At 34.7% G+C, this 57,671-nt stretch carries 39 protein-coding genes (2 of these 39 only partly in view); 16 read left to right on the top strand and 23 right to left on the bottom strand.

The features are described 5' to 3' along the window. Together Q0910_RS11545 and Q0910_RS11540 are read right to left on the bottom strand one after the other, a co-directional pair. Positions 1-878, bottom strand: partial view of an AraC family transcriptional regulator gene (locus Q0910_RS11545; protein ID WP_299216256.1) — the 5' portion only. The gene continues 145 nt to the left of window position 1, outside the view; 878 of the gene's 1,023 nt are visible here — the first part of the coding sequence; the start codon lies at positions 876-878; its stop codon lies beyond the left edge, outside the window. 178 nt (positions 879-1,056) lie between these two features. Then, a complete protein-coding gene (locus Q0910_RS11540; protein ID WP_299216252.1) occupies positions 1,057-2,100 on the bottom strand; it encodes an AraC family transcriptional regulator in 1,044 nt (347 codons plus the stop codon). 206 nt (positions 2,101-2,306) lie between these two features. Here Q0910_RS11540 and Q0910_RS11535 point away from each other — a divergent pair, with 206 nt between their 5' ends. From Q0910_RS11535 to Q0910_RS11525, 3 genes are all read left to right on the top strand, one after another. Then, positions 2,307-2,471 (top strand): DUF1328 family protein, encoded by a 165-nt coding sequence (locus Q0910_RS11535; RefSeq protein WP_118461219.1) that lies wholly within the window; start codon positions 2,307-2,309, stop codon positions 2,469-2,471. 21 nt (positions 2,472-2,492) lie between these two features. Further along, positions 2,493-2,672, top strand: coding sequence for a hypothetical protein (locus Q0910_RS11530; protein ID WP_299216250.1), 180 nt, complete (start codon positions 2,493-2,495; stop codon positions 2,670-2,672). Between the two features lie 238 nt (positions 2,673-2,910). After that, the gene (locus Q0910_RS11525; RefSeq protein ID WP_299216247.1) at positions 2,911-3,246 is read left to right on the top strand and encodes a hypothetical protein; all 336 of its coding nucleotides are present in this window, start codon (positions 2,911-2,913) and stop codon (positions 3,244-3,246) included. A gap of 26 nt (positions 3,247-3,272) precedes the next feature. Here Q0910_RS11525 and Q0910_RS11520 read toward each other — a convergent pair whose 3' ends face one another. Further along, positions 3,273-3,680 carry a hypothetical protein gene (locus Q0910_RS11520; RefSeq protein WP_299216244.1) on the bottom strand — a complete coding sequence of 136 codons (408 nt, stop codon included), beginning with the start codon at positions 3,678-3,680 and terminating at the stop codon, positions 3,273-3,275. A 126-nt stretch (positions 3,681-3,806) separates the two neighbouring features. On the opposite strand from Q0910_RS11520, the gene cls reads away from it, so the two are divergent. The 3 genes from cls to Q0910_RS11505 all read left to right on the top strand — a co-directional run bounded on the left by cls (position 3,807) and on the right by Q0910_RS11505 (position 6,738). Further along, the gene (gene cls, locus Q0910_RS11515; protein WP_299216241.1) at positions 3,807-5,228 is read left to right on the top strand and encodes a cardiolipin synthase; all 1,422 of its coding nucleotides are present in this window, start codon (positions 3,807-3,809) and stop codon (positions 5,226-5,228) included. A 154-nt stretch (positions 5,229-5,382) separates the two neighbouring features. Then, positions 5,383-5,985 carry a porin family protein gene (locus Q0910_RS11510; RefSeq protein WP_299216238.1) on the top strand — a complete coding sequence of 201 codons (603 nt, stop codon included), beginning with the start codon at positions 5,383-5,385 and terminating at the stop codon, positions 5,983-5,985. 156 nt (positions 5,986-6,141) lie between these two features. Further along, positions 6,142-6,738 carry a porin family protein gene (locus Q0910_RS11505; protein ID WP_299216236.1) on the top strand — a complete coding sequence of 199 codons (597 nt, stop codon included), beginning with the start codon at positions 6,142-6,144 and terminating at the stop codon, positions 6,736-6,738. A gap of 14 nt (positions 6,739-6,752) precedes the next feature. Here the strand turns inward: Q0910_RS11505 and Q0910_RS11500 are convergent, their stop codons facing one another. From Q0910_RS11500 to Q0910_RS11475, 6 genes are all read right to left on the bottom strand, one after another. Then, entirely contained in the window at positions 6,753-7,646 is an 894-nt protein-coding gene (locus Q0910_RS11500; RefSeq protein WP_299216233.1) for a hypothetical protein, read from the bottom strand. An 8-nt stretch (positions 7,647-7,654) separates the two neighbouring features. Continuing rightward, on the bottom strand, positions 7,655-11,365 hold the full coding sequence (locus Q0910_RS11495) for a metallophosphoesterase (RefSeq protein ID WP_299216230.1): 3,711 nt from the start codon (positions 11,363-11,365) through the stop codon (positions 7,655-7,657). A gap of 12 nt (positions 11,366-11,377) precedes the next feature. Further along, positions 11,378-12,907, bottom strand: a complete 1,530-nt coding sequence (locus tag Q0910_RS11490) for a GH3 auxin-responsive promoter family protein (RefSeq protein ID WP_299216227.1) — start codon at positions 12,905-12,907, stop codon at positions 11,378-11,380. A 2-nt stretch (positions 12,908-12,909) separates the two neighbouring features. After that, positions 12,910-14,145, bottom strand: a complete 1,236-nt coding sequence (locus Q0910_RS11485; protein WP_299216224.1) for a Pycsar system effector family protein — start codon at positions 14,143-14,145, stop codon at positions 12,910-12,912. A 40-nt stretch (positions 14,146-14,185) separates the two neighbouring features. Beyond that, the gene (locus Q0910_RS11480) at positions 14,186-14,770 is read right to left on the bottom strand and encodes a M48 family metalloprotease (protein WP_299216221.1); all 585 of its coding nucleotides are present in this window, start codon (positions 14,768-14,770) and stop codon (positions 14,186-14,188) included. Positions 14,771-14,967: 197 nt separating this feature from the next. Beyond that, a complete protein-coding gene (locus Q0910_RS11475) occupies positions 14,968-16,422 on the bottom strand; it encodes a CotH kinase family protein (RefSeq protein ID WP_299216218.1) in 1,455 nt (484 codons plus the stop codon). A 156-nt stretch (positions 16,423-16,578) separates the two neighbouring features. Here Q0910_RS11475 and pafA point away from each other — a divergent pair, with 156 nt between their 5' ends. Then, on the top strand, positions 16,579-18,222 hold the full coding sequence (pafA, locus tag Q0910_RS11470; RefSeq protein ID WP_299216215.1) for an alkaline phosphatase PafA: 1,644 nt from the start codon (positions 16,579-16,581) through the stop codon (positions 18,220-18,222). 15 nt (positions 18,223-18,237) lie between these two features. Then, entirely contained in the window at positions 18,238-19,131 is an 894-nt protein-coding gene (locus tag Q0910_RS11465) for a YihY/virulence factor BrkB family protein (protein WP_299216213.1), read from the top strand. A 210-nt stretch (positions 19,132-19,341) separates the two neighbouring features. Here the strand turns inward: Q0910_RS11465 and Q0910_RS11460 are convergent, their stop codons facing one another. The 5 genes from Q0910_RS11460 to Q0910_RS11440 all read right to left on the bottom strand — a co-directional run bounded on the left by Q0910_RS11460 (position 19,342) and on the right by Q0910_RS11440 (position 24,807). Next, positions 19,342-21,099 carry a DUF3987 domain-containing protein gene (locus tag Q0910_RS11460; RefSeq protein WP_299216210.1) on the bottom strand — a complete coding sequence of 586 codons (1,758 nt, stop codon included), beginning with the start codon at positions 21,097-21,099 and terminating at the stop codon, positions 19,342-19,344. 1 nt (position 21,100) lies between these two features. Continuing rightward, the gene (locus tag Q0910_RS11455) at positions 21,101-22,045 is read right to left on the bottom strand and encodes a BT4734/BF3469 family protein (protein WP_299216207.1); all 945 of its coding nucleotides are present in this window, start codon (positions 22,043-22,045) and stop codon (positions 21,101-21,103) included. After that, the gene (locus Q0910_RS11450) at positions 22,042-22,380 is read right to left on the bottom strand and encodes a helix-turn-helix domain-containing protein (protein WP_299216204.1); all 339 of its coding nucleotides are present in this window, start codon (positions 22,378-22,380) and stop codon (positions 22,042-22,044) included. Before Q0910_RS11450 ends, Q0910_RS11455 begins: the two co-directional genes overlap by 4 nt. A 96-nt stretch (positions 22,381-22,476) precedes the next feature. Continuing rightward, on the bottom strand, positions 22,477-23,562 hold the full coding sequence (locus Q0910_RS11445) for a hypothetical protein (protein WP_299216201.1): 1,086 nt from the start codon (positions 23,560-23,562) through the stop codon (positions 22,477-22,479). Between the two features lie 6 nt (positions 23,563-23,568). Beyond that, entirely contained in the window at positions 23,569-24,807 is a 1,239-nt protein-coding gene (locus Q0910_RS11440) for a site-specific integrase (protein ID WP_299216198.1), read from the bottom strand. Between the two features lie 537 nt (positions 24,808-25,344). On the opposite strand from Q0910_RS11440, the gene Q0910_RS11435 reads away from it, so the two are divergent. From Q0910_RS11435 to Q0910_RS11400, 8 genes are all read left to right on the top strand, one after another. Next, a complete protein-coding gene (locus tag Q0910_RS11435) occupies positions 25,345-26,586 on the top strand; it encodes an efflux RND transporter periplasmic adaptor subunit (RefSeq protein WP_299216193.1) in 1,242 nt (413 codons plus the stop codon). Positions 26,587-26,695: 109 nt separating this feature from the next. Further along, positions 26,696-29,875 (top strand): multidrug efflux RND transporter permease subunit, encoded by a 3,180-nt coding sequence (locus tag Q0910_RS11430; RefSeq protein ID WP_299216190.1) that lies wholly within the window; start codon positions 26,696-26,698, stop codon positions 29,873-29,875. A gap of 120 nt (positions 29,876-29,995) precedes the next feature. After that, positions 29,996-31,459 carry a TolC family protein gene (locus tag Q0910_RS11425; protein WP_299216187.1) on the top strand — a complete coding sequence of 488 codons (1,464 nt, stop codon included), beginning with the start codon at positions 29,996-29,998 and terminating at the stop codon, positions 31,457-31,459. 401 nt (positions 31,460-31,860) lie between these two features. Next, complete coding sequence (locus Q0910_RS11420) at positions 31,861-32,400, top strand: nuclear transport factor 2 family protein (RefSeq protein WP_299216184.1); 540 nt, start codon at positions 31,861-31,863, stop codon at positions 32,398-32,400. A gap of 68 nt (positions 32,401-32,468) precedes the next feature. After that, positions 32,469-33,392: an NmrA family NAD(P)-binding protein gene (locus Q0910_RS11415; RefSeq protein WP_299216182.1), complete on the top strand. Its 924-nt coding sequence runs from the start codon at positions 32,469-32,471 to the stop codon at positions 33,390-33,392. Positions 33,393-33,428: 36 nt separating this feature from the next. After that, positions 33,429-34,208, top strand: coding sequence for a DUF6503 family protein (locus Q0910_RS11410; protein WP_299216179.1), 780 nt, complete (start codon positions 33,429-33,431; stop codon positions 34,206-34,208). After that, positions 34,205-34,411, top strand: coding sequence for a hypothetical protein (locus Q0910_RS11405; RefSeq protein WP_299216176.1), 207 nt, complete (start codon positions 34,205-34,207; stop codon positions 34,409-34,411). The genes Q0910_RS11410 and Q0910_RS11405 overlap by 4 nt, the downstream gene beginning before the upstream one ends. A gap of 99 nt (positions 34,412-34,510) precedes the next feature. Further along, positions 34,511-35,416, top strand: coding sequence for a helix-turn-helix transcriptional regulator (locus tag Q0910_RS11400; protein ID WP_299216173.1), 906 nt, complete (start codon positions 34,511-34,513; stop codon positions 35,414-35,416). Positions 35,417-35,574: 158 nt separating this feature from the next. Here the strand turns inward: Q0910_RS11400 and Q0910_RS11395 are convergent, their stop codons facing one another. The 9 genes from Q0910_RS11395 to Q0910_RS11355 form a co-directional block, all read right to left on the bottom strand. After that, positions 35,575-36,024 carry a nuclear transport factor 2 family protein gene (locus Q0910_RS11395; RefSeq protein WP_299216170.1) on the bottom strand — a complete coding sequence of 150 codons (450 nt, stop codon included), beginning with the start codon at positions 36,022-36,024 and terminating at the stop codon, positions 35,575-35,577. Positions 36,025-36,043: 19 nt separating this feature from the next. Further along, a complete protein-coding gene (locus tag Q0910_RS11390) occupies positions 36,044-36,916 on the bottom strand; it encodes an SDR family oxidoreductase (protein WP_299216167.1) in 873 nt (290 codons plus the stop codon). 754 nt (positions 36,917-37,670) lie between these two features. Next, positions 37,671-40,952 (bottom strand): hypothetical protein, encoded by a 3,282-nt coding sequence (locus Q0910_RS11385; protein ID WP_299216164.1) that lies wholly within the window; start codon positions 40,950-40,952, stop codon positions 37,671-37,673. Positions 40,953-41,205: 253 nt separating this feature from the next. Continuing rightward, positions 41,206-45,348 carry an immunoglobulin-like domain-containing protein gene (locus Q0910_RS11380; protein WP_299216161.1) on the bottom strand — a complete coding sequence of 1,381 codons (4,143 nt, stop codon included), beginning with the start codon at positions 45,346-45,348 and terminating at the stop codon, positions 41,206-41,208. 106 nt (positions 45,349-45,454) lie between these two features. Next, on the bottom strand, positions 45,455-49,075 hold the full coding sequence (locus Q0910_RS11375; RefSeq protein ID WP_299216158.1) for a hypothetical protein: 3,621 nt from the start codon (positions 49,073-49,075) through the stop codon (positions 45,455-45,457). A gap of 139 nt (positions 49,076-49,214) precedes the next feature. Next, positions 49,215-53,051 (bottom strand): glycosyl hydrolase, encoded by a 3,837-nt coding sequence (locus tag Q0910_RS11370; protein ID WP_299216155.1) that lies wholly within the window; start codon positions 53,049-53,051, stop codon positions 49,215-49,217. A 117-nt stretch (positions 53,052-53,168) separates the two neighbouring features. Beyond that, positions 53,169-54,044, bottom strand: coding sequence for a hemagglutinin protein (locus Q0910_RS11365; protein WP_299216152.1), 876 nt, complete (start codon positions 54,042-54,044; stop codon positions 53,169-53,171). A 2-nt stretch (positions 54,045-54,046) separates the two neighbouring features. Next, the gene (locus Q0910_RS11360) at positions 54,047-56,512 is read right to left on the bottom strand and encodes a tail fiber domain-containing protein (protein WP_299216149.1); all 2,466 of its coding nucleotides are present in this window, start codon (positions 56,510-56,512) and stop codon (positions 54,047-54,049) included. Between the two features lie 363 nt (positions 56,513-56,875). Then, positions 56,876-57,671 carry the 3' end of an immunoglobulin-like domain-containing protein gene (locus Q0910_RS11355; RefSeq protein ID WP_299216146.1) on the bottom strand. The gene runs 3,596 nt beyond the window's last position, so only the last 796 of its 4,392 coding nucleotides appear in the window; the start codon falls outside the window, past its right edge; its stop codon occupies positions 56,876-56,878.

Raw genomic sequence — 57,671 nt, 5'->3', positions numbered from 1 at the left:
TCTCTGGATATTTCTAGTTTTAACTGTCTTATATATTCGTTTACAGATTTAGAATATAAAACTCTGAATCCAAGTTGCAATTTCTTAGGACTCATACCGGCCTTAGTTGCCAAAGACTGAACTGACAATGGTTCTGAAATATTATCAATGATAAAACCAGATAAGTTGTGAATCTTTTTAATATCTTCTTTAGAAAGTGATTCTGGCAACGCTAAACCATTTTCGTAATTGTTATGCTCCAGCATCTGCATTGCCAGAATCAAATTGAGTTGCCCCTCGATAGATAGCGTGCGTACGATACCACTTTCATAACTTTCCTGTAGCTGCTTGATCTGATCTGCTATCTTCAGGTTATAATTACCATAATGTTTGTATGGAGATTTTTCATTTTCTTCAGTAAAAGCAGCGAATAAACTTTTACTTAAATAAGATAAGTTGTTATTCTTTTTCTTAGCATATTCGCCTGGTAAAACATAAATAAAATTGACTTTAACAGCGGCTGTTTTAGGAAAAACATACGTTTCTTTAGAAAACTTTTGGGTAGATATAATTATGTTTTGATAACGTTCAAAAGTATATGGCCTTTGCTCTGTATTATTAGTATAATCCAGTTTACCTTCGGATATAAAAATAAATTCTATAGGATTGGCTTTTTCAATACTAAATACAATTTTAGTGTCTTCAACAAAACTAACATCGTAATCTACCAAAGAAACTCCCCAATCAAATGCAATACTACGCACAACTCCTTTTCCGAATTCATTATCGAACTCTAGAACGTGTTCTCCCCATTGATTGGTTAATTTTCCTTTCAAATGAACATTAAGTTGTTCTAAAATTTCTACACCATCTATGCTATGTATCTCAATTTTTTGCATTCTCTTTCTAAATTCTATGCTATATTTTATGCTTTGTGCAAAGAAATTAGATTTAGAGTAAACGGATTAACAATTTTGAAACATATACTAACACTATTGATCAGTTTAAGACTAATACAAAAGTGAATTTTCTCAGTTAAAAAGAGTTTTATTGAGTATTTTATTAACGTTAAACGTTTTATGCAGATTTGGAATCATCTTTTTTATTCCGCACCTGATTTAAGTATTGTTTTGGACTTATACCAAAACGTTTTTTAAATAATTTAGCAAAATAACTTCTGGAGTTGATACCTACTTTATAAGTAATCTCAGTAATATTAAGGTCAGAAGATTCTAGTAATTCCTTAGCTGTATCTATTCTGTAGTTTTTGATATACTCGTTTACTGATGTTTTATACAGTTGCTTAAAACCATTTTGCAATGTATTTTGATTAAGCCCTACACGCTTTGCTATATCTACGATATTGCCGATGCTATCGATTTCCTCTCTAATTATAGATACGGCATCTTCTATACTCTCTATAGTAGCTTGTCGTAAAATCAATCTTTTATCTGGTTCATTAAGATCATCAAGATATTGTTGCAATTGATGGGTTAAAATTTCGTAAGCCTTTCCTTCCAGATAAACTTGGCGCATAAAGCCGGTGAGCTCGCACTCTGTAAATTCTGAAATAAACTTAGAAATCTCAAGACTATAATAATTCTTATAATAAAATTGATTGATCCCATTTACATCTCTAAACAACTCTATAAGATCCTCGTTCATATTCGGTAAAAAAGATTCTATTTTTTCCTCAAATAATTTTCTATTGATCTCAATACTAAAAATACAAATAGGTATATTCGCTGGAGTTTTAAAGATATGATTGTTTTTAGAAGTACTAGAAATCATTGCATTTTCTAGTCTACGTATTTCATGAAACTCTTCGCTATTTTCAAACTTGTGATAAAAACCAGATTCCCTGTTAAACATGATTTTTAAAGGATGAACAATTCCTTTCTCCAATTCATAGTTAAACTCCTTTTTCAATAAATAATCAGTTTCGACAACTCCAATCCCAAAATCAAACTGATAAGATTTCATATATCCCGAACCAAATTCCTCAGGTAATCGCACACAATATTCGTGATGAGAATTCTCATAATCTATTCCAAGACTATTAGCTAAATCAATAACTAAATTTTTGACGTGATGGTCTTGCACTTCTATTTTTTTCTTCATCTATCTTGATTATTGAAAGCTATAAGCATAAAGATACTTCTAATTTAATCATTTCGAGTGAAAAACAGTTCTGGCACTGCAATGGAGTTAACAATCTTAGTGATACAGTTAATGCAGTACCTAATAATTTAAGAAATTTACATTGTAAAAATTTGAAAATCAAATTGCTCTAAAGTAAAGAGCTATTACTAATTAAAACAATCACTATGTTACGTTACACTATTATCTTTGTTATTCTGGCAATTGTTGCTGGTATATTCGGTTTTGGAGGTATTGCAGCAGGAGCTGCCAGTATTGCTAAAATCTTATTCTTTATATTTATAGTACTCTTTATTTTATCTCTAATATTTGGTAAAAGATTCAAAGCATAACTAACCTTAAATTTAATTATCATGAAAAAAATAATAATATCATTTGCAGCACTTTGTTTAATTGTTGCAAGTACAAGTTGTAGAGAAAAGAAAAGTACAGGAGAAAAAGTAGAAGATGCAGTGGAAGAAGTAGGTGATGCAGTGGAAGATGGTGCAGAAGAGGTAAAAGATGCTGTTGAAGATGCAACTGATGATAATTAATCATAATAATAAAGCAAAGGGTTGTTTTACAAACAGGTAATTCATAAGTAATTACCTGTTTGTACTAATCGTTTTATGAATTAGTAATTATGTTAAGATTAAAAAGGGTGTTTCTTTTTAAATTAGGATATAAAAAAATAGCGACCTATGCTATCCTTTTCTTTTTTCTACTATTTTTCTTAATGTGCTTCTACTTTCTTATCATTTTTAACATCATAGGATAATAAAAAATAAATTAATGGAATCAAATTTTGATGCCAATGAAAATAAATATAAAGAGATTTATAAAAAGAAAGGATATACGTCAGATTATATTTTACATCAGCATAAACTCATCGATGTTTCTAATTCGAAAGAATTTAAACCTAACGAAGTATATGTAATCGCAAGATACCTTTTTGAAGGAATCAAAAATCCAGCGGATACCTCTGTTCTATACATACTAAAAACCATAAATGGATCAAAAGGAACTTTTATACAAAGAAACAACCTCAAAGAAGATCAAGGTTTAGTAGTAAATTTCTTTGATAATATACCTGAAGAAAACATTTCAAAAAAAGATAATTTACTTTAATTCCGAATAAAATTTAATACATTTTTTTAAGACAAATTTCTAGAGATATCAGCGCTATCTGCATCGGTTAAATTAATAAAATCAGAAGGGGTTTTAATTAGATAGAAATTATTTCCCATAATTAAAATAGGAAACCAAACTACCTCTGGATGATTTTGAATGACCTTTATCCAATCTCCTGGCTTGAGTTTAACTTTTGGATCGTACAACTTTCTATAGTTAGGAAATTCTCTCTGGATTAAATCCGAAATATCTAAATCAAGACCATCTGCAATTTCCAACCATTGTGTTCCTGTAATATTGGTTTTTGAAGTGTCAATGGCTAAGATATCTTTATCAGATGTGCATACGTAACTGTAAGTTTGCTTACCTAATGAAATACCTGAGTTATAAATTAGTGTAATTTTATTTTTATCGGTAGAAATGATTCCCATACTATTTAAATTTTTACTTTTAATAAAAATAAAAACCACTACCAAACTTTAGTAGTCCAATAGCTATAAATAGTAACTCATTTAAAAATCATAGCAATTGTCATACTCATTTAAAATATTATTAATATGATCATCGCAGTTGGCTTATATAGCGCTCTCACTCTTTTAGCTATTCTACATATTATTCTTTATGGCTCCAGACCTACAAAATCCCTAAGTTGGCTTCTTATTGTCTTAATCTTTCCATTTTTAGGAATCATATTATATATTGTTTTTGGTATCAACCGAAGAAGATTTAAGTTTTTTAAACTTAAACAGACCGTTAGAAGGCGTTTATATGATGAAAATTTTCGAAATCGATTAGTCAAAGAACAAAAAATAGAATTTGAAAATAAGAAGAGCTCGAAGTTATCTAAATTATTACGAAATAGTTCAAATTTTGCTACCCAACCTGCAAATCAGGTTAAAGTACTCCAAAATGGGAAAGAGACTTTTGATTCTATTTTTAAAGAACTACAAAAAGCTGAGAAATTCATACACCTCCAATACTACATTTTTGAAGAAGGAGAATTATTTGACAGACTTTATTCTTTATTAAAAGAAAAACTGGAAAACAATGTCGAAGTACGAATTTTATATGATGCAATTGGTAGTTATTCATTGCGTAAAAAAGCAATTAAAAAATTTAAGGATATTGGAGCCAGTGTATACCCAATAATGCCGCTACATTTTGGGAGTATTTTGTTTACTTTAAATTATCGTAACCACCGGAAAATTATAATCATAGATGGTAAAGTTGGTTTTACAGGAGGCGTTAATATTTCTGATAAATATATTAATCCCAAATCAGAACTGGGAATTTGGGATGACACACATTTATATCTGAATGGTCCAGCAGTGGATAGCTTGCATCGAGTGTTTATAAAAGATTATTATTTTGCTAGTAATGAGGAGTTATTATTAACCAATAAATACCTTCCCGAAACTAAGAAACAGGGAGATGTAGCGGTTCAGATTGTAGCAGGCGGGCCTGATGCAGATCATCCTTCGATTATGCAGCAATATATTACCATGATTAATCTCGCTGAAGAATATATTTATATTTCTAACCCATACTTTATTCCAAACAATGCGATGCTTGAAGCTCTTAGAATAGCAGCCCTAAGTGGAGTAACCATTAAATTATTAGTGCCAAAAAAATCAGATTCCTGGTTGGCTAAATATAGTATGCTATCCTTTTTTGAAGAATTATTGTTTCTAGGAATCGAGATCTACCAACAAAAAGATGATTTCTTGCATAGCAAAGTCATCATAATGGATGGTGAAATTGCTTCTGTTGGTTCAGGTAATTTTGATCACCGAAGTTTTGAACATAATTTTGAAACTAATGCCTTAATCTATGACACCCCAATCACAGAAAGCATTTGTCAAGATTTTATCGCAGATTGCCGAGAGAGTGTATTATTGAAGTACGAAACCTATAAAAAACGGGGGATAAAACGAAAATTATCTGAAGGTATAGCACGATTCTTTAGTCCTTTGTTATAATTAGCATCAAAGTATTCTTTTATAATTTCTTAAATTCTGTTAAACTATATCTCTCTAATGGAATGGGTTAAAAACTCCGTTTTTTGAGTCAATCATCAATATGCGTTCATTGTAATTTTGAGCAAATAAAAATTACAAACAAAAATGTAAAATGATGAAAAAAACAACTTTATTTTTAAGCTTTATTTTCTGCAGTGTAACCCTATTTGCACAAGAAGTAGAAAACAGATTTCAATTTGGAGCGCGTGCTGGTATCAACTTTTCAACGATTACAGGAGATGATTTCGAGGATCCAAATTCTAGAACAAGTTTTTATGCAGGTCTTGTCGCAGAAACTTTTGTTACAGAAAAATTTGCGCTACAAGGAGAAGTTTTCTACTCTGGACAAGGATTTGATATTGAAGAAACAACTTTTGCCGGAGTAACAGTGACTCCTGAAGCAGAATTCCAAATTGATTATATCCAAGTGCCACTTTTAGCAAAAATCTATTTGATCGAAGGATTAAACATTCATGCAGGACCTCAATTTGGATTTAAAATTAATGAAGAGATTGATACTGATCCAACAGGAGATGGTGGAGATTTTGACACTGATCGTATTAAAGATTTTGATTTTCAATTGGCTGCTGGTGCAGAATTCAAATTTGCCAAAAGCTTTTTTATCCAGGCAAGATATACCTATGGCTTTTCTGAAGTAGTAGAAGATACCGATGCGCATAATTCTACTTTCTCGGCTGGTATTGGATTTATGTTTTAGAGAGCTTTTACTAATACAATGATGAGCAATAAGGCCCACCAAATGGTGAGCCTTATTGTTTACTGAATCCTCGAAAAGGTTAAAGAATGTGCTATTTGAGTTAACCAATCAATCTGATTTGTTTTAATTTAAAATTTCTTAATCTCATACTATAAAATGAAACAAACACCCTTATTCCTTATAATAACCATTCTCTTATTTTCCACTGCCTGTGCTCAGGATTACCCACTACAATCTGCTCTAATGGGCGTTAAAGGAGGTGCGAATTTTTCTACTGTATATTCAGAAAATATCGATGATCTTGATTTCAGAACTGATTTTTATGCTGGATTAGCGGTTGAAGCAATGTTAACTGACAAATTTGGATTTCAGGTAGAAGCATTCTACTCAAGACAAGGATTTAAATCTAACGAATCGCTTCAAACAGAAAAAATAGCGGTGAAAATAGATTATATTCAATTTCCTATTCTGGCAAAAGCTTACCTATTAGAAGGACTTAATATACAAGGAGGAATACAACTTGGGTTTAAAATTGATGAAGAAGTGAATAATAGACTATTAGCAAATGACGTGGATCCAGAATTAGATGCTATAAGAAATTTTGACTTTCAATTAGCCTCTGGGATTGAATACAAATTCAAAAATGGATTTTTCATACAAGCCAGATACAGTTATGGGCTATCAGAAATTATTGATGATTTAGAAGTATATAGCTCTGTATTATCCGTTGGAGTCGGTTTTATGATTTATTAATGAAATAATTTATACTATATTTTAAACTTTAACCCACCTCGAATATAAAAACTATTTTGATCATTAATTGTGAGTACATTTTCCTGATCATCATTACGTAAACGTATATCATTTACAACCGTAAAACCAGCATAAGAATATAAAACCAAGTGATCCGAGAGATATCTTTCATATCCTAGTCCAGCAAGTACAATTGTCATTGAAATATTGTTCGCTATTTTCTCTTCGGAGGTTACGATATCGGTGAAATTTCGATTATTTTGAATATTAGCGAAGAAGCCATCTAATGTAACAAAGCTCTGGAAAGCATTTTTCTTTTTAAAGCGATACTTAATATTAGATTTTGGGACTCCTAAAACAAACGACCAATTAGGACGAAACTCCCGATAATAATTTATAAACGGTAATGGAAAAGGTCTTCCAGCGGTTGTAGAATATCGCATCCCCAAAATAAGGCGCCAAGGTTTTGAGACAGCCTCTTTTGTTTTATCCTTTACGAAAAAAATCGAACCTGTAAACAAAATATCTTCCGCACCTACCCCTTCTCCCTCAAAATTAGAAGCTACTATAGCTCCCGTCTGTGCTGCAAAGCGCCAGTTGTTTTTTAACAAAAAAGTGTATGTCAGACTACCCTCAAACGAACTGAACCGTTCTAATTCATTAGTATCAAAATCAGTTTCATCTCTATAAATAAAATTCACGTTTCTATATTCGATACCTGGTACCAGATAGCTTCCTTTATTATTCAATTTTATTGGATATTTAGCAAATACTCTGAGTCTCCTAAAAGAGTTGTCACTATCCTTTTGCGGAAAAAAAGTATATTCTACTCGTGCAAGATCAGAAACCTGAGATTTAACAGATACTGTAATAACCAATAATATAAGAAGTAGTATATGCTTAATCATAAAATGTTTTAAAATTTAAAAGCAAAAGAAAATGAAAATCTGGCTCCGTCTTCTCCAGTAAATAGATTAAAAGTTCCACTCATGGCATTCGCACTATTTATCCAAAAACCACCTCCATAATCACTATGCCATTTATCAGAAGTATCATTATCAGCAATCCACACTCGACCTGTATCGCCTCCAACAAATATTCCAATTTGTAATGGTAGAATTCGAGTTTTAAATTGATTAAAACTATATCGAATATCTGCACTACCGGCCAGTGAAGATTGTCCTGTAAAACGCTCCGTTCGATAACCTCTTAACAAGTTCTCATCACCCAATTGTGCCGCTTGATAAAATTCATAATTTTCTCCGATATTAAATTGTCCTTGAGCAGCAGTTTTGAGAACCAAATTACGATTACGGGTTAGTGCGTTATAAAACCCAAGGTATGGTTTGATATACCCAAAAGTTCGATCAGTATCTTCCACATTCATTCTTCCCCCAACGTTAACTTCAAATTTCATTCCCCTGGTAGGGTTGACAACCACATCATAACTTTCATATCTATAGGTTCCATCCAATCCAGCAAACCATTTGCGATCAAAAGCTTCTGGATTTTGTAAACCTGCTTCCTGAGTGATAAAACGATCTGGAGTATCATCCACCTCTATACCTTCTATAGAACCTTTATATTCAAAGTAACTACCTAAACGTCCATTTTTAACTGCTCCTAGAGAAACTCCATAAGTGCTTAATCTCACTCGATTATAATCAAAATCTAATTCATCTTGATTATTTTCTGTCTCATTTCCAAAGCCAAAGAAATTTATTGCAAAACTAGGACTAGTGTATTTAAGACCAATCAACATATTATAATCTCCTAATATCCCTGCAAATTCGCCACGATATCCTAGGTCAAAACCCTGTGTCGCAAAATAATATCCACCAGAAAAACTATGACTACTGGAAAAAGGATTTCTATGGAATCCATTAATCGTATACACTGCCATCGGACCTATACGCACGCCGTCATCTGGATTAAAACCAATGACTGGTAATACAGAAGAAGTAGTTAACACACCTTCATTCTTATCAAAATTATTAATTTGATAATTATCTGTAAATCTAATTCTTGCTCCACCTTTTTTCTCAATGGTATTAGGCTTACTCTTGTGATCATACACAGCAATTTTACGACCTTTTTTAAATCGATAAATGTCGTTATTCTGCCCTCCAATAATATTGATTTTTATTGGATTATCTGCTTTTCCACTTGACTCAAAAACATCATCATCATCTAGCCCATAAATCCAAATTTCTTTGGTTTCTTTCTTATCAAATATTTTATCACTTACAATTTTCCCTTTTAGACCATCCTTAATTCTGGAAACTGTTACTCTAGTCTTCCCTTTCTTCATCCGATGAATCTCTATAAGATCATCTTTATCCGTACCCATTACAATAGCTAGACTAGTAAGATAATCATAGTATCGATCTGCGATATCAACTATATTTTGTCTTCTTCCTTTTAGGTTCTTCTTAATATTATCTAAGTCCTCTCCTTTTGCTTCAGTAGGAATATTCAGAAAAGCACTTTCTATAGCTGTATCTGTAAGATTTTGTTGTATGTATTTTGCTTGCTTTAGCCACTCATCTCTTCCACTATTTCTAATCAAAGTACGATCTAATCTAGTAGCAGAAGAATTAATCCACTTTACATCTTTTAATTCCTCATCATAAACCTGAAATTGATTTGCAAATCCCATTAATCCTCTCAGAGTTCCTAAAAACCCTCCATCAAAATTAGAAAAGGCCTGATCTCTATCCCTCGGTATAGGTTTAAAAATATGATCTCCATTTTCCTGTTCATATTCTGCCCATCTCCATTGATCTTGATGCCGATCCCAATCTCCAATTAACATATCAAAAATTCTGGCTCTTATGTACGATGATTCATCTATTTTATATTTTTCGTCTCTTCTCAATCTTTCATATACATCCGAAGTACTTTCTATGTCATCAGGTTTTCCAAAGGAAGCTAAATCTTTATGATTCTCTTCAGGTCGTTCCTCAATCATATACAATTCGTCTCCATAATCAACGTTGTATTTTCCTAAAGCATTTTGTTTTGGAACATAATACAGCTTAGGATTCGTATGAAAAATTCCAACAGCATCTGATAATTCCGGAATTACTGTAAAAATATATGGATGTCCTGCTGTATAAAAATCCAACAGAATATCTTCTGAAATAGTGTTTTCTAAAGATTCTTCTACATAGTTATTCTGAAAAACAGTAGATTGTAAAAACTTTATACCACTCTTTTTTAGAGCTCGCATATTGTACTCTTTACCATCTTTTCTTTTTAACCGTAATGATCTAGTTTGATGTCCTCCTCCTTTACGCACGACTTCTAACCCTCCATATAATGTATCCAAAATAGCAACTTTAGTTTGGATTTTTGTACCATATAAATCTCTATAATGATCCCCCCAAATGCTTTCATAAAACTCAGTTCGATCAGTACCTTCTTTTTCATAAATCGAAGCAGCAATAGTTGGTTGGGTTATTTCAGAAATAGAAGAAAGATCATATGTTGGAGTTTTTTCATAAATTTCTTTCTTGAAAAGCAATTCTGGCTTATTATTTTTACTGCCAAAAAACGAAGCCCATACAGCTCCATCTTTATAAACATCTAGCTTTACAAAACCTTGTCCTCCATAAGCAAAAAGTCCATCATTACTTAAAGTAGCGTATGAATTTTTAGCTCCAGCTCCAGAGACAATCTGCTTGATTCCATTATGTTCTATATACTGCAAAGAATGTTCGTGACCCGAAGCAAAAATGATTCGTTCTGATCCTTTAGCCAATGTTTCTAATCGCTGCACCAAAGATTTATATTGCTTGTTCTGATTATCCTGAGTGGATATTGCTCCTGCTGTACGGATTTGCATGGCCAGTGATCCCAAAATAGGTACTGGCACTTTTTTTTGTGATGGATATAGGTGTTTAACAGGAGCATATTTACCTCCGTGAACGCCATTAGTATATAAGGGATGGTGTAAAGCAAAAAGAATCGTTTTATCCTGATTTTTCTTGAATTCACTTTCTACCTCAAGAAACATCGCCTCGCGAGTTTTGATCTCTGGACAATTATCATTAACTGTTGGATGTTTATCCCAATCTTCAAGATACCATTGTGAGTCTAGAATAATCAATTGGATATTATCTGTAATTTCTATACTTTCCAGTGCACAACCTTTTGATGGCCTAAACACTTTCTTATCTTTTAATTTCTCCTCAAAGTACTTTTCCTCTCGCTCTAATCCTTTTAAGCCCTCATTATACCAATCATGGTTGCCAGGAATGAAATAAACTTGCCCATCAAAATTTTTTACAGCATCTATTTGAGCATCTAAACGATGTTCTGCTATTTTTCTGTCTTTTTTATCCTTTTTAGGCATTCCATCAGGATATATATTGTCCCCAAGAAAAATGGTATAGTTTCCTTTTTGTTTATGATTCTCTAGATATTTTTCTAAAGCCAATAGTGCAGAGGTACTCTGATCTGGTTTTGCATATCCAGCATCTCCAATTAGATAAAAAGTTTTTTCTATTTCTTTTTCTTCCAGTGCTACAGAATCATCAAAAGGTTCTCTGTATTTTGGTTCATACAATGCACAACCAGAAACAAAAACAGTAAGTATAATAAGAGTTATATATTTATAGTTCATAGACCGATTTTTTTAATTTGAAATATTTTCTGACACAAAGGTTTCCCATTCCGCAAACTTTTCTTCAGACATAACACGTTCCATTTTTACCTGTCCTCCCTTTTTCTTTTGTGCCCCACTCCATTCTGAAAATATGGACATCGGCACTGTTGTCACTTTTACTCCTTTTAAAGCCTTGCTTCGGGCTACTCTATAATTCTTGTTAGCTTTTTTAAGTACCTCATCTAGCGTTTCCGCTAGAACGTTGTTTTCTACAGAAGTTTCCGTACCCAAATACCAATGATGATGAAACTCGTCATTAATCCTTGTCGCTGCTAACGTAAACTCGGGAACTTCGATATCAAACTTTCCTTCAATTTCTCGTAAAGCGGTATTCATTTTATTAACTGATAATTGCGAGCCAACAACATTTAAGAAAAACTTAGTACGCCCAGTAATTCTAATTTCAACTCTAGCTACATCCGTAAATTCTATGGTATCCCCAATGATATATCTCCAAGCACCAGAAACAGTACTTATTAATAACACATAATCCTGATCTGTTTCTACTTCTGCTAATGTGATTGAGGGTGCATCTTGTTTTAAGGACCCATCTTGGTTGATATATTCCGGTTGAAAAGGAACGAATTCGAAATAAATACCATTATCTGTAATTAACTTCATCGCATCAGTTTCTGGACGTTCTTGATAGGCTATAAATCCTTCTGAAGCGAGATATGTATCGATTACGGTAATGGGATGTTCCAATAAATTATTAAAGCTTTTCTCATAAGGTGCAAAAGCTACTCCTCCAGAAGTATAGACTTGTAAGTTTGGCCAAATATCGTGTATAGTTTCAGCATTGTGATAGTCAATAACTTTCTGAAGCATTAACTCCATCCAGGATGGGATACCACTCAATGCTCCAATATCCCAATCTTTTGCTTTTTCTGCAATAAGCTGAACGCGTTTATCCCAATCATCAATTTTTGCAATATCACGACCAGGTTTATAAAACCCTTCAAACCAAAAAGGAATATTGCTAGCACTAATACCACTGATTTCTCCTTCGAGATGTCCATCTTTTTCTTGTAAATCAGTAGAACTCCCCAACATCATGATTTCTTTTTCAAAGAATTCTGCAGGTAAATCAAAATTAGATAATGCTTCAACTTGTTTAACTCCTGCATTACGAATGGCTTCAATCATATCATTTGTAACCGGAATACGTTTACTTTTTTTTCCAGTAGTACCAGAACTCAATGCGAAATAATCAGGATTACCTGGCCAGGTTACATCCTCTTCACCATCAATCACTCTAGACCACCATTCTTTATGTAACTGATGGTAGTCGAAATAAGGTACTTTATCAGCGTATGCTTTTTGTAAATCTTCTGATTCGAGAACCTTATTGAACTCATATGTTTTACCAAAGGCAGTATCAGAAGCTGTTTTTAATAGCATCTCCAGTATTTTTTGTTGCGCTTCTATATGATTGGGTTCAGAGGTTAATGCCCCTTTTAACTCAATTGCTCCTTTTATTAATGATCCTATAATTGCCATGTTTATTCTGTGATTTTATCTAAAATTTCTGGATTACCTACTTGTTCTACTAAATCTATACCTGTAAAGGCTATAATAAAAGCTAGTACCGATAGTATAATTCCTATGGTAAATACGATGTATGTTATTTTTAATAAAGTATACTTCTTCTTCAACACCAGTCCCAATAAATAAAGATCTTTGGTCAGCATTTTATATACATAGGACTTATCATTAATGATTTCATCAATTGCCCATTGATATCTTTCATAAGGCATTTTGTAAAAATTCCCGAAAAATAATAAGTTTACTTTTCTATTCTTTACCTGCTCTGTAGTAAACTCTCCTCCAGTTACTTTTGGTTGTGTAGACATTATTGATAAAATAATAGAGGCCACACTAAAGAGTACTAAAATTAAACTAGGAATCATTAAGTGACGATTGCTTGCTGCATCAAGTTTAGGAATTAGATTTGCTAGCGCCAGTGAAATAATAATCGCGTTTACGGAAAGTAAGATATTAGCCTTGGTATCCGCTATATCACTTAACTTAATATGATTTCTTAGGGTGACTCTAAATAAGGTCTGAATACTTCTCTCCGGGCTTTCGTCTTTGTATTTTGCCTTAAGTTTTGCTTTGACAACCTCTTTTTTGTGTTTCTTTTTATTTTTCTTTTGTTTTTTAACAAGATTTAATAAATTTTTATTTTTTTCTGGTTCCCAATTTTCAACTGCATATCGGGTATAGTATTTGTGTTGTTTAGAAAATAATTTCACATTTTCAGCTCTCCATTCTTTTCCAGAAAGTTCCGAAATACCTAGGAGTATTAGCTCCTGATGCAGAAGTTCACTCACTTCAGCAAAATAATCTTTAGCCAAATGAGAGCTGTCGGCATCTTTGATAATTTCTTCAAGAATAGTATTTGGCTTTTTCTCAAACTCTGTCGCCAAAATACAGTTTTCTATTATCGCTATTGCCTTGTCACTTATTTGATATTCTGATAAAAATTCTGATGCTATTCGTACACTTTCTTTTTCGTGGTTTTCTTCTCCTTTAATATATCCTGCATCATGAAACCAAGCGGCAATCTGAACAGCTTCTGAGTCTTCATTACTAATATCAGTTTTTTCGATAATCTCTTTTACACTTTCTACAACTCTTTGTGTATGCAGAAAATTATGGTATAAATACGTCGTGGGTAATTTTTCCTTAAAGAGTTCGAATATGTAATTTTCTGCTTTTTCCAGTATAGCTTTCATTAGTATTCTTTTTAGTTAAATGATAGTTAGTTGAGTATATTCAAAGTTTCAATTTGTTTGTCTCTTGCTCCTTAACCAAAATCAATATTTCATCAGGAGATAGATATAGTCTTCTAATACGTGCTTTATATTTTTCAGATAAGGAACTATGGTTAAGGATAAACTTTTTAGTTGCTAAGATGTAATCTTGCATCGCATGTGTTATTGCATAGGTATCTGCTATACGCTCTGCCTCTCTTATGTAATTTGGAGAAATCCAGTATTGTATTCCAAATAGCATAAGATTCAAACTACTTCTTCTATGATAATCCATAATATGACCTAACTCGTGTCCCAACCAACCTATCAATACATTTTCTGGGACATCTTTAATAGAGAGTTGTAAACTGTCTATTTTAAAAATTTCACTCATCAAAATGACATAAGCTCTTTTCTTTTTTGATCTAAAAATCGAAGAAAACTTTGGTTGTGCTTTCATAAATGACTTCGTTAGAGAAGACTTAAACTTAAATTCGATGCTCACTTCTTCTAATTCTGGATAATGTGATAGTGCTATTCCAGCCTCCTTAATAATTGATAAAGGAATAATTTTGTTAGTCAAATGTGTAGTATCGAATGAAGCCATAATATTACTTATAGTCGCTAAGTAGAGACTATGAATTAGAATTATTTTTAAATTTTGTGAATATTGCATTACTGTTAGCAAGATAAATTAGAACTAGCAGAGACATTAATGCATATGATATAAAGGGTAACTCTTTTGATGGATATGACTACTTTTTCATTAAAAGAAGCCTTTTTTTTGAATGTTACAATCAAAAATTACGGTAAATCATTAAAATAAGTATCTAAATATCGAAGACGATTGGACAACCAAGATTCCATATAATCTAAATGATCAGATAACGCTACATCTGAGGGCCAAATTAATGTTTCTCTTTCGTACACTTTATTATTTGCGAAATAATCATAAGACTCCTTCAAATTTTTAAATAATATTTCATTACTAAATTGTTGTTTTCTTAGAGAAAACCAGCGAGCTTTTAATCGGTTTCGATAGTTACTTGGATTCACTTTAAGCAATCTATCGAATAACCCATTGCTTAAAATATCATTTGTAGTTGGAATTCTTTTACCATCCTGAATAGTTCCTAAAACACCATCTAAATCCCAAGGTACATTAAAGTAAGGTGTTTTCTTATCATATCTCGCAACATAGAAGTTTTTCCCCAGATTATCCGTAGCACGAACAAGATTAATAAATAAAAAATAATCAATAGCATTATCCAAGTTAAACTTTTTTGCTATTCTTTTCTTGAATGTGGAATCTTTAGATTTGATCACGAATTTGGTAAATCGATAAATGTTTTTCCATTGAGCTTTATAATTTACAAAAGGATACTCTACCTCGTATCCTGCCCAATGAGGGAAAATATTTTTATATTTTGGTGCCATCTTGTATGCAGGAGCTCCATTATGACTTCCTGCCTTAAATAGCTCACCTCTTACTTTACCTTTTTTAAGTTTTTTGAGTTGTAAAAGTTTTCGATCTACTTGCTCAGTCAGCGCGTGTATTCCGATATATTTTGAATCCAAAAAGACTTCTGAAAGCATTAAATCAATACCACTTTTTGCCCCCTCTTCTTGATTTATATATGAAGGCTTGTTAATCGATAACCACAGTTTATTGCAGAAAAAAGATCGTAAACGAAGTGGTTCATTATACAACCCATCTAAAATCCAATCATCATCTTCTCTTAGGTCTCCAAACATCATATCAACCGAAGTTTCTTCCTCAGGGGTTTTCCAAAACTCTAAATCATAGGATTTTTTTGGAAATTTTAGTGAAATGTTACCTCGCAATTCAACGCCTGCTATAGCAATCTTAATACTATCTTGGTTAGCAAATGTAAATTGAGATGGAACTTTTGGGTCATCTTTTATAGCTTCTTCTGAAGTTATTTTAATAACGGGTAGTTGCGTAATATATAATTTAAATATTTCACTATTATAGTTCACATTGTAACTTCTTGTATATGACAAACTATCTAATGATGAAGAAAACATATAACCGCCTTCAAAATTTATATTTAGCATATTACTGTTAGAATTCAAAGAATCTGGTATCTTAAAATTCCATACAATAATTTTATGTTTTTGATCAATACCATAATTCTCTTTATTAGGAGTTATCATCTCCATATCCTGTGATATCAGTTGAAGATGACATAAAAGCATCAGTATGTATACAAATAGTGTATATTTTTTAAACTTCATTAATCCTATTTAGCGAGTAGTATTCTAGTAGTACAAATATTGGAATAAATTGTACCAAATTTTGACACAATCCATATAAGTTTTACCTGTATCAATAAATAACTATCAATTTACGTGCTTTTTGACTATTTTGAGGTTTATTATGAATTTGATTTTATGATTTTTAGATTAATCAGTATCATCGTGCTACTTTTTTTATCCGCAAATGCTCAAGAAAAAATTGAAAACGATACAAAAAAAATAAAACCTAAACTTGTCATAGGTATTGTGGTTGATCAAATGCGGTATGATTATCTCACTCGCTTTTATGATCGATTTGGTGAAGGCGGGTTTAAAAGAATGATTAGAAATGGTTTTTCATGTAAAAATCACCATGTTGATTATATCCCGACCACTACCGCGCCTGGACATACTTCTATTTTCACAGGTACTACTCCTCAAAACCACGGTATTATTGGCAATAGTTGGTATGATAAAATAAGTAAGCAAAAAGTATATTGCGTTGAAGATAATACGGTCTCTCCGGTTGGCACAAGTAGTTCCGCCGGTAAAATGTCTCCAATAAAATTAAAAGTTACTACTATAACCGATCAAAATCGTTTGCATACTCAAATGCGAGGTAAAACTATTAGTATCGCCATTAAAGACAGAGGAGCGATACTTTCTGGAGGACATACAGCTAATGCTGCCTACTGGTTTAGAGGAAAGGGACAAGGAAGTTGGATTTCATCTTCTTATTATATGACTAGACTACCCAAGTGGGTTGTGAATTTTAACGAATCGAACGTGATTGATTCTTATTTCATGAATTGGGATACACTTTATGAAATTGAGTCTTATACCGCGAGTGGAAATGATAGCACACAATTTGAGAGAGGTTTTAAAGGAAAAGAAAAAGCCGTATTTCCTTATGATTTACTAAAACTTAAAGAATTTAATGGCCAGTATGATATTATAAAGCATACTCCATATGGAAACAGTTTAACTGTTGATTTTGCGGTTGCAGCAATAGTAGGAGAAAAATTGGGAAAGGATGAGCATACCGATTTTTTAACGATCAGTTTTTCTAGTACAGATTACATTGGGCATAATTTCGGAGTAAATTCTAAGGAAGCCGAAGACACTTATCTTCGACTGGATCAGGATATAGAACGTTTGCTAGTGACTTTAGACAAGAAAGTAGGTAAAAATAAATACACCGTTTTTCTAACTTCTGATCACGGAGCAACACAAGTTCCCCAATATTTAAAATCAGTAAAAATTCCGGCAGGATATTTTAAAGAAGCCTCTGTTCATTTAAACACGAAACATTATATCAGTTCTTTATATCAAAACGATGAGATCATTGAAAACATATCAAACAATCAAGTATTTTTAAATTATGAGTTGATAAGAAATAAAAATCTTGATGTAAGAGAAATTCAAAAAAAAATTGCTAGGTATCTTTTAACTCTTGAAAGTATAGACAAAGTGTATACAAGAAATCAACTAGAAAATATGAGCTATGCATTCGGCACAGGAGCGTTACTCCAAAAAGGATTTCATAAAAAGAGAAGTGGAGATGTTTTTTACACACTTGCTCCATCAATAATTGCATATTCAAGAACCGGTTCTTCACACGGAAGTGGATATGCTTATGATTCTCATGTCCCCTTACTATTTTATGGAAACAGTATATCACAAGGGTTTACAAATATAAAAACCACAGTATCAGATATTTCACCTACTATTTCAGTTTTATTAGGCATTTCAAATCCAAATGGAACCACAGGAAGTATTATAAATGAAGTCGTCGATTAACTTACTTTTAGTATTATGGAACACATACTAATACCAATAAAATCATTCTTTAAGATTCTCATAACTACCTATAAAAATTGGACTGCTAATGAGCCTTTCCAAATGAGTGCAGCAGTAAGTTACTATGCATTATTTTCTTTTCCTGCACTGTTAATTATAATTATTCAGACTACTGGTCTTTTTTATGAAAAAAATGAGGTAAAAGGAAAAATTTTAAATGAAATTACTGATGTTCTAGGAAAAGATGTGGCTAAAACCATCGAAATAATGCTCAAAAATGCTATAGATCAAGAACAACCTACCTTATTAATTATCATTGGTATTTTTACACTTCTTTATGGTGCAACAGGAATGTTTATTGCTTTACAAAAGTCTTTGAATACGATTTGGCGTGTTAAGCCTAAACCAAAAAACGAAATATTAAAAATGATTAAAGACCGTATTTTTTCCTTAGGATTGATTCTTATGATTGGTCTTCTACTTTTAACATCATTGGTATTGACCACTTTAATAACTGCAACTACCGATTGGATAGGCAGGCATTTCCCAGATATTATCATTTATGTTATTCTGATTATCAATTTCATATTATCCACTGTTTTAACCACGGTACTATTTGCTATGATATTTAAAGTATTACCTGATGTAAAAATGAAATGGACAGATGTTTGGTTAGGAGCTTTCGTAACTACAATTTTATTTAGTATTGGCAAATATGCTTTAAGCATTTATTTTGGAACGGTCAATCCTGGATCCACGTTTGGCGCAGCAGGATCTGTAATATTAATACTGTTGTGGGTTTCGTATTCTAGTCTTATTTTATTCTTTGGAGCAGAATTCACAAAAGCGCTTGCCTTAGCATATGGATCAGGAATAAAACCTTCTTCGTATGCAGAGAAAGTTTATTAATCATATAAATTTTTATTAAAGTCATTTAGAATATTCGTAGCACAATCTTTTCAAACGATAAGCGAGATCTACTTCTTTTCTAAAAAGAATGGAGCTATAGATATCGAAATGGAAAAATTTAACACATAAAAATAAATGAGAGGATATTGAGGTTTTTAAGACTTCTGAGGTTTTGAAACCTCAAAATCCTCTATTCCCTTAAAAACCTCATTATTTCTTTTTGATTATATTGAGGTATTGACCATGAAATTTTCGTTGTAGATAGCCTTTTTCTACAAATTGTTTAATATACCGTTCCGCACTTTTTTGAGATATCTTTAATCTTTTTGAAATATCGCGATAGCCTTGTGTCGTAAATTGTGATGGTAATTCGTCTAGGAAACATTCTTTAATATTTTTTTGACGAGGAAGCGTTAGTTTTTCTTTAGGTAGGTATAAGAATACGCTCTCCATATGTGCTAGTAATGTTTTGATCATAAATAATGCAATTTCAAAATCCCTTGGCTCACATTCTTTTACAGTCTCCAGGTTTTCAGTTTCCATCATTCGTAATACTGATAATATCATTGTTATCCTAAAACAAATTAATCCTAACCTAAACAAGGAAGCTTCCATTCCGTTTTTCTCGAGGAATAAAAAGGTTTTATACTCTTTTCTGAAAAATTCATTAAACCGTCTTGCTTGTTCGGTGCTAAAATGAACTTTTACTCCATTAGAAATCAATCTTAATTGTGAATGAAATATCATAAATTCTTCTCCTAATCTATCAAATACTAAATCCAATCCTTCTTCATCGTCATTAGCAAATACATCTCTCCATTGCCGCTGACGATCCATATGGTAAAACATAAACCGACTGAATAGTCCATTTTCCGAATTCGGCATTAATGTCCTTACCTGATTTGGTGTTCCAGTTAAAACAGCAGATAATTTAGGGCATTCAATATTCACATACTCTCTATCCGTTCTTCGATAATAGCTAATAGATTCGTGATGAAATGCTTTTCTAAATCCATCACTATAATTCCCATGCTCGCTTTTAAAGGTTTGAGCCAAGGTATCTCCTTCAGTTTCAAAGATTAACCCTACTCCTTCGTTATTCGCCAATAATTCAAAGGTTCCTGTAGCACTGCTGTTAGCTGGAATAAACAGCATTTTCTCCAAAGGCCTGTTGGGTTTTACAAGAGTATTATCTTTACTTTTACGTTGGTTATATTCCGCTAGTTCTACTTCAAATTGTATTTTTTCAGTGCTAGTCTCTTTCCGTTTCTGTATATGAATGGGATTGACTAATCTTCTACATAAATTAACTCGTCCTTTACCCGAAGAAGCCGGTGCAGTAACAAACAGAAATAGATTTGGGTATACGGTAAACCTATCATAGATTCCATAAACATTGGGTAAACAAGCACTAATAGATGTCAAAGCACCCAAAAGGAGTATATCTCTTTCTTTTGAATTACTAGCTGTATGCACTACTTTCTTTAAAAACTCTGGTAACTCATCAAAAATAAAGGTTGAAAACTCAGCTAACTCCTTCTTTGGGAGTGCTACTTCTTTATCTTCATTATTAATAGCACTATTGTATGAATGTATTTTTTCTGGCACATAACCAGCTTTCTTCGCATAATGAAAAAGTGTTCCAATAGTTACTCCTGTTCTTTTTCCATTTAGACATTGTGTATACTGTTTTTCACATTCTTGATGTTTATACTTAGAATAAAATTTGCTTACCCTATGAAAGTAAGATGCTCCTATCTGTCCAAATTCGTCTGCCAATGCAAACCCTATTTTTAACCAATCTTCATAATTAGAAGTCATATCTGTACCTGTAGTTTCTATCCATTGTATTAATTGTTCTACTGCGTCCTTGGTATCTGAAATATTATAAACTGGTGTTGTATTTACGTTATTCGGTATAGTCTTCTCCTGGATATTAAGAAATGCTCTAACATCAAATTCTGCCATCTTATTCTAATATGTATTTAGAGTGTATATAAGCTTCGGGATCATAAGGTAATAAACAAGCTCTACTCACATCACTTCCGCTAGCATCTACTTTAATATTATAGGTTTGTTCGAAATAATTCGATACAGCTTGAAAATATTCTAGATGGGTAGCCTCTTTTAAGGAAATTTTAATAATCCATTTCAATCCTTTTCCTCTTGGAGAAGTAAACAACAATTCAGTTACAAAATATGTATCTTCCAACAACCTTTCTTTGATTTTTTGAAGCTTATTAACAGTACTTATCTCATCTATATCAATGGTAAGAAGTTCTGAATGTTTGATAAGCGATGCATTATTCCGCTTAGTAAAGGTTCCAGAAAAGGTGACATAATCAAAATTGCTTTTTTTGTATTTCCGCTGTTCTTCTTCTGTAACAAGTTTTCTAATGGTATCTGTTCGATATTTCCTACTCGTATCGGTAACCATCTTATAGGTCTCATAAATACTTATTGTTTTAGTAGCATAGAGATTATAAAGGTTTTTTGAATAATAACTAAATCTTGGATTCCACTCCTGATCAGGGATTGCGTCCAAAGCGTGGTTGATTTGTTCTAATCTCCTGTCATAATCCGAAACTTTGGATTCTAATCCTAAATGTAATACATCATTAATTCTGATCAGCAATTCATCTTCTGTTGTAGCTTTAAAATGTAATTGTGCAAAATCAAAAACATCTCCCTTAAAGTTGCTGTCTTTTAGGTCTTGGTAAGCAGCATTATTATTCGCAATACTAATTTTTAAACTACCACTATATTCCAGTAAAAATGGGTTGTTTACAGGTTTACAATCTCGATTGTTTACCGATAACACTGTTTTTTCTTCTGGAAAATGTTGCTTTAAGATATAACTGTAAACATTTAATCCGTAGTGCGTTTTAGAAAGTATATGTTTCTTTGTAATCATATCTTTCTCTTTTTGAAGGATAATGCTTCGTCTACTTCCTGTTGTATTTCGGATATCGTTTTCTTTCTTCCTCCTTTAATCCAGTCCATAAGCTCCTGTTTAGAAAAATACAATCGCTTATGTTTTTTCATCACAGGAATCTGTTTGTGTTGTACATACCCATAGATAGTTGGCACAGATAATTCCAAGAATTCAGCCGCTTCCTTTACAGTAAAAAGTTTGTCTTTTTCAGGTTCTTCATCTTTGCTTTGTAATAAGATTCTTTTGATCTCACTTACTTCATTGCTAAGTTTTGCAACGGCTTTTGGTAATTTGTCAAATGATAATTCTTCCATAACGGTATATTTTAATTTTTATACCGCAATGTTATGAGCTTGCTTTGTAGGGTATCAAGGGGGTAAATAGGTTACCCCACTAAAACCCGCCTGTTTTTAAGTAGTTTTTAACAGTTTCTCTCCGGAAGAGAAATCATTGTGTATGTAAAAGATTGGGTTTTTACAGGTTTGATGATCCGTAGAAATGATTTTATTGAGATATTTTGGGACGAAACCTTTAACCTTTCCCCGTTCAGAATATTGAAAATTAGTAGCAATCCATTTTTCTAATTGCGTTTTGTTACAATTGAATACGAGTTTATTCTCGTACAATTGCCAAAAGACATCTGCTAGCTTATTCCCTTCTGACAGAAAAACTAACTTTTTTTGTACATTTTGAGCGGTTTCAAATAATAATTCGATAAAGGAAAAATCTTGTTCTGAAAAATAAGGTTGTAGTATGCTAGATAATGATAGAATAATAGATTGTTTGAAAATAGGTAATCCCTGTTCTCTATTTTCTTTATATGGTGCTAGTCCGTGGTCATCATGTAAACCTAAAAGATTCGTATGATCAGTGATATTATCCGGTATTGCTTTTTCTTTTTCTAATTCTTCTAAAGCAATGACATCCAGAATGTCTCCGGTAAATTGTTGCAGTTCAGTTTCTAAGAATTCTTTTAAGTATATATGGATAGCATACACACGAACTACTTCTTGATTCCAATCTATGGATGGTAAAACGTTAGACTTATAATAGTTTGCTTTGATCCTTAAATATTCTATTTCTTGTTGGTATTGTAAATGAACCTCCTTAGCATAGATATCAATCACTCCATCTAATAAAAGTTGTTCTGCAGTACCTTCTAAATTTTGAATCTTTTTTAATTCTCCTTTGATAATTGGATCTCGTAATGGAGAAAGTAATTTTTCATCGATACTTCTTTCTCTTTTGACCTTTTCAAAAATCAATTTTGCATTATATTGTAAAAACCAAAATCGAAATTCTGCTGTATTTTCTTCCTGCTCAAAGAACAGTTTATAAATATCAATAGGGATTTGTAAACTGGTAATTACTTCTTCTGTAGTATCAACAGGCAGATGAGAATGTTTTTCCTTACTATTTTTAAAAAAATCTAATCGCTCAGCAACTGTGCTAAACTTTTGTAAATCCTTAATTAAATCTTCTTTCGGATACGCCATAGCATGTTAGAAATCCATTAAATTTTTAGCAAATTCTTTTTTCGCTTCATCTTCAAATCCTGCAAAATACCCTTTGGTTACATCTAAACCACTATGGTTTAAAGCTTCGCTAATAAACTCCATACTTGCTCCCTTTCTTATTGCGTTGGTCGCAAAACTATGTCGAGCCCAATAAAAAGAAATATCTTCTGGTAACTTACTATTCTTTGCTATTTTCTTAATATGCTGATTGATAAAACGGTTGAAATTTTTAATATGTTTTGTAATGTCTGCCGCTGACATATTATCTTCTACTATTGGAAACACATATCCTGACTGAGATTTATTTCCGTACTTTTTGATAATTTCTTTGGCAAAATCATTTAGGTAGATATTGATTTTTGTTTTTCGTTTAGACTTCTGAAAAGTTTTAGCCCTATAATAATGAAAAGAATTACCGTCAAAATCAGCATACTTTAGTAATGCAATATCTTTCATATTCATTCCATTACAAGCATAACTAAAAAACCAAAAATCTTTTGCTTTCTTCTGTTCAGGAGTTTTTGGTTTCGCTTTAAAAAAAATCGATAATTGTTGTTGGTTTAATGCTTTCCTAACTTTTCCAGCTTCCGAAATCTGAAATTTCTTTTCACCAAACGGATACATATCTCTATTAATATCTCCATCTTCTATCGCGTGATTAAAAACTACCCTTAAATTCCGTAAATAGATAGCAATGGTTGTTACACTCTTACCCTTCTCCAACATATACTCCTCGTAATCTTCTAACCAATTTGGGGTTATCATTCCGAAAGGAAACCTATCGTTTACCGAACTATTTTTATGTAATAAAAAATCGGTTAAAGACTTTAAGGTGTATTTGTATCCATCCGCAGTATTTATTTTCTTTCGTCTAAGGTTTCGTTTTATTTCTTTATCAAAATGATAGAATACATTATCACCATCAGTTGACCTTCTGAACATTTTTCTTTCAAAATCTTCAAAATTGAAAAAACTAATTTTTTTAGCTTCATCATTGGCTCTATTTTCAATACTACTTAATTCTATTCTCAGATCTTCATTCGTACCTCTAACCCTTGTATTACGTTCCCATATTTTTTCAAAGTCTTTTTCAGAAAGATCTATATTTAGAGGATATAATTTTACTTTTTTCAAGTTCGTAGCATATACTCGAAGTTTGACTGGGCATAATCCATTCTTTTTAGGTCTCCTGGTATCGTGAAAAATTGAAATACTATAACTCATAGTGAATTACTTTTGTGCAAACATAATTCATTTGCACAAAATTTGCACACAAAATCACTAATTAAAGAGATAAAACCTATAAACAAATAATAATAAAAATATCATAAAATACTGATTATCAAAGTATTTATAAACAAGCCAATAACAACCAACACCATTAACTTATGATTACGGCTCAAGAGGTTGCAGGTTTGAATCCTGCCGAGGTCACAAAAAAGAATGTAAATTCTTATCAAAACCACTCAATCTATATGATTTGGGTGGTTTTCTGGTTTTTAGAGCAACACTAAATTTGATACTATTTCAACTACTCAAATCTATATCCGAGTATTAGAACATAAAATTAATGATGATTTGAGCGACTTAAAGCAAATCCTAGGCTCAAAAAACTAACAAAAGCAACAAAGAAAACAACTATAATTTCTTAATAATAGATTTTGGTCATTTATGCTTTGATTATGGTTAACTCACAGGGAGACTTCCTCAATACATTTGTACTGTAAAATAAAGTTAAACACAATTTAAAAATACAATACAATGAAAACATTAAATCTAAACACCAAAAAAACGGCTAAGCAAGTTGGAATATTTGTAGGGCTAATTCTAGTTACTATGGTAGTAGTTGCTTTTACAACTAATGACGGCGAAGGAAAAACTAAAAATGAAATACCACAAGCAGCACAAGCAGCACAAGCAATGCAAGTTGAAGTTTCTAATCCAGTATTTGAAAAAATTACAGAATGGGATGATTTCACAGGACGCTTTGAAGCAAGTAATCGCGTAGAAGTTCGCGCAAGAGTAAGTGGGTATGTAGAAAACGTAAGTTTTAAAGATGGACAAAACGTAAAAAAAGGAGATGTTCTTTTTACAATAGATCAACGTCCTTTTAAAATTGCATTAGATCAAGCACGTGCATCTTACGGACAAGCACAAGCTGCTATGAAAACAGCTGAAGATAACTTCAATAGAGTAAAATCACTTAGAGAATCTGGAGCAGTTTCCATAGAGGAATATGACCGTCGTCAGCAAGCAGTTGCTGGAGCAAAAGCTTCTATACAACTAGCTCAAGCATCAGTCGATAATTCAAGATTAAATCTCGAGTTCACAAAAGTGAAGGCACCTATTTCAGGTCGCATAAGTCGCGATATGGTAAATCAAGGTAATTTGATAGATGGCGGAACATCAAACTCAACGCTTTTAACCACTATAGTAGCAACCAGTCCAATCTACTTTTATTTCAACGGGAGTGAATCAGACTTTCTAAAATACTCACGATTAGCACGAAATGGAGAACGTGGTTCTTCACGTTCTACAGAGAATCCTGTTTTTCTAAAACTTCAGGATGAGGAAGAGTATGTACACGAAGCCAAAATGGATTTTGTGGATAATGAGATAGACAGAAGCACAGGAACTATTGAAGCAAGAGCAATTCTTGATAATAAAGATAATTTAATAGAACCAGGAATGTTCGGTAAAGCTCGTCTTTTAGGAAGTGCAGAGCACGAAGCTATTATGATTCCAGATGAAATCATTGGTACCAACCAATCAGTTCGTTTTGTTTATGTTTTAGGAGAAGGCAATAAGGTCACTACTAAAAATGTAGACTTAGGACCTTTACATACAAACGGACTTCGCATTATAAGAAGTGGACTTTCATCTCAAGACAAAATCATTACAAATAACATTCAAAAAATACGACCTGGTGTAGTAATAAGTCCAGTAGAATCTTCATTGGAAAAAGAGAATAATGAAGCATTAGCTTCTGAAAAAACAAAATAAACCTAACAATACATAGTGTATCCTAATACATCACTCTCAGGTCTACTCTTCTAAAGATCAAAAAGAGAGCGACAGGGATACTATTGTCTAACATTAAAAAACTAGCGCAATGAAATTCAGTCACATTTTTATAAAAAGACCCATATTCGCAGCGGTGCTGAGCATTCTGATTCTTATCGTGGGCGGATTGGCATACGTATCTCTGCCAGTATCACAATTCCCAGATGTAGCACCACCAACTGTTCAGGTAACCGCTACGTATCCTGGTGCGAATGCACAGACACTATCTGAAACGGTAGCTACGCCTCTAGAGCAACAAATAAACGGTGTTGAGGGAATGATTTATATGACCTCTCAATCTTCAGCAGATGGTCGCGTTACTTTGCAAGTCGTTTTCGAATTGGGTACAGATCTTGACAGAGCCCAAGTACAAGTGCAAAACAGAGTGGCAATAGCAGAACCAAGATTACCAGAATCAGTAAGACGTTTAGGAATCATTACAGAAAAAATCGCACCAGACATTCTATTGGTAGTGAATATGTATTCTCCTAATAAAACCTATGATCAAACATACATAGGTAACTATGCTACTTTACAACTTAAAGATGAATTGGCGCGTATTAAAGGTATTGGAGCTATTCAATTATTTGGTGCTGCAGAGTATGCAATGCGTATTTGGCTAGACCCTGATAGAATTGCCAATCTTGATATGACTGCAGGTGAAGTTGTTGCTGCATTACGTACACAAAATGTGCAAATAGCAAGTGGAACATTAAATACACTACCATCAGGAAAGCAAACCGCTTTTGAAATTAATATACAAACGCAAGGAAAACTAATTACTAACGAACAGTTTGAAAATATCATTATTAAGTCAGGCGAAGACGGTCGCATTGTCCAATTAAAAGATGTAGGCCGAGTAGAATTAGGAGCTCAAAATTATGCAACCAAGGGCTATTTAGGAAAAGATCCAGCTATTGCAATGCCTATTTTCCAACAGCCAGGTGGTAACGCTTTAGAAACGGCAGCAGATATTCAAGCAAAAATGCTTGAACTTTCTAAAAATTTCCCAGAAGATTTAGAATATAAAATTGCTTACAACCCAACAGAGTTTGTACAAAAGTCAGTTGATAGTGTATATACAACCATTTTTGAAGCAGTACTGCTAGTGATTTTTGTTATCCTATTGTTCTTACAATCTTGGAGGGCAGCTATCATTCCAATATTAGCAATCCCTGTTTCTCTTATTGGAACATTTGCAGTAATGCAAGCAATAGGATTTTCTTTAAATAACTTAACATTATTCGGACTTGTATTAGCCATCGGAATCGTTGTAGATGATGCTATTGTTGTCGTTGAAAATATGGAACGCTATCTAGCAAAAGGATTGTCACCAAAAGATGCTGCACGTAAGACAATGGATGAAGTTGGAGGAGCATTAGTTGCAATTGGATTAGTATTAATAGCTGTATTTGTACCAACTGCTTTTTTAGATGGCATCTCAGGTCAGTTTTATAAGCAATTTGGTTTAACCATTGCAGTAGCTACTGCAATTTCGGTATTCGTTTCTTTAACATTGAGTCCAGCGATGGCAGCATTATTAATGCGTCACGAAGTACACGACCCAAACAAAAAAATACCTTTATTGATAAGACCATTTAAGTTTATAGGAGATGGATTCAATAAATTTATGGATAGCCTTTCTAACCGTTATGGCAATAGCGTTCGCAAGTTAGTTCGCTCAGGAGTAATGGTACTAGTTGTTTACGGAGGCTTAATTGGTTTTACTGGTTTTGAATTTAATCGTGTAGCAATTGGATTTGTACCTGCTATGGACCAACAGTATTTTATTACAGTAATTCAATTACCAGCAGGAGCTTCGTTAAGTAGAACCGATGAAGTTGTAAAAGAGGCTTTAGATAGCTTATTAGAAGTAGACGGTGTAGAAACTACCATATCTTTTACTGGATTTGACGGAGCATCATTTACAAATGCATCTAATGCAGCAGCAATTTTCGTAACCTTAGAAGATTTTGATATTCGTACAGAAAAAGGCATTGATTACGAAGAACTCTTAGGAACACTACGTGGAAAAATGAGTCAGATAGACGATGCATTTGTTGTAGTTATCCCGCCACCGTCAGTTAGTGGTATTGGTAATGCAGGAGGGTTTAGAATGATGGTTCAAGACAAAGCTAACCTCGGAAGCGATGCATTATTAAATGCAACTTACCAATTGGCTGCAGCTGCAAATGCAGACCCAGCTTTGAGTAATGTATTTACGTTTTTCAATAATCAAACACCTCAATTATATCTGGATATCGACCGTGTAAAAGCTGAGCAATTAGGAATTAATGTGGCTGATGTCTTCCAATCTTTAGAAGTGTATTTAGGTTCAGCATTTGTTAACGAATTCAATTATTTAGGTAGAACATATCAAGTTACCGCTCAAGCTGATGCACCTAATCGATTAACACCTGATGATATCTCACGTATTAAAGTAAAAAATAACAAAGGAGAAATGGTGCCTTTAGGAACTATAAGTAAACAAAGTGATATCGCAGGTTCATCTCGTATCCCCAGGTATAACTTATATCCTGCGGCTGCACTACTAGGTGATGTAACACCAGGCTATAGTTCAGGTGAGGCTTTAGACAAAATGGAAGAACTTGCTGCCGAAATATTACCTCAAGGCATTTCTTTTGAATGGACAGAGCTAGCATATCAACAAAAGCAATCTGGAAATACGGCAGGTATAGCATTCTTACTAGCTGTGATATTTGTATTGCTTTTACTAGCTGCACAATTTGAAAGCTTAGTACTACCGCTAGCAGTAATTTTTATTGTTCCAATGGTATTACTCTCAGCGATGATTGGTATTGATTTAGCAGGATTGGATAATAACATTATGGTACAAATTGGTTTAGTGGTACTCGTAGGACTGGCCAGTAAAAATGCGATCTTAATTGTTGAATTCGCAAAACAGTTAGAAGACCAAGGTAAAGATTTAAGAATAGCAGTTATTGAAGCATCACAATTACGCTTACGTCCAATTTTAATGACAGCAATGGCATTTATCTTAGGAGTTGTTCCACTTGCAATTGCAACAGGAGCAGGTTCAGAATTACGTGTATCGTTAGGAATAGCTGTATTTAGCGGAATGCTTGGTGTCACCATCTTCGGTATCTTTTTAACACCTGTATTTTATTACTTGGGCAGAAAATGGACAACAAAATCGTCTAGTTCTAAAACAACTAAAGGTTCAGAAGAAACCACGATAGAACCTTAAACAAAATAACGACCTGATATTAAATTTTGGTCATTCATTGGGTGTTTTTGGTTATCCTAAAACACTCTTACCAAAGTAATTTTGTTATCAGTAAAGTTCAACGTATTAAAAACATAAATGATGAAAAATCTAACACTTATTACGATACTGTCTCTTATTTTGGTTTCCTGTGGAATCACCAAAAGAGATTTTGATGTCAACACAAATGTTGATATAAACGATAATTATTTACAAGATAATGCTTTCGCGAAAGCAGAAACAGCAATCACTTTAGAATGGTGGTCAGAATTTAATGACCCAATATTAAACACACTCATTGAAAAAGCAAGAAACAACAATCTAGATATCAATACTGCGGTTGCAAATTTCTATGCATCTCGAGCTACTTTAAAAGGAACTAAACTTGACCGATTGCCTACGGTTACCACCAATGGAAATGTAAACAGAACACGTTTAGGAGAGAATATTTTTGTACAAGGTACAAATCCTACGTTCACCACCTACAATGGAAGTTTTGATGCTTTTTGGGAAGCAGATGTGTTTGGACGTGTCTCTAATAGAATCAAAGGTGCTTATGCTAACCAACAATTAGCGTTAACCGATATGCAAGGAACTTACGTAGCTATTTTTGCTGAAGTTGCTAAAAATTATATTGAACTAAGAGGCGCTCAGTATCAATTAGACATTGCCAATCGTAATATCAAAGGTCAACAAGAAACCTATGACTTAACGGTTCGATTATCAAATGCCGGTACAAGTAACACTTTAGATGTATCGAGAGCTTTAGCTCAATTAGAAAATACAAAAGCAATAATTCCACCTCTTCAAGCAAGAATTGAAGCCTTAAAAAATAGCATTAGTGTATTGATTGGTGAAGTACCAGGAAGTCTTAACGAAGACATTATTAATAAAAAACCTTTACCAAGTCTACCGAGCTCAGTAGCCATTGGTAATGTAACTGATTTGTTAAGACGTCGTCCAGATGTTCGTCGTGCTGAAGCTGAGTTACAAATTCAAATTGCAAAATACAATCTTTCGGTAGCAGAGCTGTATCCTAAAATTCAATTTGGTGGATCCATAGGGTTCTCTGCAGTTGATTTTTCAAACTTTGGTAGTAAAGAGTCGTTTACTTGGAGTGTATTTCCAAGTATCAGTTGGGCAGCATTTAATTTAGGAAGAGTCAAGCAACAAATAAAGCAAAACGATGCAAGAACACTTGCAAGCCTTAATCAATACGAAAAAACAGTATTACAGGCACTAGAAGAGATTAAAACCGTAATGAGTAATTATACTAATGAATTAGAACGTAGAGAAACCTTAAGAAAGTCATCTCTAGCTAGTGCTAACGCTACAAAAATTGCAAAGCAACGTTTTAATGCAGGTCTAGACAGTTTTATTGATTATCTAAGTGCCGATAACACATTACTTCAAGCAGAAAATAGATTGGCTTCAAGTGAAATAACATCAGCTACTTCCTTAGTTGCTATCTACAAAGCTCTAGGTGGTGGATGGGAAATTATAGAAACTGATGAACTTGACCAAAAATTTAAAAAATTAAAAATAGCAGATACGAGTTCAAAATAAATAATATCAAATGCGACATAAGAAAAGGCTAAAAAATGCGTAGTTGCTTTTTCTTCTTTTGAATCTGCAAATCTCTTGCCTAGTCATCGCTACAGAAGAGGTTTACAATGAAAAAAAGAGGAAAATGAACAAGTATTTAAGGTTAATCTTATGTTACTTTTGGTATAGCAATACGATTTAATGTTGGATGGAACAGCGGTCTTTCAGAAATGAAAGATCGCTGTTTTTGTATTAGATAACACTCTAGATTTCACAAATATCCTTTCATTCAATTTAAATAAAAAAATCCCTAGTAGAGAAGTTGCATTTTGGTCATTTCGTCTTGTAAAATGGTTACATAATAAGCTGATTTCAAAGGTAAATTTGTAGTGTAATTATTTAATAATCAAAAAACATTACTAATGAAAAATTTAAGTCAAAATAAAATTATTCCAGGACGTTTATCTGAGAAATCACTAAATGATTCAGAAAAAATACAATTGCTATATGATAGAGAAATTATCGCACAAATAGTAAGTACGTATGCATATAGTCTTGATAAAAAAGATTGGGAAATGCATAGAGCATTATTTATAGATGATTTACAAATGGACTTCTCCGTATCTATAGGTGGAGATGGAGGCATAATGGAAGTAAAAGCTGATGACTGGGTAGCTGGCGCAGCCAAATTCTTTGATACCTTAGATGCTACGCAACACGACCTAACTCCTTATAAAATTGTGGTTGAGGATAATGAGGCTTATGTTTCCGTAATGCTGCATGCACAACATTACAAGAAAAATGATTTTGGGAGTCCTGTACAAATTATGGTGGGTACTCATAACTTTTGGATGCGTAAATCTGATAATGTATGGAAAATTTACAAGGTCATTGAAGAATTAAGTTGGAATGAAGGCAACTATAAAGTATTTGACCTCGCTGTAGAAGAATCAAGTAAATAAAGGGTCAACCCTAATTAAGGTTGACACCTGCAACAACATAAACAAAATAAAATTTAAATAAGTAAAAAATGAAAAATAAAAAAAATCAAAACATCCTCATCGTAGGAGCAACTGGGCAAGTAGGTAGCAAGGTTATAGAGCTACTTAGCACAAAAAATGATTTACAGCTTTTTGGGACATCAAGAAATAAAGAAAACCTAAAAGTAATTGATGGGTCTAATGTAAAAGGAGTGTATTTAGACCTTGAAGACAAAAAATCTATTAGACCCGCTTTAAAAGGAATGGATAGTGCCTTACTGATGACAAGCTATACAGCTGATATGATGAGACAAAGCAAGCGCTTTCTTGACATTGCAAAAGAAGAAGGTGTGAAACACATTGTTCATATAGGAGCATCAAGCACAGATACCAATGAAGTATCGCACTGGGGCTGGCATCAGTTTATTGAAGCTTATATCGAAAAATTAGGTTTTGACTATACCCACTTACAACCAGAATCTTTTATGCAGAATATCTTCAATTTTGGATGGCTTCAGGAAAATACTTTACACGATTTTATAGGTAATTCTAATTGGACTTGGGTTGATACCGATGATATCGCAGCCGTCATCGCACAGATATTTATCCATCCTGAAAAATACCATAATGAAACCATTCCACTAGGGTATGATGCAAAAACCATAACAGAAATTTCAGAGATAATGACCGAAGTTACCGAACAAGATTTCAATGTTGTGGAGCACAATCCAGATGAGTTTAGGGATATGACCTACCAAGGCACTAAAGATTCAGTATATGCCGATGCCTATATGAAGTGTGTATCTGATCAATTTGCGCTTAACGCTTCTGGTGAAGTTCCTTCAGGAAAGATTTTTGACAATTTTGAAGGTATTACTGGTCGCAAACCCACCACTTGGAAAGAATTTATTCAAAAGAACAAACATAGAATAGGTAATCAAACTGTACCAAGTATGTCGTTCGAACAGTATTAGAAGAAGAATCAAATAATAACATAAAATAGTTAAACAATGAAAAAATCAATTTTAATAATGATGCTGTTAGCAGTATCAACGATAGCAACAGCACAAACAGCAAAAGAATTAGTAGCACAAGCTGTAGAAGCCACTGGAGGGAAACAAAATTTTTATAACTTAGGTAATGTAAATTACGATATTGAATATCGTACACCTCCTGGAGAAGGCGCCATAACGTTAGTAGGAAACGAGACCTATGTTTTTGATGGAGAATTATCATATGCTGCCTATACAGAACATAGTTTTTCAGGAGCTAATGGTAAGGTTGTAGAGGGATACAATGGTAAGGACTCTTGGGTAACTTTTGATGGAAAAGTGTCTGATGATGACCAAGCTAATGGCATAGCTAGATTCCTTAGGAAAACAAATTATTACTGGTTCACTATGTTTTTTAAATTACTAGATGATGGCATCAACTACGAGAAACTTGCAGACCAAAAGGTAAATAGTAAAGATTACAATAGAGTCAAAATTACATTTGGTAATAAAGTTGGAGACGCTCAAGACACCTATATTTTATACATCAATAAAGAAACAAAACTAATAGATCAGTTTCTTTTTACAGTCGTAGCATTTGGTCTTACCGAACCTAGTTTAATGCAATTTGAATACGAGACTATAGATGGTATTAAAGTACCTTCTAAGCGTAAATACATACAAGCAGAAAATTGGGATGGAAATGCAAAAGGAACGAACTACGCGTTCATTAATTGGACAAATATTAAGTTCAAAACAGATATAGACAAAAGTATATTTCAAAAACCAACAAAATGAAAAAGCTAAAATCAGCATTCATTGTTTGGATAGCAATCTATCCTGCAATAACAGGGATTTTATTATTTTTTGGAGAGTATTTAAATGAACTACCGATTTTAGTAAGAACCTTTGTACTAACGATTATTTTAGTTCCCGCTATGGTTTATGTACTAATACCATTTTGGAGTAAGATTTTATCACTAAAAAAAACCGAAACCTAAAATATATACAATTTTAATAACAGCGATTTCTATTTTGAGGGTCGCTGTTTTTATTTAGATATAAAAATCAATATCTTTAAAGCTAAATACTTAATTATATTGAAAATAGACGACATATATACATTCTCTACCATCAAAGACTACCTAAACTTCATAAACTATGATAAGGCAGTATTTAATGGTTTTTCTATAGGTATACTGGAAGAATCTGCTAAGGTGATTCCTCAAAAAATGCCACCATACAGAAAACATTTTTATAAGATTATGGTAATTCTAAGTGGGGAAATTGATATGAAAAATAATTCCGAAGAACAGCACTTAGATACAAATACCCTGTTTTTTTCTGGTGAAGGACATATTCAATCTTGGGAAAGCATTACCCCTTTAAGCGGTTTCGTTATCTTTTTTACTTCAGACTTTTATTCCACTGTACATAAAAAAAACAAACTACATTCTGATTTTCCATTTTTCACACAAAATGCATCAATGAGCATCAGTGTTTCTAATGAGGAAAGCGCACATTTAAAAGGAATTTGTGAAAGCATAAGCAATCTAGCGGAACAAGACATTGAAAACAAAGAAGACATTTTCAGGTCTTACTTAAATATAATCTTGCTTGAGGCTAAAAACTTATATGTAAAAAAAATAGGTACAAATGCAATAATTCAAGATTCAGACACCAGAATACTCAATAGGTATAATGTATTAATAGAAGAACAATACGGTAAAGACACCGAGAAAGTTTTAAAATCAGTTCAAGAATTTGCAAATGCTTTGGCAATCCATCCAACGCATTTAAATTATGTGGTAAAAAGCTTAACAGGTAAAACAGCTTTACAGATTATTCACGACCGTAAATTAATGGAAGCTAAATCGTTGTTACTACAAACTTTAAAGTCTGTAAGTGAAATAGCATATAACTTACACTTTGATAATCCTACACATTTTATTCGTTTTGTTAAGAGGAAAACTGGTAAAACACCACTTCAATTGCGTAACACTTAATAGAACTCGATGGAAGCTAAAAATAAGAAAATCAGGGTGTAAATGAGACATTAGTAAGTAAAAGAATAACTCAAAATAAGTTCAACAAAAAGAGAGTGATTCTTTATATAAAGAACTACTCTCTTTTTTGTTTATAGACCTAAAAATAATGCGGCATACTACACTCTAAAAGGTTTTGTTTTGTCATCCATACGCTGTATAACAACTTCTCCCAAAGCTTTAGTATAAGCATCAGTATTGGTGTTTTGATAAAGGCTAGTAATTTTACCATCTTTCATTTCAATAATGTGCATAAATTCAGCTGAGAAATCTTTTTGCGCTTCTTTCGTTTTGCCTATATAAGTTCCCTTTACAATAAACAGGTTTCCTAATGCTTTGAAATCCGAAGGAAATCCTTGTAGTTTATCAAATTCGGAGAAAAATTCCGGAAGTACATCTCTTAGTAAGGTTTCTTTTCCTTGATAGTCTCCTCCTACACCTAGGCCTTCTGCAAAATGCCATTTAATAGCATCAGAAAGAGTATTAGCTACTTTTTCACCTTCTCCATTTATTGCTGATTTATACCAATCTTTTAAGACCGATAAATTGCTTTCTTCTGAATATTTCATAATGATAAGTTTTAATTATTTATATAAAGAAGTCTTTATGGTCTTCAATAAATTGTCTAAAAGTAGCAGGTTTTTTACCAGTTATTGTTTCAAAGTCATCTGTTTTATAAGCCATCGCATCTTGATTCTCAACATATTGATTAAGACCAGAAAATGCATTAACACTCCAGTCATTAAGACCTAAACTTTTCAGTGAAGCCTCAAATGCTTCAAATGAAACAGGCGTGAAGCTAATAGTTCTACCTAATACCTCAGAAAGGGTTTTAGCCATTTCGTGAAAACTAATAACCTCTGGTCCAGAAATCTCAAACGTCTTGTTTTCGTGATCTTTTTCGGTTAAAACTGTCGATAAAAATGTTGCTACATCTCTAGTATCAATAGTAGCCACTTTTGTGTTTGCTAATGGCAGATAAAAAGTATTTTGAGTTTTAATAGCATCTGCTTGCATTAAGATATTCTGCATAAAAAAGTTAGGTCGAACCATAGTATATGGTATTGAACTATTCTTTATGTAGTTTTCCGATTTACCGTGTACCGCTAATATTTCAGAAGGCGAATTTTCATCGGCTCTAAATGCTGAAAACTTTACTAAATGCTTTAGACCACTTTTCTTTGCTGTATCGATATAACTCTTTTCAATATCTAATTGATTTTCAGAATTTCCGACGTGAAGTAAAGCAACATCTGCTTTTGATAATTCATTTTCGTAAGTATCAGATTTTAAAACATCTCCTTTTACCACTGTGAATCCATAATCTTCAAATTTGTTGATTTGAGTTTCACTGGAAGATTCCTGCACTAACGTAGTGACTTGAGAATTTGTTTTTACTAATTGATTTACTACCTGTGAGCCTGTGTTTCCTGTAGCTCCTGTTAAAAATATTTTTTTCATTGTATTAAAGTTTTAATTATTGATACAGCAAAATTATGGCTACAAGTGTGTTCTGGAGTGACCATAAACCAAGTTAGAATGACCAAAAAATTTATATTATTAATAATGTAGCTACAGATTGCCATATTATAGACAACTATACCACTGAGCTCAAACACTATCATCTTTTTTATGTCGAATACCTAAGTTTTATATTTTAGCAATTTTACAATAGAAAGTGGTCAAACAGCTATTAAAATATCACTCAACCCATTTCCAATTTGGGAATAAAATTCATCAAATCACACCAGCTTTGTAGAACGAAAGTAGAATTAACTGAAGAACTGTCATTTGAAATTTATTTCAATGATAATCCTAAATGTTATCCCGATCTCGCAATTGATGTGGGGCCTTATTAATTAAAACTCATTTTATAATGCCAACAGAAATTTTAACTACAGACGAGGTCACCAGAAAAATAAAGGCTACAAAACATTTTAGTTTTGAAGCCTTTAAATCTTGGAAATTACTTTTTCTATTCGAGTTATAATTCTAACTAAAAATATGATTTGAATTGGTTTATTTCACCACATATAAATGTATTTGGAAGTTTCAAAACTAAATCACAAAAACTGATATTCATTATTCGAAATTTAAACTTAAAATTTCAAGATTATATAACATACAGGAAAGCGTTAAAAATCCAAGTTTTAAATTAGACTTTTAACGCTTTTTTCTTACTTATATCTATTTCTAAGATAAGTTCTACAAATTATTAAAACCTACTGATCAGATATCCGTTAAATCCACTTTCATCACTAACGGACCAAGAAGCATCCGAGCTTGAAAAGACGATTATATTTACTTTATCATTAGCATTTAATTTCATAACTCCTCCAACATTTAGTGTATGGAATTGTGTTCCTGTGGCATCTCCCTCAGAAATTGCGTGTAATCCATTATTTAAGCTAGTGGTACCATTAACTCCAAGTAACAATCTGAAATACCCACTGCTAATCTGATCAAAACGTATTTGAGCCGTAAAATAATAGAATCCATTCACCGGAGCAGTAAATTCCCCTGTAGTTTCATTAAAATGATTCCCATTGTCGAACAAGTTTTTGGGTAATGCTCCATCACTAGTTCTCCAACCAGTAAGTCCTACAAAACTTCCGGCCCCAGACAAGACTTTAGTTCCATCTAAATCTGCTGCAAAAGCTGGCAAACCTGTAATAGTTAACGCAGGTGTTTCTACTGTAGCGGCAGATACATTAGATGTCCATTGAGATCCACCAGCACCGTTACTGGTTAAAACTTGCCCGCTAATTCCTCCTGCCGGCAACTCAATTTCATTGGTAGGGTCATTATCTGCATCATTTACAGCGTCGTTAACCCAGGTATAGCCTCCACTTCCATTAGTTCGTAAAATTTGTCCATCTGTTCCTCCTGCCGGTAATTCGATTTCATTGGTAGGGTCGGCATCTGCATCATTGCCACTTACTGCTGTCCAGGAAACATTTCCTGAACCATCCGTGGTCATCACTTGATTCGCTGTTCCATCCTGAGCTGGTAAGGTATAAGCTGTTCCTGCTCCTGCATTATCCCCATCAATTGTCAATGACCCGTTTAGTTGTGTATTACCATTCTTACGCATTACTAATGCATTGGTTCTATTGATGTCACTTATTCCATTTCCGATAATAAATAGAGGATCTGTAGCCACATATGCTGCATCACTTCCGTTTACAAATTCGCTAAATAATCCGATAGTATGTTGTCCATACGTGGTAGATTGAGTTCCGCGACCTATTCCTACTGCATAAAATCCAGAAACACTATTATTAGCACCGATCGCAACTGTAGAAGGACGAGAGGCTAAATTTTGAAATCCTGCAGCAAAAGCATTTTCACCTCCCGCATTATTATTTGTACCAAATGCGGTTGCGGCTATACCTTGTGCCAACGAATAACGCCCCATCGCCACAGAATAATCACCTGCATTAATAGGATTCCAAACAAAAGCATCTCCACTACTGTCTAATGAAGTTCCTGCTCTAAAAGACCCTTTACTTTTATCAAAATACATTTTAACATCATCTGATGCATTATTTTCGATATCATTAAGTTGAGTACTACCAAATACAAAATTATCCGCAGCGATATTTCCGTTGGCATTACTTGTAACATTGTTTACTGTTGAAAATGTAACCGAAGGAGTTGCAGGTTGGGTAATCCAGGAAACATTTCCAGAACCATCTGTACTCATCACCTGATTAGCGGTACCATCTTGGGCAGGTAATGTATATGCCTGGCCAGTACCTTGATTATCACCATCAATAGTTAATGAGCCATTTAGCATTGTATTTCCATTCTTTAGCATTACTAACGCATCGCTTCTATTGGCTTCGTCAAATCCATTACCAATTACAAACAAACGATCTGTAGGAACTTTTATCAATGCGTTTCCAGCGGCAGCCGTGTTTAAATATCCAATAGTGACTTGACTTCTTGCTTCGGCGGTTAAAAACTCACCTGTAGAAAAGGTTCCAATACCTGTTATGGTATTGTTGGCGCCAAAGGTAGCGGAAGTTGCCCCAATAACATTATTTTGAACACCCACAGAAAAAGATTGAAAACCGCTTACCGTATTTTTATTACCAAAAGCCACTGAACCTGCTCCTACATTGACATTATCCCATTCAGTTCCAACAGCTGAACCTGCTCTAAAAGCTCCTTTGCTTTTATCAAAGAACATTCTAAAATCGTCATCTGTGGTATTGGTATCATCATCTAATTGTGTACTACCAAACACAAAATCATCGATGGCAATAGTTCCGTTAGCATTGCTCGTCACATTAGATGTTGTTGAAAAAGCTCCTCCGGAAGGCGCATTGATCCAAGATACATTTCCGGCACCATCGGTACTCATTACTTGATTGGCAGTACCATCTTGTGAGGGTAATGTATATCCAATACCAGAACCTGTGTTATCTCCATCAATGGTTAATGCTCCATTTAATAATGTATTTCCGTTATGACGAATCACTAGTGCATTGGAGGTATTCATCTGATCCGTTCCGTTTCCTACTATTAATAATGGCTGATTAACATTATAACCTGTTGGGCTTCCTGATATTTCAGTATTAAAATACCCCAGCGCAATTGCATCTTTATTATTAGTAGTTAACCCACGACCCATCGCAATATTCCCATTTCCGCCTGCGTTATTATTGGCTCCTAATGCTAGTGAATGAATTCCAGACACCGTATTAACTTCACCTAAAATAAAAGCGGACAATGCATTTCCGTTAATTGTATTACCTGATCCTAAGGTAATAGAATTGGAAACTGCGGTTTCTATAGTGTTTTCATTTCCTATTGCTACAGAACCAAACGCTTTGGCAGCATTATCTACCCCTAAGGCAATGGACCCATACCCAACATTTGCATCATTCCATAAATCCCCGGCAACTGGAGTGCCTTCTTCTACATCATTTACAATACCCGCTCTTAAGGCAGCCTTGCTTTTATCAAAAAACACTCGGGCGTTATCATCAGTATTATTAGTAATGTTATCCAATTGCGAACTACCAAACACAAAATCATCGGTGGCAATAGTTCCTGATGCATTACTTGTTACATTGTTGGTGGTATCAAAGGTTTTATCTCCTGAATTGGCAGCATATAAGGCATAAGGCACTTGCTGTAATTTGGTCGTTCCTATACTTGTATATGTTGTTCCTCCTGTAATATCTACAGCAATTCCAATCCATTGATTTTGCTGACTCCAGTTAATTGTACTAAAATTATCTGAAGTTGTACCTGTACCTACAGCTAAGGATATAATTCCTTGGGCTGTTGAAGTCACAGTATGGATTTCAGTATATACTAAATTATCAGGCGCCACTCCTTCTAGAATTTGTATTTGTACACCAATCGATTGATTCACAATTGGATCACCGTTAGCATCTCTTACCACAGCCTGGTAATTAAAGGATTGCGAAAATCCAAATAGGCTAAAAAACAATAAGATTAATAGCGGGGTATTTTTTTTCATGTTTAAAATTTTTTATTTTGAAATTTTATTCTCCGTCATAAAGAGTACAGTTAAGTATGTATATACCCTATTTATTTTTCTGTTAATTGCGAAGCTCTGTTTTTGATAGATTTTTAATACAAAATATCGATGGTCTGATAGTATCTAAGAGCTATGAAGTTTAAAAAGGAACCTGTCAAAGACCTCATAAAAATCAAGAGTTAATATCTTCGACAGATTCCAATAAAACAAACCAATTATTATATCAAGCGTATTAATTTTTGGTAATTCGTTTGATAGCTTCTTTGTTACCAGAAGTAATTTTTACAAAGTAAATACCACCAGAAAGATTAGAGGTATTCATTTGATATCGGCTAATAGCATCTTGCGCTATACGTTTAATAATACGACCACTCATGTCCATCACTTCGATAGTATCCATAGGGTTTTCTGAAGATTCAATATAAAGTATACTACTCGTTGGATTAGGATATACAATAATAGCTTTAGAAAATAGATTATCTTCTATAGATAACAATGGTACTACGTTTACAGTTCTGATAACTTCTATAGCATTGTTTCCTGAAGCATCAGTAGCATTATACCTAACACTATAACTTCCTAAGGTATTGGCATCTACTGCAGATGCATCAATCACTATTGTTGATCCATCGTCGGTAGTAGCACCTAATTCCGTATAACCTGCACCTAATTCTATCGCTTGTGGATTTGCTCCCGTCAAGCTAATCACTGGTGAAGTTGTATCTACTACGTTTACAGTTCTGATCACTTCTATGGCACTATTTCCTGAAGCATCAATAGCATTGTAAGTTACGCTATAACTTCCTACTGCATCTACAAATGCAGACGTATTAATCACTACTGCTGATCCATCATCAGTAGTAGCTCCTAATTCCATGTACCCTGACCCTAATTCTATAGTTTGCGGATTGTCTCCACTTAAAGTAATCACTGGAGCAGTGGTATCTACTACATTTACCATTCTGATCACTTCTGCAGCATTGTTTCCTGAAGCATCAGTAGCATTGTAAGTTACGCTATAACTTCCCACTGCATCTACAAAAGCACTGGCATCAATCACTATAGCTGATCCGTCATTTGCCGTAGCTCCTAATTCTGTATATCCATCTCCTAACTCAATAGTTTGTGGATTCGCTCCTGTTAAGTTAATCACTGGTGCAGTAGTATCTACTACATTTACCGTTCTGATCACTTCTACAGCATTGTTTCCCGAAGCATCAGTAGCATTGTAAGTTACGCTATAACTTCCTACTGCATCTACAAATACAGACGTATCAATCACTACTGCTGATCCATCATCTGTAGTAGCTCCTAATTCTGTATATCCAGCACCTAACTCTATCACTTGTGGATTTGCTCCTGTTAAGCTAATCACTGGTGCAGTTGTATCTACCACGTTCACAGTTCTAACAACTTCTACTGCATTGTTCCCTGAAGCATCAATAGCATTGTAAGTTACGCTATAACTTCCTACTGCATCTACAAATACAGACGTATCAATCACTACTGCTGATCCATCATCAGTAGTAGCTCCTAATTCTGTATATCCAGCACCTAACTCTATCACTTGTGGATTTGCTCCTGTCAAGCTAATCACTGGTGCAGTTGTATCTACTACGTTTACAGTTCTAACAACTTCTATGGCTTCATTACAAGACAAATCGGTAGCATTGTAGGTTACACTGTAACTCCCTACAGTGTTTATATCTAATGAAGAAGTATCAACTGCTATTATAGATCCATCGTCTACTGTAGCTCCTAATTCTGTATATGTAGATCCTCGTTCAATCTCTTGTGGATCATCTCCTGTTAAGGTGATCACTGGAGCTGTAGTATCTGTAGTAGTGATTGTTACTGTTGCATTTTGCATAGAAACATTACCATTAAGATCCGTCGCAGTTAGGGTTACGATGTTTGCTCCCAAATTCGTACAATCAAAATCTGTTTGTGAAGCTACCAGCGTATCTACACCACATCCATCTATGATTCCTGCAATTGGTATAAAGGCAACTACATCATTAGTAGTACTCCATTGTGCCGCATTGCGACCTGGTACAATAATCGCTGCTGTACCATCTATATTTTCAAGACCTTGAGTTTTATCATATCCTAAGTCTGAAATGCTAGTGGCGTGGATTTCAATAGTATTGGTGGTTTCAAAAAGTTTAACTTGTGTGGTGGTTCCTTGCATAGGATCGTCAATATGTGCTACATTATCAAAATCCATAATCAAAATACGATTTGGTGCCGTACCAATAGTTCCGTAACGAATGTTTCCTCCGGATTCAGGATCATAATCTTCCCAATCGAAGGCAATTAAGTTGTTAGGCACAGTAGTATCTGGAAGTACTTGTCCATCACAACATCCATCATCACTATTGGCTGTAAAGGTGATAAATCCATTAGATGAAATGTAAAAATCATTATATAAGTTTCCATAAAATGCAAACTCAAAACCAATAGGTAATGCAGTCGAAACCTGATCATCTTCAAGTAGGATTTCCGTACCTGTAGTTGAAATATCTTCTCTATTAAAAGTTCCTGTTTGGTCTACTGTATAATCTGGAGCTAAGGGATCTGAACCTAATAAATCATTAGCTGTTAATGACGCTGTTCCTGCAACATCCAAAACTAAGGTCTGATCTCTGGTGATAAAAGCAGGGCCTTCTTGATCTACCACAGTAAGATCATAACTACAAGAAACAGTAGCTCCCATATTGTCCAGCGTATCATAGGTAAATGTATTGGTTGTTCCTACTGCTAAAAAGGTACCACTTGGAGGGCCAGAAGTAACATTACTTGCACAAGGATAGTTATAGGTAACACCACAGGCGTCTATTTCTGCCTGCAAAGTTAAATTTCCTGGACATGATGGTATGGTTACCGTAACTGTGGTAGTACAGGTAGTTTCATTACCTCCTTGATCACTTACAGTAAGTGTAACCAAATTATCTCCAATATCTGCACAGGTAAATACAGATTTATCTAAAGTAACATTTCCTAATCCGCTACAGTTATCTGTAAAACTCTCTAATAGACTATTTGGATTCAGTGTTACACTTCCTGTTCCATCTAATGCTACAGAAAAAGGAGCAATACATTGAATTACTGGTGGTACTGGATCTGTAATAATAAAAGGCATACTGGCATTTGTTACATTTCCATTCACATCTGTAGTAGTAATTGTTACCGAATTAAATCCTATATCATCACAATTAAAATCTGTTTGACTAATAGTCGTGTTCATAATACCACAATCATCTGTAACTGTTGTATTTAATGTTGCCAAGTCTAATACTACCTCTCCATTGCTATCCAATGCTACAATAAGAAAAGGTGCTGGAGGAGCTGTATTTATTACTGGTGGAGATTCTACAATGGTTATCGTTACATCTATGGTTACATTGTTATTTTGCTCATCTGTAGCCGTAAATTGTATCGTATTATCACCAACATCCGCACAGGTAAAATCTGTTTGACTTAGACTTAGGCTTATATTGGCTTCAGTACTACAATTATCCGTAAGAGTGAACCCAAAGTCTGTTGGACTTATGCTTACATTTCCTGTGTTATCTAAAGTGGCACTTAGTGTTGGCGTTGCTGATGGTGAGAGATCGCCACGAACCCAAACACGATGAATCGTGCTTTGTGTATTTATCGCACTATCGTCAACTTCCCAGCGGTTTCCATTGACTCCACCACCACGAATTCCCCAGTGAAATTGTGCACTACGGGAAAACGGAAATTCTGTTAAGGCATTATCTCCTTGATTTGTAAAATAATTTGCAGTTTGACCAGGGAGATTCGCAGTATGCCCTGAGAGTGCAGTAAAATTAGCAACATTATTAATTCCAATAAAATTACCAACTCCCGTTTTAAGGTAGTTTAAGGCATTAATATAAGACGTTTTAAAATTAATAATACGGGTATGTCCCGTAGTTTCACCATAAAAACGCACTTCTTCAAAATCGATTGCAGCCGCTAGCGCATTACCCATATGTCCCCAATTGGCAGTTCCTGCTTCATTGTCTCCAACAGTAGAAGAACCTAATAATGGGAGATCTGTGTTTCTTACTGTAAGCGCTGTGTTATCCCCTGCCAAGTGTACATAATTCAATACCATTAACCAACCTCCACCATCAGTGTCATTGTCTAGTGCTCCTTGAAAAGTACTACCGTTAAAATTAAAATAATAGGTGCCACTAGGCACACTACCTACTGTAGACACTAATAAGTTTTTAAATGGATTTGCCATGGTTCCATCTCCTGCATTTCCAAATACGGGCGCTGTGGTATCTTCTCCGGGACCGCATTGGGCATACGAACCGTATACGATACTTAAGATCGTTGCTAATGAAAATAGTAGTTTTTTCATAATGAAAGGGGTTTAAGAATGTTTATTAAGTTTATAGTAATTCAGTAAAAAAATAATTCTGTGTTATATCTAGTACAGCCAAGTTTTGAGTTACCCTATTTATTTTTTAATCTACACTAAAAGTGATCCCGTCCAGGGATACCCAATTTTGACTGATATTAAATCCGGTAGCGACCAAAACAGTTCCGTTAGCATTGACATCAACACGTATAGATCCATTCTCCGTCTCAACAGAAAAGATGCGTGTTTTTGCTGGGCGAAATCCAACCGGTAAGGTCATAATCGTATCTGCATTGTTAATGGCTGCGTTCTTTCTACACATCCCCTCGAGATAGACGATGTTATTTACTTTTCGATATCGTGGATCCTGAAAGTTGGTTACACCAAAAGCAGCATTGTAATATTCCCATCCAGCAGCAGTATTAAGAGTTAAAGGTGTAAAAGCTCCGGGAGCTTCTGTATTGTTTGTCCAGCTGTAATTACCGATACCATCTGTTTGTAACACTTGTCCGTTGGTTCCACCAGCTGGTAATGTTGTTCCAGATGTTGGTGCATCAACCCAACTTGCTATTCCGGAACCATCTGTACTCATAATTTGATTTGCAGCTCCATCCTGAATAGGTAAAGTATACGATGCTCCGGAACCTGCATTATCTCCATCTATAGTTAAGGAACCATTTAAAGTAGTATTTCCATTTTTGAGCATCACTAATGCATCACTAGGTGTTGCGGAAGGAGACACACCATTTCCAATAACAAATAATCGATCGGTTAATATGTAAGTAAATGGATCTCCTGCCAAAGGAGTATTATTAACTCCTAACGATATTTGCCCTTTACTTTCAGCTTTCGAACCAGATCCCATAGCAACTGAAGAACTACCAGTAGCTCTGTTTGCAACTCCCAAGGCAATAGCTGCAAAAGTTGTCGCTTGATTTTCATCTCCACCTGTAAACGATGCCGCACCGGAACTTATATTATTAATACCAAAAGAAGTAGAGTTAGTTCCTATGTTAGTTGAATCCCATTCGTCTGCTTCTACTTCTCCAGCACGAAAAGCTCCTCTTCCTTTGTCAAAGAACATACGCTTATCGTCATCCACAGTGTTGGTGTCATTGTCTAATTGTGTACTCCCAAATACAAAATCGTCTGTAGCAATTGTTCCATTCGCATTACTCGTAACATTAGCTATTGTTGAAAAAGCGCCACCTGTTGGTGTGTCAACCCAACTTGCTGTTCCTGAACCATCTGTAGTCATAATTTGATTTGCAGCTCCGTCCTGAATAGGTAAAGTATACGATGCTCCGGAACCTGCATTATCTCCATCAATCGTTAATGAACCATTTAAGGTTGTATTTCCATTTTTGAGCATCACTAATGCATCACTTCTTGAGGAGCTACCGCCACCATTACTGTCTGCATCTCCATTACCTATAACAAAGAGTCTATCTGTAGGTACCCAATTATTCAAATCTCCAGAGGCTATAGTATTATGTGTTCCTATAGTAATTTGCTCTTTTGACTGTGCAAGTGTTCTATAACCTATAGCCACAGAACGCAATCCATAGGCCCCAGCTGCATAACCTACAGCTACAGATTCGTCTCCTAAAGCAGTAGTAAATGTACCTAGAGATATAGAAGCACTACCACCGGCTGAAGCACGCCTACCTAATCCAACAGAAAATTCTCCAATACTTGCATCATCCCATTCATTACCTTCTGCTATACCAGCGCGAAAAGCGCCTTTACTTTTATCAAAAAATAGTCTTCTATCGTTGTCTGTATTTCCAGTATCTCCTAATTGCGTACTACCAAACACAAAATCATCTGTTGCAATTGTTCCGTTTGCATTGCTTGTAACATTTGAAGTTGTAGAAAATGCTTCACTCGCTGCTGTCCAAGACACATTTCCAGAACCATCGGTACTCATTATTTGATTAGCTGCTCCATCTTGCGCAGGTAAGGTATAAGAAGTTCCTGCGCCTTGGTTATCTCCATCAATGGTTAATGAACCATTTAGGGTAGTATTTCCATTTTTTAGCATCACTAATGCATCGCTTCTGCTCATTTCATCAAGTCCATTTCCTATTACAAATAAACGATCAGTAGGAACTTTTATCAATGCATTTCCAGCTTCAGCTGTATTTAAATACCCTATAGTAACTTGACTTCTAGCTTCTGCTGTTAAAAACTCACCTGTAGAAAAAGTCCCGATACCTGTAATGTTATTATTTGCACCAAAACTAGCAGAAGTTGGTCCAGAAACCGTATTATGAGCTCCCATAATAAAAGATTGAAAACCACTTGCCACATTTTGATTTCCAAAGGCAACTGACCTTGAGCCAACGTTAACATCATCCCATTGATCATCTTGAGCATATCCAGCTCTAAAAGCTCCTTTACTTTTATCAAAGAATAGTCTTATATTATCATCAAAAGTTGTCGCATCATCTGCTAATTGTGTACTCCCAAACACAAAATCATCAGTAGTAATATTTCCATTCGCATTACTTGTAATATTATTTGTTGTCGAAAATATAACCGAAGGAGTTGCAGGTTGGGTAATCCAGGAAACATTTCCAGAACCATCTGTACTCATCACTTGATTAGCGGTTCCGTCTTGCCCAGGCAGTGTATAAGAAGTTCCTGCACCTTGATTATCACCATCAATGGTCAATTCACCATTTAAGGTAGTTTTTCCGTTATGCAACATGACCAAAGCGTTTGAAGTATTCATTGCATCAGTTCCGTTTCCTAAAATTAACAGTGGTTGATTTGGATTCGGAACTCCAGGACTTCCTACGATTTCGGTATTAAAATACCCTAAAGCAATTGCATCCTTATTATTGGTCGTTAATCCTCTACCAATAGCAATATTACTGTTTCCACCAACTGTATTGCCAGCCCCAATCGCTCCTGCAAAATTCCCAGATGCTGTATTACCATCACCTACAGCAAATGCCGATAAGGCACTTCCATTAATGATATTTGATAATCCTAAAGCAATAGAACTGGAGGAAGCTGATTCAATACTATTATTACTTCCCAATACTACAGAACCTCCTGCCTTGGCAGCATTATCTGCACCTAGGGCAACAGATCCATACCCAATATTCGCATCATCCCATAAATCCCCAGGAATAGGAGTTCCTTCACTTAGGTCATTTACAATACCTGCTCTAAATGCTGCTTTATCTTTATCAAAAAACATACGGGCATTATCATCTGTATTATTCGAAATATTATCTAATTGTGTACTACCAAATACAAAATCATCAGTATCGATGGTTCCATTTGAATTGCTTGTTACATTATTGGTAGTGTCAAAGGTTTTATCACCCGAATTAGTAGCATACAACGCATATGGGACTTGTTGTAATTTATTAGTTCCTATACTAGTATAGGTGGTTCCACCTGTAATATCTACAGCAATACCGATCCATTGGTTTTGCTGGCTCCAGTTAATTGTACCAAACGTATCTGAAGTCGCTCCAATTCCTATAGGTAGTGAGATGATTCCTTGAGCCGAAGATGTTACGGTATGCGTTTCTGTATATACAACTAAGTCCGGTGCGGCTCCTTCTAAAATCTGAATCTGAACTCCTATAGATTGATTGACGACAGGATCTCCACCGGCATTTCTAACGACTGCCTGGTAATTGAACGATTGAGAAAATCCTAAGGCACTTAACAATAATAAGATTATGAAAGGGGTATTTTTTTTCATTTCTAAATAACTTTTTTATTTACTTCTATCTGTTTTGCATTTTAAAATGTTTATATCAAAATGCACAACGGATTTACTTTTATATTTATCTAATACAGTGATCTTATATTTTACCCTATTTTTATGTATAGGTTTTGATTTATTGTTCTCCTTTTCCAAGGTTTTTGTTTATCACATTATTGATATCAGTATTTTGTATTTGGCCATTCATATCCATATCCGCCTTATGATATCCACTATTTCCTAATAGCAGTAACATCTGATTTATATCTGAGTTTTGGATCTGACCGTTTTCATCATAATCTCCTGCAATCATAGCATAGTGGCCATTATTGAGTAATACTACAGCATTCGCTCCCCCTGTGATGGATGCGGTATCTATACTTAAATTTACCGTTGCGGTTGTTGCAGTTAACGAGTAGGTAGATGCCGAAACAATACCCAAATGATTTCTATGCTTAATCGCTAAAAAGTAGTCTCCTGCGATCAGATCAAGTTTTAATTGCTGATTTCCGTCTACATCTACAATATCTCCATCGCGTTGTAACAGTGCCGAACGGCTTGCCACAACATTAGCTTTATTGGTAGCTTCTCGAAACTCTAACCAAACCCAATCTACAATTGCATCAGTTCCTGTTGTATTCAACATAGATGATGGCACAATTAAACCATCACTATATGGAGAGGTGTTGGGTACGATTCCTGCAACTCTGAGGTCATCTCGCATTAGGTTTTCTTCTCCGTTTACCGGATTCATTCCTGCTCCTTCTAAGAAGGCAATTGGGTGTATTCTTGTGGTGATATCTACTCCTTCGATCACAAGGTCATCGATTATCATTCCTTCCCGGTTGGTTACATTATCTGAATACAACTTAATTCTAAACGAAATATGATCAGCTCCTGTTAAATCTGTTTCTCCATTAGCAGCGTTGGTAGCAAAGTCATATGCATATTGTTTCATTGTGGTATCTCTTCCTGTCCATTGTGCTCCAGGACATCCATAACAATCTCCATTAAAATTACTTCCGTCTAAATCACTATTATACCAAGTAGGCTGGCTGGTTTTTCGACCAAGAGTACTCCAGGTTTGTCCGCCATTAGTAGTATATTCCACGTTGCCCCAATCCCAATTAGTCTCTAAATCAAAAGCCATTTGAAATTTCAGTACCGGATTTTGAATTGTGGTAAAATCAAAACAATTGGTTATTAAAAATGCATTTGTATCGGATGGATAATTTCCTGATAAATTGGTACCATAAACTCGTGTACCGCTACTGGCGGTATTTAATCGATTTCCTGTTGGAACTCCACGTTGCCATACTCCACCCTGAACAATTAAATTGTCTGATGCAGATTCAAAGGTGTTTGTAACATTTACAATTCCTGTATCATTAATCGTAAATGTTTCAGAACGTTGATTATTTAAAGCGTTTTCATCGTTTGCAGAATCGATAGTTATCGTTAATTGATAGGTTCCAGCTGGAAGTTTCAACTCTGGAAGATTGATGGCTATTTCCTGATTAGATGTCAATGTACCGGTCCAGGTAATTCCATCAGGTGTTCCTCCATCAATGGTATAGGTGATATCTATGGCGTTTATAGTATTGATTCCATTATTTCGAACATTAATTTGAGGATTAATACTTCCACAATTACTATCCGAACTTTGTGGGCTTACGATTTTAGCCAAACGAATATCTTCCTGAAGCAATTCTACAGGAATCGAAGTACGCCATATTCCACGTCCATAGGTTCCTGCAGTTAAGGTTTGGTCTTCTATATTGATTTCTAAATCTTCGATCTTGGTATTGGGTAACCCTTTCATAAAAGGCTCCCAGGTATTACTACTATCATCCAATCTATATACACCAAGGTCTGTCGATACATATATTGGGTTCTGAGAATGCTCTGGTTGATGTACTATATCCTCGGGATATTCTGTCGCTACCGGGAAATTATAGGTGATATCTGTCCAGGTAAGTCCTCCATCAATAGTTTTATGAATTCCTTTGTTAGCACCATTTCCATCGGTTGTGATCCACATAATATCCGGATTGACCGGATGGATTGCAATTCCAGCAATAGAATTCCCTACAGCATTGATATTAAAATCAATCGTCTGACCTCCATCTTTACTTACTCTAATATTTTGGTGACTGGAGGAAACGATTCGATTAGGATCTGAAGGTGCTATCTCCAATACATCAGTATATCCACCAAGATCACCTACTAATTCCCACGAATAATTGGTTCGATTTAGTCTAAATAAATTGCTCCATGCAGCGTATACATCTCCATTAGCATCAGCAGATAAAGGTGGTACCCAAACACCAGCTCCTGCATTGGAAGGTCGATATACTCGAGCTAACTGACCATCTCCACGATGAGACACATATAGAATATCTCCGTTTTGGATCAGTCCGTAATACATATTATCATCGGTAGGTGTGATTAATGTATTTACTCCGTCTCCTGGGTGATACGCTCTGTATTCTCCATTAACTCCTACTCCAAAACCACCATTATCCTGTAGTCCACCGGAAATATTTCCCGGATTACCTTGCGCTACAGCTACATTAAAAAATTCTCCTATTTGCAGATCCTGATAGTGTGGTTGAAAATTTGTCCCATTGTTATCACTCGAATAAATCCCTCCATCTGAGGCCACCAATACTTTTCCGTTTACTACACGAATACTATGAATATCTGCGTGGGTATATGCTTCTGTTAATCGATCCCAACGATTTAGTTTATCCCATGTTTGACCACCATTCGTGGATTTCCAAACGTCTAAAGTCCCTACGTAAATCTCATTAGCATTGGTATCAGAAACCCCCATCGCCATATTATACCAAACCTGGTAGTTCCCGATGATGGTATAACTATCTTCGTTCCTGGTTGTAAAACTCTGACCGCTGTTGTTAGAGCGATAAATCCCGTGTACTCTTTGGTCAGTAGCATCCGAGCTAAAAATGTAGACATAATTTGGGTTTGCTGGAGTTACATCGATGACCATTCTTCCAGTATTTGTAGGAACTCCACTAGTTACTTGTGTAAAACTAGCTCCACCATCTGTAGAGCGGTAAAAAGCTGTAGTGGTTACTCCATAAACGATACTGGCATCTCCTGGTTTTAACCGTAAATCTTTAATGTTGTTTCCTACAAGCGTTTGTGACCAGCTAACTCCAGCATCAGAGGACGTAAAAACTCCATTATTAGAAGCACACACTAATTTATTAGAGTTATTGGGATCTATAAACAATTCACTTAATTGGGTAACATTTCCCAACGTATTTACATTTAATCCTGTTTGATTCCAGGTTACACCTCCATCGGTTGATTTCATCACCCCAATCGTAGGTGTTTGATCGGCATCATCATCTCCTGTAGCAATATAGATGATATTTGAATTGTTATAATCTACTGCAATAGCCGATACACCAACTCTTGGTAACTCATCCGTCATTGGACTCCAATTACCACCTCCATTTGTTGATTTCCAAAGACCACCATTAGGTGAACCTACATACCAAGTATTACTGTTGTTAGGATCAATAGTCACCGCATTTAAGCGGCCCTGACCAGAAGGTTGTGCATTGGCTTGTACGTGATTGTAAGGCCCTATAGGTTGCCAATTACTTAAGTCTGCCATCTTTGCGATTTTGGCATTACTGCCAAAACGTTTTTGTGCTTCCCACGCTTCCCATAGATCTTTTCCTGTTGGAAGGCTACCATCGGCTTTTACATGTCTTTCCCATAATTGAGCCCATCTTTTAAATGGTTTATAACCACTTCCCTTAGCATCCTTATCATGGGTTTCCCAATACGTATCAAATGCTTGTTGAACTTCAGAAAAAGTAGGTTTTTTACTGCTCTTTTTTAAATTAAGTTCCTTCATCCATGGAGCAGTAGAGTTCAATTGAGCCATAGCAAGGCTACTGCATAATAGTATTATCCACAAAGTAACATTTCTCATAGGTTTATTATTTGGGGCTTTTTAATAGTGCTTTAAAAGGGTATCGCGTATCTAATAAAAAGACATTTATGGGTTGCTTACATATAATATATCATCAGAATCTTTTGGCAAATTCATCTAAAATTGCTCTCCTTTTCCTAGATTGGAATTCATGACATTATTGATATCAGTGTTTTGAATTTGGCTATTCATATCCATATCTGCGAGTGAATATCCCGATCCTCCTAATAACAATACAACAGCATTGATATCTGAGTTTTGAACCTGTCCGTTCTCATCAAAATCACCACCTAACATAGCAAATACACCGGTACCCAAATCTACTACAGCATTGGCACCACCTTGCGCTACTGTATTAGAAGCACTAAAATCCAAGGTTGCTACCGTAGAAGATAGCGCAACTGTATTGGCAGTAAGAATCGCCAGGTGGTTACGATGAGATACCATTACATAATAATTATCTTCAGGTAATTCGAATTCAAGACCTGATGTACCATCGGCAGTCACAATATCTCCATCGCGTTGTAGTAAGGCTGAAGTTGAAGCAAGTACCGTATTGGCATCATTTTTATCACGTAACTCAATCCATACCCAATCTACAATAGCATCAGCTCCTGTTACATCAAAAACAGTTGCTAAGGTAGTTGCTACATCTGCATAGGGTGATGTAGTTGGTATTGTCGCTGCAACTCTTAAATCATCACGCATCAGTGTTTCTTCACCCGTATTTGGGTTGATGGCAGCGCCTTGCAGAAACACTACCGGATTGATCTTAATCGCTAATTGTAGCGTAGCCTGTTGAAATCCTTGAGTTAAGGTAGTAGTACCATTGGTAATGGTAGTTACAGCCAGTTCTCCTATGGTGTAGTCAAGGGTAACACCACCATTAGTGATGGTGTTACCTCCTGAACTGATTACTTGTCTTTCTATGCTTTGGGCTTGTGTACTAAAGAATGTACATGCACCTAGTATTGTTAGAAAAATCTTCTTCATAACTAGTTCTTTTTATAAGTTACCTGACTTTTTACAACTGCTTCTAAAGCCTGAAGGCGTTTTTCTAAATTAGAAGCCGTAGAAACTTCAGCTTTTAATTCTGTGATTTCGGATTGCTGTTGTTGAATCAATTGTTGTTGTTCTTTAAGTGCTTCTACTAAAACAGGAATCAATCCTGTATAGTTTACACTTTTATATCCATTGTCATTAGTAGTTACCAGATTAGGGAAGGTCTTTTCGATTTCCTGTGCAATTACACCGTATTGTGTACCGTCTGCAAATTTCATATCCGGGAATTCGTCTTTTCTCATTTTATACTGAACTCCTTCGGTTTTAAGAATTTTGTCTAAACTACCAGATAAAGATTCAATATTCTTTTTGTAACGACGGTCTGAAATATTGGTTAACGTACCAGAATAGTTCAAGTCTCCGTTTACATTCAATGCATAGGTGGTTTCTGGTGTTGTAGTACCTACGCCAACATTACCTGAAAATGCAGTATTTCCATTTTTTAGCATCACTAACGCATCAGATCTAACAACACCGTCAATGTCTGAGATTCCATTACCAATCACAAACAAACGATCTGTATCTATATAAGCATTGGCATTTCCTGCAGCTGCTGTGTTTAAATACCCTAAACTAACCTGTCCCACACTCTCCGCTGTAAGATTGCGACCAAAAGTGAAAGTTTGTACTCCTGAAGCTGTATTATTACTACCGAGTGCAACTGATTGACTTCCTGAAGCAACATTAGAATCTCCCGCGGTAAAACTACCCAATCCAGATGAAATGTTATTGATACCCATCGTTGCTGAATACCATCCGGTTGCTCTATTTACTTGTCCGAAACCAACAGAAAATAATCCTAAATTAGCTTCGTCAAAACCACCAATACCATCAACCATATTTCCTGCTCTGAATGCTCCTCTACTTTTATCATAAAACATTCTGGAGTTATCATCAGCTCCCGTAAGGTTATCTAATTGTGTGCTTCCAAAAACAAAATCATCTGTAGCAATAGTTCCCGGTGCATTACTGGTCACATTACTTGTTGTAGAAAATACAGCGGTTGGAATTGCAGGTTGATCTACCCAACTGTATACGCCACTACCGTCTGTAGCTAATACTTGTCCGTTGTTTCCACCGGTAGGTAATTCGATCTCATTAGTTGCATCGGCATCAGCATCATCAGAGGTAATCCAGGAATAATTTCCGGATCCATCTGTACTTAATACAAATCCATTGGTACCACCAACAGGTAATATATCATTATTAATCCAGGATAAAACACCTGAACCGTCTGTGGAAAGTACTTCTCCGTTATTTCCTCCATTTGGGATTGCATCTGCTGCTGGAGTTACCCAAGATACATTCCCCGCTCCGTCTGTTTGCATAATCTGATTAGCGGTACCATCTTGTCCTGGAAATGTAAATGAAGTTCCTGCTCCCTGGTTATCACCATCAATAGTCAACATTCCATTTAATGTTGTGTTACCATTTTTAAGCATTACCAGTGCATCGCTATTTAAAGCTAGATTAATATCTTCTTGTCCATTACCAATGACAAATAAACGATCCGTAGGTACCCAGGTATCTAAAGATCCAGAAACAAAATTACTGTACTGTCCTAACTGAATTTCGGCCATGGAGTTAGCGTTTAGTTGTCTACCAATTGCAGTAGAATTCACTCCATTAGCTCGTGCATTGGGACCAAAACCACGTGCATAATCTGCAAAACCGCCGGCATTGATACCAAAAGCAAAGGCTTCATTACCTGTGGCATTGGCATTGCGTCCCATGGCAAATGAGTTAGTCCCGCTTGCCATAGCACTTTCTCCAAATGCTACCGAATACTGACCGACATTAGCTTCATCCCATTCATCCTGCGGTGTATACCCTGCACGGAAAGCTGCTTTACTTTTATCAAAGAACATACGATTATTAAAACTTGCGTTAAAAGAACCATTGGCATCCAGTTGTGATGATCCAAATACAAAATCATCTGTAAAAATATTACCGTTAGCGTTACTTACTACTCCTGCAGTATAATCAAAAGGCCCCGCGTTTGTTGCATTATTACTGTTCAACGCATACATTGCATAAGGCACAAATTGTAGTTTTGAAGTTCCAATTGATACATAGCTAGTTCCACCAGTAATATCAACCTGAACATCGATCCACTGATTTTGTTTACTCCAATCGATTGCCAGAAAATTAGCTCCTGACGTTCCTCCTCCAACAAGGAAAGTAATCACTCCCTGATCACTTGAGGTCACTGTATGTGCTTCGTTATACACAACACTTCCTGTTGCGCTTCCTTCTATAATTCGAACCAAAACTCCTATTGACTGATTAGTAACAGGGTCTCCGGTTGCATTTCTCACTACTGCCTGGTAATTAAAGGTTTGAGAAAATCCAATCCCATAACATAAGGCAGCTATTAAAAAGCATATAATTTTTTTCATTCTATAATAGGTTTATATTGTTTTGTAGTTTAAACATATGGGGTCGCTATGAACAACCCCAATATATCCTGCAAATTCAATGCATATCACGGCCCCTTTTTCCGTGATGTATTGTAACTATTTCTTATTTAAATTATTTGTAAAGAGGTATAAAGACAAGAAATAATATTATCTTTTTATCATTTCTAAAACCCCCATAAACAATAGGGTGTACAGGGCTAGTAATGTTAAAACCAGCCTATATTTTTCTAATGTTTTCTTCATAGTTGGTAGTGTTTCTAGTTTTTTTGAAAATTCACCGACCTTAATTGAGCAGGTCGGCGATTTTCTCTAACTAACATTTATTGGTGCATTCCAGTCAATTTAATTTTTCTTTAAGAACTGTATTGTTTTTACTGCACTTCCTAGAGTAATTCTTACCAGATATACTCCTCCTTGAAGTTGAGCTACATTTATAGTTTCTGAACTATAGTTGTCAATACTTTTTACTAATCTACCTTCCATTGAATATATGGTTACAGCATCAACTTGTTGGGAAATTCCGGAAATAACAAATCTGTCTGACACCGGATTAGGATATAGTTTAATTAATGCCAGCTCATTATCTTCTACACTTAATAATGGCACTACATTTACAGTTCTAATCACTTCTACTGCATTATTACCTGATGCGTCTGTAGCGTTATAGGTTACACTATAACTCCCAACAATGTTTACATCTACTGCGGATGCATCAATTACAACTGCTGATCCATCATCGGTAGTAGCACCTAATTCAGAATATGCAGCTCCTAATTCAATTTCCTGTGGATTGGCCCCTATTAAGGATATTATAGGTGCAGTGGTATCTACTACATTTACAGTTCTTACAACTTCTACAGCATTGTTTCCTGAGGCATCCACTGCATTATAGGTTACGTTGTAACTTCCTACTGCATCCATAAAAGCAGAAGCATCGATTACTACAGCAGATCCATCATTCGTAGTTGCTCCTAATTCAGAATATCCAGCTCCTAATTCAATTGTCTGTGGATTTGCCCCGATTAAAGTTATTATCGGTCCGGTAACGTCTACAACATTTACAGTTCTTATTACTTCTACTGCATTGTTTCCTGAAGCATCCATAGCATTGTAAGTTACATTATAGCTTCCTACTGCA

The sequence above is a fragment of the uncultured Aquimarina sp. genome, from assembly GCF_947495315.1.
Lineage (GTDB): Bacteria > Bacteroidota > Bacteroidia > Flavobacteriales > Flavobacteriaceae > Aquimarina.
Note: the sequence above shows the minus strand (reverse complement) of the source record. Positions and strands in the feature narration are given on the sequence as shown.

Bases quoted from the DNA above. Each gene is read 5' to 3' on its own strand.
- Q0910_RS11540 (WP_299216252.1), bottom strand. From the start codon at position 2,100: ATGAAGAAAAAAATAGAAGTGCAAGACCATCACGTCAAAAATTTAGTT.
- Q0910_RS11535 (WP_118461219.1), top strand. From the start codon at position 2,307: ATGTTACGTTACACTATTATCTTTGTTATTCTGGCAATTGTTGCTGGT.
- Q0910_RS11530 (WP_299216250.1), top strand. From the start codon at position 2,493: ATGAAAAAAATAATAATATCATTTGCAGCACTTTGTTTAATTGTTGCA.
- Q0910_RS11525 (WP_299216247.1), top strand. From the start codon at position 2,911: ATGGAATCAAATTTTGATGCCAATGAAAATAAATATAAAGAGATTTAT.
- Q0910_RS11520 (WP_299216244.1), bottom strand. From the start codon at position 3,680: ATGGGAATCATTTCTACCGATAAAAATAAAATTACACTAATTTATAAC.
- cls (WP_299216241.1), top strand. From the start codon at position 3,807: ATGATCATCGCAGTTGGCTTATATAGCGCTCTCACTCTTTTAGCTATT.
- Q0910_RS11510 (WP_299216238.1), top strand. From the start codon at position 5,383: ATGAAAAAAACAACTTTATTTTTAAGCTTTATTTTCTGCAGTGTAACC.
- Q0910_RS11505 (WP_299216236.1), top strand. From the start codon at position 6,142: ATGAAACAAACACCCTTATTCCTTATAATAACCATTCTCTTATTTTCC.
- Q0910_RS11500 (WP_299216233.1), bottom strand. From the start codon at position 7,646: ATGATTAAGCATATACTACTTCTTATATTATTGGTTATTACAGTATCT.
- Q0910_RS11495 (WP_299216230.1), bottom strand. From the start codon at position 11,365: ATGAACTATAAATATATAACTCTTATTATACTTACTGTTTTTGTTTCT.
- Q0910_RS11490 (WP_299216227.1), bottom strand. From the start codon at position 12,907: ATGGCAATTATAGGATCATTAATAAAAGGAGCAATTGAGTTAAAAGGG.
- Q0910_RS11485 (WP_299216224.1), bottom strand. From the start codon at position 14,145: ATGAAAGCTATACTGGAAAAAGCAGAAAATTACATATTCGAACTCTTT.
- Q0910_RS11480 (WP_299216221.1), bottom strand. From the start codon at position 14,770: ATGGCTTCATTCGATACTACACATTTGACTAACAAAATTATTCCTTTA.
- Q0910_RS11475 (WP_299216218.1), bottom strand. From the start codon at position 16,422: ATGAAGTTTAAAAAATATACACTATTTGTATACATACTGATGCTTTTA.
- pafA (WP_299216215.1), top strand. From the start codon at position 16,579: ATGATTTTTAGATTAATCAGTATCATCGTGCTACTTTTTTTATCCGCA.
- Q0910_RS11465 (WP_299216213.1), top strand. From the start codon at position 18,238: ATGGAACACATACTAATACCAATAAAATCATTCTTTAAGATTCTCATA.
- Q0910_RS11460 (WP_299216210.1), bottom strand. From the start codon at position 21,099: ATGGCAGAATTTGATGTTAGAGCATTTCTTAATATCCAGGAGAAGACT.
- Q0910_RS11455 (WP_299216207.1), bottom strand. From the start codon at position 22,045: ATGATTACAAAGAAACATATACTTTCTAAAACGCACTACGGATTAAAT.
- Q0910_RS11450 (WP_299216204.1), bottom strand. From the start codon at position 22,380: ATGGAAGAATTATCATTTGACAAATTACCAAAAGCCGTTGCAAAACTT.
- Q0910_RS11445 (WP_299216201.1), bottom strand. From the start codon at position 23,562: ATGGCGTATCCGAAAGAAGATTTAATTAAGGATTTACAAAAGTTTAGC.
- Q0910_RS11440 (WP_299216198.1), bottom strand. From the start codon at position 24,807: ATGAGTTATAGTATTTCAATTTTTCACGATACCAGGAGACCTAAAAAG.
- Q0910_RS11435 (WP_299216193.1), top strand. From the start codon at position 25,345: ATGAAAACATTAAATCTAAACACCAAAAAAACGGCTAAGCAAGTTGGA.
- Q0910_RS11430 (WP_299216190.1), top strand. From the start codon at position 26,696: ATGAAATTCAGTCACATTTTTATAAAAAGACCCATATTCGCAGCGGTG.
- Q0910_RS11425 (WP_299216187.1), top strand. From the start codon at position 29,996: ATGAAAAATCTAACACTTATTACGATACTGTCTCTTATTTTGGTTTCC.
- Q0910_RS11420 (WP_299216184.1), top strand. From the start codon at position 31,861: ATGAAAAATTTAAGTCAAAATAAAATTATTCCAGGACGTTTATCTGAG.
- Q0910_RS11415 (WP_299216182.1), top strand. From the start codon at position 32,469: ATGAAAAATAAAAAAAATCAAAACATCCTCATCGTAGGAGCAACTGGG.
- Q0910_RS11410 (WP_299216179.1), top strand. From the start codon at position 33,429: ATGAAAAAATCAATTTTAATAATGATGCTGTTAGCAGTATCAACGATA.
- Q0910_RS11405 (WP_299216176.1), top strand. From the start codon at position 34,205: ATGAAAAAGCTAAAATCAGCATTCATTGTTTGGATAGCAATCTATCCT.
- Q0910_RS11395 (WP_299216170.1), bottom strand. From the start codon at position 36,024: ATGAAATATTCAGAAGAAAGCAATTTATCGGTCTTAAAAGATTGGTAT.
- Q0910_RS11390 (WP_299216167.1), bottom strand. From the start codon at position 36,916: ATGAAAAAAATATTTTTAACAGGAGCTACAGGAAACACAGGCTCACAG.
- Q0910_RS11385 (WP_299216164.1), bottom strand. From the start codon at position 40,952: ATGAAAAAAAATACCCCGCTATTAATCTTATTGTTTTTTAGCCTATTT.
- Q0910_RS11380 (WP_299216161.1), bottom strand. From the start codon at position 45,348: ATGAAAAAACTACTATTTTCATTAGCAACGATCTTAAGTATCGTATAC.
- Q0910_RS11375 (WP_299216158.1), bottom strand. From the start codon at position 49,075: ATGAAAAAAAATACCCCTTTCATAATCTTATTATTGTTAAGTGCCTTA.
- Q0910_RS11370 (WP_299216155.1), bottom strand. From the start codon at position 53,051: ATGAGAAATGTTACTTTGTGGATAATACTATTATGCAGTAGCCTTGCT.
- Q0910_RS11365 (WP_299216152.1), bottom strand. From the start codon at position 54,044: ATGAAGAAGATTTTTCTAACAATACTAGGTGCATGTACATTCTTTAGT.
- Q0910_RS11360 (WP_299216149.1), bottom strand. From the start codon at position 56,512: ATGAAAAAAATTATATGCTTTTTAATAGCTGCCTTATGTTATGGGATT.